Below are 55554 nucleotides of genomic sequence, written 5' to 3'. Positions count from 1 at the left end.
TGCCCGGCACCACCGTGGACACCACGCCCTTGCCGGACAAAGTGGAGGGCGAATGGGGCGCGGCTCGCCCCGCAAACGAGTGGACGGGCTCCGCGGCCCTGGGCGACGTGGCCGCCGTCGGACAGCATCTGGTGGGTCCCGGTGGCACCGGTTTGTCGGCCAGGAAGTCCTGGTTCGTCAGCGGGGACGTGGCCGTATGCCTTGGCGCCGACATCAGCACCAGGAGCGGTGCCCGCGTGGAAAGCATTGTGGACCACCGCAATCTCCACCAAGGAATCAACGCCCTCACGACGGCGTCAGGCACCATCGCCGAATCGGCCGGCAGCGCAGTGGTTCTGGACGACGATCGATGGGTCCACTTGGAAGGGTTCGGTGGCTACGCGATCCTCGGTGCCTCGCAGCTCACGGTCCTCCGCGAAAGCCGCTCCGGAAGCTGGTCGGCGGTCAACCTCCTTGCCGGCAGCACCACCGTCCAGCAGCGCAACTTCGCCACCCTCTATATCGACCACGGCGTAGGCAGCACACCGGGCAGCTACGCCTACGTTGTGGCTCCAGGGGCATCAGTCGCCCAAACAACGCAGATCGCAAAAGGCAACAACCACACGGTGATCCGCAACGATGCCACAGCCCAGTCCGTGGAATTCAAGACCGAAAAGACCACCGCAGCAACCTTTTGGAGGGCCGGAACAGCGGGGGAACTTGGTGCGTCGGGTCCCGCGTGCGTTGTCTACTCCAGGCACGGAAATGTGCTTAGTCTGGCGGTCAGCGAGCCCACGCAGAAGGCTTCCAGCGTCACGTTGACGCTGCCCGAAGGAACATGGTCCACCGTGGTGGAAGGCTCCGGGGCGATCCTCGGCACTGACACCGAAGGCCGCTCAACGCTCACGCTAGACACTGCCGGACTTGGCGGCCAGACGCAGACCTTCAAATTCCGCCGCTAAGGGAAGAGCAGCCACCGTGCCGCTGCCACAACAGCCAAAAACGACCCGGATTTTCCCCGGCCGGGCGTTGGTCGTGAGGTCTAGTTTTGGGATGTTCTCGGGCTGCGAACGAGCCGCACGAGCTCCGCCTCCGGGCCTGATAGTTGACGGGGGCCGTTCCACACCGCACGCAGCGCCCGGTGGAGGACAAGATCTTGGACCGGGATGATCTTTAGTTCTCCGGTCTTTACTTGGTCTGCCACTGCGAGGGTGCTCATCACTGAAGGACCCATGCCGGCCAAAACGCTTGTACGGATTGCGGCCGCGCTGCCAAGTTCGAGCAAGGGAGCCGCACGCGTGTACTCGGCCAATGCAAGGTCAAGCGTGATCCGGGTGCCTGACCCCGGTTCGCGGACCAGCAGCGATGTTGATGCTAGCTCGGCAATGGAGATGGGTTGCCGTCGCCGGGTCCACGGGTGTTTAGGATGGACGACGACGACGAGTTCGTCGCGGGCCACGGTGAGGTTATGCAAGGTGCGGGGGATGGTGGGGGATTCCACGAAACCTATATCGCAGGCTCCGCTGGTCACATCCTCAAATACCTGAGCGGAATTATGTACAAGCAGGTGTATCCGCACTTCGGGGTGCAGCTTTCCAAAGGTGCCAAGCCAACTGGGCACCAGGTGCTCGGCGACGGTCATGCTCGCGGCTACCGTCAGTGCGGTCCGCCGCTCAGCGCGCAGGGAATCGGTAGCCTGCAACATCTGCCGTGTTTCGGCGAGGATTCTTCGCGCCCAGTGGGCCACGACTGTGCCTTGGGGGGTGAGTGTGGAGCCTGTTGGACTGCGCTGCAGCAGGGTCATGCCCAGCTGGCGCTCCAACACTCTGATCGATCGGCTCGCGTTGGGTTGAGCTAGGCCTGCCTGTCGGCTGGCGGCGCTGAGGCTTCCGTAATCGTCCACTCCAACCACTAGTTCCAGTACGGCCAGATCCGGCCACTTTGCCATGCGCTAAGCATATAACAGGGCGATAGGTGTTGCTATTTTGATATACCCCTATGTAAAGAAGACGGCTATCTCGGGACCAGGTCTCCAGCGAGAATTGGGAGATGAGTAGCCAGGAGATCCAGCCAGAGCCTGGCGCATGCCAGCCCCGGGAGGATCGCAGACAAGCATGAGTCAAGACATAGCCGCACCCCTGAAGGACGGACGGCAGGGTGCGCTGCTTCCCCGGGGCTCGCGGAGCAAGCGGCTGCCCGGACTGACGGCGGCAGCGGCCGCGGTCGCCGTCGCGTGGCTGATCCATTCGACGGTACCGGCGATGCCTTTCCTGACGGTGTCGGTCATGCTGGGAATTCTTTCCGCGAATCTCCCCGGGATCAGTACCGCCGTGGAAGGGGTCCTGCAGCCCGGGCTGGTGCTTTCCGCCAGGCGGTTCATGCGGCTGGGAATCGTTCTGCTGGGTCTCAAGCTCAGCCTGATCGACGTGGCCGCGCTGGGCTGGAAGACGCTGGCGATCGTGGTCGGCATTGTCTTGCTGACCTTCATGGGAACGATGGTGCTGGGCAAGGCACTGAAACTTCCGGGCGATCAGCCCCTGCTTCTTGCCACAGGATTTTCCATCTGCGGCGCCTCCGCGATCGGGGCCATGAGCGGGGTCACCAAAACGGATCACCGCGACACCGTTGTCCCAATCGCCCTCGTGACCCTGTGCGGAACGCTGGCGATCGCGGCCCTCCCGGCGCTCAAGGGACCCCTGGGCCTGGACACTGTTCAGTTCGGCTACTGGGTGGGAGCCAGCGTCCACGATGTGGGGCAGGTTGTGGCAACGGCGCAGACGGCGGGCGCGGCTTCCCTCGCCGTCGCGCTCATCATCAAGCTCACCCGTGTGCTGATGCTTGCGCCGATGGTCACCGGTGCCGCACTGGTGGGACGCTTCCGCCGCCGTCGGACGGCAAACGGCGCTGGGGATACCGGCATCAAGCTTCCTCCGCTGATCCCGCTCTTCGTGGCCGGGTTCATGGCGATGATCGTTCTGCGGACGCTGGGGATCCTGCCGCCAGTGGTCCTCGACGTTGCCGGCACGGTCCAGGACCTGCTTCTTGCCGCAGCCCTGTACGGGCTTGGGTCGTCAGTGCAGGTCCGGTCCCTGCTCCAGACCAGTGGCAGGGCCATCATCGCAGCGATGCTCTCTTGGGGTCTGATCGCAGCGCTGGCATTCGTCGGCGTGCACTTCATGTAGGAGCACACCGCCATGGGGTTCAGGATTTCGAAGGACGATGCGGGGTCGAGATCCGGCCTCAAGGCGGCCTTCTGATATTTATCCGCATCGGCACGCCAGGGACATCAGGGCGGCCCGTGGCGTGCGGGGCACTCGGATCGGAGTGCCCTGGGCTCGGACCGGCGGATCCTCGACATCGGGATCCTCAGGTTGCAAAAGAGGAGGCCGAAAGTCTTTCGGGCACAGCCGATACCCCAAGGGGGAAAGCCTCGACAGGCGGTGTCGCATGATGGCGAAAAGCACCCGACCTGGGTGGTGGCGCACCGGAAAAGCGTCGCGCAGGCTGGTCTGGCTCGGTATCGCGTTGGGCACAGTCGGAGCCTTAGTTCACCTCGGAAGTTACGCATGGGGCCGCCAACTCAATGCTTATGCTCTCGTCTGGGGTCTGTACTTCCTGGTACTCGAGGTGATCGTTCTGGCAATCCTTGGGCTGGTTGTTGCCGGCGTTGTGATCAGCGCCAGGTTCCTGGTGACCGAGGCAGCGAGCCGCAAGACGCGTGCAGTCGTCACCGGTATCTCGGCGCTGATAAGTTCGGGCCTACTCGCCTATGCGTTCTGCAGCCTCTTTCCGCCCTTGACGGACCCCGGGACAATCGCGGCGGTAACCGGGTTCGTGGTGGGCAGCATGTTCGCGATCGTTTCCTACCGGCGCATCCCCCCAGACCTGAGCTCAGGATATGGTCAGCGGCACGGATACCGTCCCGGGGGAGCCTGCCGACAATGAGAAATACCGAGTTGTCATTGGACTCAACAATCAACGGTTCCATGCCACGGTGCACTTAATCGAGCTTGTAGCCACGAGGGAGCAGCCGGAGTTCCGGGCACGGTTTGGTTTTGGTCGGTTCGTGGGCCCGTGGCGAGTGGAACGGTCACAAGTTAAAAGAGTCTTCAGGGCGCGCGGATTGTTTTCCGACGGCATCGCGATCCAGGGCGACAATTACTTCGACTGGACCGTCTACTCCTTCTACCCGGAAGTCGTCCTTCTCTCACTTGAGGAGCTCGGCTATCCAGTCGACTGGCTCGATCGATACTGAGGCCTTCACCTAGCGAGTCAACCATTCACCTGTTCTACGGCCAGAAGTGTCTCACTGGGAGTCCCACAAGGTCCCGAAGCAAAACGACACACCTTCGATCTGGCATGAGCGCGAGGCGATTGCTTGGTTGCGGCTTAGTTTGACCGGGGGTTCTTGAGAAGGTGGATGCTGAGGACCTCGCTGGTGTCGCGCGTTGTGACCGTGATCCCGTCACCGACGATGTCCAGGAAAAGGATGGCCCTTTCGCCTACTTTGAGTTTCCCGATGCCCAGGAGGGGAATCTCCTGGGTGTCCCTCCTGAGAACCGACACGCCTGCCGTTCGGTATGCGGCTTCTGGGTCTTGGTCCGCTGGCAGGCGCGTGAGGCTTGGGGAGGCTCCGAGGGCGATCCGGTAGAGGGAGCCTGTCGAGGTGCGGAAGGCAAAAGTTCCGGTGTCTGTGTCCGTCAGTTCCTCGATCACCATGGCCTGATTCTACGTCGGAGCGGTACCCGGCAGTCCCTGGCGTGATCGCACACGGAGGCTGAGAAAACCAGCAGCCCCAGAGAATTCGTGAATCGCCTATGCGTCTCGCGCCGGGAGTGTCGACGGGAACCGCTCCGGTCCCTGTCAGCGGTGAACAAGTTGATGGGGCGCGATGGATGCAAAGAGTCCGGGGAAAGATCGAGGTCCAAACGGTTTGGCCGGTCCGGTGACCTCCTGGCCAAAATTGTATTAACTGGGCAGGCTGCTTAGGCCGTATGTTTCACCCGCCGCACTCGGGTAATGATCGTTGGGCAGGGCAGGGACCTGAGTACCGTGTGGGCCGTCGATCCCAGAAGGAGGCGTTTAAAGCTACCCCTTCCACGGCTGCCCAGCACCAGCAACCTGGCTTCGGCGGCGGCGTTCGCGAGTGCTTCCGCCGGCTCGTTGTTGGACACCAGAACCTGATGGACAACCACGTCGGGATAGTTTTCGGCCAGACCGGCGACGGTCTCGGCGAGGACGATTCGTTCTCCTTCCAAGATGGTCTCGGCAACGTCGGCCGCCGGCATGGCGCGATGAATGAGCGGCCGAGCGAGGACGGCGTGAACCACTGCGAGCTCCTGGCTATCCTTGTCCGCTTCGGCCGCCGCGAAGGAAACCGCTTGCGTTGATTCTTCGGAACCGTCAGCGCCGACCACGATGCCGCGGCGCCCGGTCATGTCCTGTTCCCCGACCACTGCCACAGGGCACTGCGCGACGGCGGCGATCTGCAGCGCCCTGTCAGCTACGGGTCCTCCAGGCCAGTTGTGCCCGGTTCCGATCACAACCATCGAGGCTCCTTTGGAGTGCTTCCTGAGCGCCTGCCCGGGGCTCCCGGAAAACAGAAAGGTTTTCACCTGGACCGTCGGCTCCAATTCGCCTGCATACGCTGCGGTTTTACTGAGCAGCTCGTTTGCTGCGGCCCTGATCACCTCATTGGAACCGACGGATTCGTCGAGCCATCGACTGTCGACCGCGTGAACGAGCTGCACCGGGAGTTTCCGTCGTGCCGCCCGGTCCATCGCCCAAGCCAACGAGGCATGGCTCGCCTTGGTGTCAACCACGCCGACAACGATTGGCTTTTTCATGACTCTGTCCGCCTTCCATGAAATGTGACTCCCTCTTTGCGGGTGCTGTGGGCACCATTTTCTGCTCGTTTGGCCGAGCCAGGCAGGGCCGTAAGTCCTGCAGGTGGCGCTCTTGCTGCCACCGTGGCCAGGGACGGAACGCACTCGCAGAACTAGGCGCTGTCACTCGTCCGATGCATGGCGTTGTGCTCTGTTCTGACGGGCCGACTGGGTCTAGCATGCGGGTGTCGAATAGTCTGCATGGAAGGGCTTGAATGATGTCCAGCTATCAGCCTCAGTATCTTCCCCAAGGTGGAGTCCCGCTTGAGCTGCCTTACTATGGAGCCCCGCCGATCGAGGCCGTCAAACGGTTCTGGAAGAAGTACACAGTCTTCCACGGGCGGGCTAGCCGTAGTGAGTATTGGTGGTGGGTCCTCGCCTCGGCCATCGTCTCAGGGGTGATCAATGCGGCCGGTGCGACAGGGAGCGGCAACACCAGCACCTCGACGGCCCTTGGCGGCCTATGGTTCCTGGCGACAATCGTGCCTTCGCTCGCCTTGGCTGCACGGCGCCTGCACGACGCAAATCTCAGTGCGTTCTTCTTGTTGCTGGCCTTGATCCCGGTGCTCGGATGGATTGCCCTGCTCGTGTTTGTGCTCCTGCCGGCCAATCCCAGGGGTCAGCGATTCGACCGGTTGGTGCAGGCATATCCGCCGAACCCGCCGCAGCCGTATCCGCCTCAGGCTTGAGGATCGGGCGGAGTCAGAGGAGCCTAGTCTTTGGCCCGTGTGTGTTCCCATTCATCGAGGAGGCCGGGCAGCCGGGTCATGAGGAACCGGTAAAAGGCGCCCATCTCCTTCACTCTTGCCCTTGCCGCTGATCCTTCAGGGAGGCTTGACGCGGTGGAGTCGGCGAGATCGGCGAGTCGGTTGTATACGGGGTTCTGGCGTAAGGAGGCGACGTACCACGCGTTGTCGGGGAGGGCGTAGTGGTCGCGCCGGCTGCCAGGTCGCGAGACCCGGTGGACGAAGCCGACAGTCTGCAGGTACCGCACGGCGCCGGAGACTGCGGCCGCGCTCGCGCCCAGCATCTCTGAGAGCTCGGCAGCGGTCAGCGAGCCGTCGTCGGAGACCACGAGGGCCATGAGGGCGCGGGCCGGCATCTTGGGAAAGCCCGCGGCAGTGAGGACAGCTGCGGATGTCTCGGCGGAGTCGGGCATACGCTTGCTCTCGGGACCTGTCACGCTGTGCCCACCTCCCGGCGGCGGACGGCCACGAGCGAGAATGCCGTGATGACCGCGGCGATGCCGAGCATCCAGAAGCCGCCGCTCCAGTCGGTCCCGGTGCTTGTGGTGACGGGGCTGTGGGTAAACGGCGAAAGGTCCCGGAGTGTCTGGTCGAGGCCGAGCATGCCGCCGTAGATCCCGAGGACGACGCCGACGCCCAGGAGCGCCCACCCGGCAGGGATCGTGGCGCGGGGCCAGACAACGAACACTGCGGCGGGCAGCGCAAGGTAAATGAGTGCTGCGGGAAGCTGGTCGACGGCGGTCTGCCAGACGTCGCCGACTGCGTTGGAGGTGTCTCCGGAGGCGACCAGTGAGACCCAGGCCCCGAGGGCGGTGAACGCCATGACAAGCACGACAGAGACGGTACCAAGTCCAAGGAAGCTCCCCAGCCAGCGTATCCGGCCCACCGACTCGGACACCACGGGCTCGGCGGTTCCGGCCACCTCCTCCTGACGGAGGCGAAGGACGGCCTGGAGACCGCAGGCCGCGGCAAGTATTCCGGCTACCTCGAACAGTGCTGCGACGAGGAGCTGGGTCATTGATGTGCCCTGTGCCTCGATCATGCCGCGGAGCACGGCAGTGATTTGGGGGTTGGAGGTGATCGAGGACTGGATCGCGGAACCGAGCGAGCCCGCGAGGAGGCCCGTCGCGAGGCCGCCGATGCACCAGCCCATGATCGCTCCCTGCTGCAGGCGCAGCGCGAGCGAGAAGCTCCCGCGCAGCCAGGGCCGGGCGTCGGCGCGTCCGGATCGCCCGGCGAGCACGCTCGCCCCGACGTCACGGCGCGCCATCAAAGCCACGACGACGGCGGTGCACACCGCCCAGAGTGCGAGGGGAAGGAGCAACGGCCACCAACGGTTGCCCGTGTAGGCGAAGGTTTGCTGGCCCCATCCGATGGGGGAGATCCAACTCGGCCACGCGGCCGTCATGGTCGTCCCGTCGGGACTCACCTGTCCCGTCGCGTCCCCGAAGCCGCGCAGCAGGTACGCGAGCATCACGAGGGCCGACGAGATGCCGTTGGCCCCCCGCGATGTGCTGAAGAACTCGGAGGCCAGCAGGCCCACGCCGAGGAAGGCGAAGCCCACGGCACCCGTCGCGAAGCCAGCCACGAGCGAGCCGGCAGGGTCAAGCCCTCCGGCCATGAAGCCGAGCGCCGTCGCGACGGCGACGAGCGCGTTGGCCACGATGCCGTGAAGGACAGTGGCGCCGAGCGGGGCCCATCGCCCGGCCGCCGTCGCGGAAATGAGCTCGGCCCGGCCCGATTCCTCTTCCGCCCGGGTGTGCCGGACGGCCATGAACGTATTCATGAGTCCGGCAAGGACGCCCAGGAATGAGAAGATTTCGAAGAACGTAAACGAATCGAGCGCCGGACCGCGTGGGAGGCCGCGCAGCACGAGGATCGCGGGAGCCGCGGTCGCAAGCTGCAGCACCTGCGCGCGTGTCGCGTCGTCGCCGAAGGTTTTAGCTATGGCCGCGACGGCGAACAGCGCGAGGGCTCCGATCGAGAGCACCCACACAATCACCTGCCAGCGGTCCCGGCGTAACCTCTGCCGGTACAGGATCCACAGAGCGCCCATCTCAGGCTCCCGCCCCGGCGCGGTGGCGCCGATGGTGGGTGCCGCCGTCGTCCGCTACCTGCGGGGCAGGCGGGGCGACCGTGTCGCCATAGTGGCGCAGGAAGAGCTCTTCGAGCGACGGCGGCGCGACGAGGAGGCCTTTGACCCCGAGGCTGCCCAGCAGGGGCAGGACCTCGTGGACGCGATCGGAATCGGCGCCGAACTTGACGCGCCCGTCGGCCACGGTGAGGTCGTGGACCTGCGACAGCGTGTCCAGCGCGTGGGTGTCCACGCTGTCCTGGGCGAACGAGATCTCCGTGCGGGTGAGGTGGCGCAATGCGTCGAGCGTCCCTCCGTCAACGATCCGGCCGGCTCGGATGATGCTCACGCGGTCGGCGAGCTGCTCGACCTCGGAGAGGATGTGGCTTGAGAGCAGGACTGTGGCGCCGTTCTCGTGCACGATCCGCCTGATCTCACGCGTGAAGACGGCCTCCATGAGCGGGTCAAGGCCGCTCGTGGGCTCGTCGAGGAGATACAGCTCGGCGTCCATGACGAGGGCGGAAATGAGCGCGACCTTCTGGCGGTTTCCCTTCGAGTAGGCGCGGCCCTTCTTGCCCGGGTCGAAGTCGAAGAGCTCGCAGAGGTGACGCTTGCGCTCCCTGTAGGTGGCTTGGTCTACAGCGCCGTCACGGAGGCGGGAAAGGAGGTCGATGGCTTCTCCGCCCGAAAGGTTGGGCCAGAGGCTCACGTCTCCCGGGATGCTCGCGACGCGTCGGTGGAGTTCGACGGCGTCTGCCCAGGGATGCAGGCCCAGGACGCTCGCGCTGCCCGACGACGGCCGGGCCAGGCCGAGCAGGATGCGCAGCGTGGTGGTCTTCCCCGCGCCGTTCGGGCCGAGGAAGCCGTGGATCTCGCCCTTGTGGACCTCGAGATCGAGGCCGTCGAGCGCTTTGACGCGCCCGAAGTTCTTGTGCAAATCGACAGTCTGGATGACGGTGTCCATGACACAAACGTACGCAGTTTTCACAAAGTTTTGAATGACCGAAAGGCCCTTGTTTTCCAGCGCGGTTCGTGCGTTGGTCTAGCGGTGCTTGTAGTAGTCCCGCCAGATCAGCCGGTGTAGGGGTATGCGGCGGGGCAGCGACCTGAGTCCGGGGATGAAGGGCACCAGGGTCAGGAGGAGTGTCAGGATCACCATGGAAAACACGACGAGGACATCTGCGTTCGGCGATGATTTGAAGGGTTCCACTTGATAGAGGGCGGAGAAGAGCCACAGCCACGACTGGCCGGGGTAGTTCCCGGTTTCATTCATCATTCCCCACTGGTCTCCCGTCAGATGCTGGGCGTCGGCGAGTCCGGGGAAGTAGCTGCCGTCGCCGAGGAACAGGATGCTGGCTTTGTAGTCGGTGTTGTAGAACGAGCCTTTTGCGCTCAGGACCGGATCAAGGGTGCCTTGCTGCGCCATGGCCAGTAGGGCTCCGGTGAGGGCCGGCACCGGGCCGTAGTCGCCGGATGGAACTTTCGCCGGGTCGTTGTCCGGGGCCTTGCTGAGTGCGTCCCCGTACGCGGTGGTCCAGGCAGTGTGTTGGGCGTCGCTTGCCTTCGTCCATTCGTCGATCGCTGCCGGGGGTGTCGGCAGGGTTTGGAGCGGGCCGATGACGAAGTCGTTGGCTGTGTCGATCGGAAGCCGTACGCCGGAAAGGCTCTGCAGGTCGATCGGGCCGAGTTTTTGGGTGGCATCGGGCGTCGAATTGTAGGGCGGTCCATATCCTGCGGTGCCGCTGGTGCCTCCGAGTTCGGTGGTGGCTGTTGCCACGAAGTCCGCGGGATCGGTCTGGGCCCAGGATTTCAGGGTCACCGTTGGTTCGTCCGGCGAGCTGAAAACCGCAGAGAGTCCCAGGACAAGCAGGCCAACAACCGCCAGCCCGACAACAAGTTCCTTGAACAGGTCGTATTCGCGCGTCGTGCCTGGCCATGGCCTGCTGGCGATGTCGTTTCGTGCGCGCCACGACGTTGACGCTAGGGACTTGCTCACTTCGTGTCCTCGCTCTCAGTGGCCGGGTTTGGCGCTGTTGAGCGTAGCTGGGCATCGGATGCCGCGGCCTCCAACGGGGGCACCACTCCGTGCATCCGCACGAGAACAACGTGGAGGGCGACAATGGCGGCGACGGCCAGCGGGAGGAGTGTGATGTGCCACATGAGTATCTGGCCCAGATCGGCGACGTTGAACCACGCCCCTACACCGACCGCGTTGAGGGCGTCTTTGGCTTGGAAGGCAATCCACTGCGAGTCGAAATTGGTTTGAAGGAGGTATCCGGTAAAGGCCGTGACGATTGAGACGACGAACGCGAGCATCCCGGTGATCCAGGTCAGCACGCGCCCGCCCCGCCAAGCAGCCATCCAGAATTTGCCCCAGAGGTGGATCACCATGAACATGAAGAACAGTTCAACGCTCCACAAATGGGTGCTGTTGATGAAACGCCCGAAAGCCGAGGCATGGAACCACGTGGGTCCGTTCAGCGCAAGTACGGCACCGGAACCGAGGATGTAGGCAAACGCGGCAACGGCGCCCATGCCGAAGACGTAAATCCAGGACGACACGTAACTCGGCTGGTCTTCGGGAAGCAGCTTGTCCGGCGGCAGCCGGCGTAGCGCCCAGCCCCGGGCTTTTCCCGTCCAGGTGGAGAACCGTGGTTCGCCGTCGTCGGCAGTCGGGACCGGACCGCGGTGGACGGTCATTTCCGGCTCCTTCGGCCTGGGAACGGAAGAACCAAAGCGAGAATGAACAACACGACCATCGTGGCAATGACCACCAGATTGCCGAATTGGATCAGGAAATCACCCCACTGGAAATAGATTCCGGTATCCGGCATTCCGGCATCCGCCTGTCTTATTCCGAGCATCACGGCCTCTTTCGATGAAAGGCGAACCTTGGATGGGAAGCCTTCCTATATATGGACGCTACAAGCTTGCGGGCCAACAGACACGGGTCCAAGGGCCCTATTGGATGGTGCGGGCCGCGTGCATGCTGGAATGGCTTGGAATGCCGCACATCGAAAGGATCTGCCATGTCACCGGATACCGCAAACCCCGTGGAAGTCCTGAACGAGGAAGAATGCTGGAATATCCTTTTGGGTGCGACGTTGGGGCGGTTGGCATTGAGCATCGCCAACGAACCCGAGATCTATCCGATCAATTTCGTTGCCCACGACGGGAAAATCCTCCTCCGGACGAATCCCGGGGAGAAGCTGTTTGCGCTCACGATCAACGACAAAGTCGCCTTGGAGACCGACGGGGTCGGTAGGCAATCCGTCTGGAGCGTCGTGGTCAAAGGCACGGCACGGCAATTGGAGTCCGGTGCCGAGACCGAAGCTGCCGAAAGGATTCCGCGCCAACAATTGACCTCTACAAAGAAGCGGGTTTTCGTTGAGATCGTCCCGACGTCGATCACCGGGAGGCGCATACACCGGGGACCTGAAGACGACGATCTGGTCCCCAGCGACTTGTACTGAACAACATCTGCTTCACGGGGTGTCCGGGGTTGGCCGACGCACCACCATGACCGGGCAGCTGGCGTGATGAAGCACAGCGTGGGCGACCGAACCGATGGTGCCCCGAACGAGCCCGCGTCCTCTGGTCCCGACGACGATGACGGAGGCATCCTGAGCCTCCGCCAAAAGAGTGCCCGGGATGGACGTGCCGATCGGAGATCTTATCTGGAGATCAAGGCCCGGAATGGTTTCGTGGGCGTTCCGCGCCGCGGAGTCGAGAAGCGCCTGGACGCGGGGTTCTGCTTGGTCCCGAGTCTGGATGCCCTCGTCAGAGATGGGGCGCGGAATCCAGTGATTCTTGCGGACATGCACCACTCGAAGGGGTGCACCCGCCAACGCTGCCAGGGTTCGGGCATGCCGAAGCGGTAGTTCCCAATCATCGAAGTCGACGCCGACGACGACCGGCCCACCGGCGTGTTCCCCGTCGCGGACGACAACAACCGGGCAATCGGCTGTTGCCGCGAGTTCCAGGCTGACGGAGCCGATCAGCAGCCCCATGAATCCTCCTGCGCCCCGGGTGCCGACGACCAACAATGCGGCGCCGGTAGAGAGGGTCCTGAGGTGTTCGGCCGGCCACCCATAGAACAGCGTCGTTTTGACAGCCAATCCAGGAACCGCGTCGTTGACCCGTGCCACGCCCTCGGTCAGAACGTCCTCGGCCGCGCGTCGCAACCCGCTGCCTTCGACGCCCGGCACCGGACCGAGGTCGTGGGTGATTGCGGGCCACAGGGAGCTGTGAACCAGGTGCAGTCCGCAGTTCCGCTGAGCCGCCTGGCGGGCAGCCCAACGGATGGCCGGGACAGCTTCGGCGGACCCGTCGTATCCGACGATGATTTCTTCCGCGGTACCCATGGTCTCCTTACCCGTAAGGGTGCTTGAATGTGGAGCGGCTCCAGTCTTACTCCAGAAGCTCATTCCAGATGCACGTGGCGTCCGGTGACCCTGTGTGCCTGGATCCGGACAAAGAGGTTCCGTGCTCCGCCGGCCCACGGCTCGGCCATGACCTTTCCCCAGAGCCGGTTCAGCAGATCCTCGTCCTCAACACGTGTCGAGGCCCCGCTGACCAGCACCGACCAACCCTCGCTCCGCTCGGCACGAGAATCGTCGATTTGAAAGGACGACCCGAGCGACGGGACCGCCTCGGCGATCGATCCATCCCCGGCCGTACGGAAGTAAATGGACTGGCCATCGACCAGATAATTCACGGGGAGGATCACCACCCTGCCTTGTTCAACAAAGCCGAAGCGGCCGGTCGTGTTTGAGCGCAGGAGGTCCCAGCACTGTTCCTGGCTGAGTTCTTCCGCGACGTGCAGTCCGCCGTCAACGCGGCCTGCGTCCATGCTGGGGAGTGACATGTCTGCTCCTATGTCGTCTAGCTCGTCTTTCGGGCACACGATCGCGGGTATGAAGACCTGCAACTCCCAGCAGCCTATTGGGGGCACTTCTCCTGCTGTAGGGCCGAAAGGCCCGGAGGTGTGACTAAATGCCCTGTGGGAGGGGCCGGAAACGAGCGACACTGGACGCAGGTACGGAATCCAAAACAAAAGGAAATTGGCCATGATGTATGGATGGGGTGGAAGCGTCGGCATCGGCGGCTGGATCGCCATGGGGCTGATGATGTTGCTGTTCTGGGGTGGCATTGCCACCTTGGTGGTCCTCCTGCTGCACGGGAGCCACGCGGGCGGACGGGGTTTCCAAGGGCCGCCCCATGATGATTCCGAACGTAACCTCAATGAGCGCTTCGCCCGGGGCGAGATTGACGAAACGGAGCTAGCGGCTCGCCGTGCTGCTCTACGTCGCCGGCAATGAGCAGGGCTTCCGCGGGGTCCGGGACCACGTCTTGCATGTCAACATCCTGCGCCGTGCCATCGCGAACCACCCGCGTGAGCGAGCCGTTGAGAATCGCGAGGCGATCCAATGACTTTTTGGCCCGGTATTCCTGAGGGACACCAATGAGGATATTGCCCGCGGCGGCCAGTCCGAAGAGCTTCCTTTCCCCCGCTAGGAAGGGTGCGGCGTCCAGGACCAGTCCCGTATTTCCGGGAGGTCTTCGAAGTGTTCCCGGATGTATCGCGCATGTGTATCCAGCTGCCTGCGGCAGAAGTCGACCAGTTCGTCCGCGCCTCCGACCTGCCGGTGAATGCGACGCAACGCTTCCAGGACCAGGTGGTAGCGGCTCATCTTGTTCAGGACCACCATGTCGAAGGGGGTGGTTGTGGTTCCTTGTTCGTTGTAGCCGCGGACATGGAACCGTTCCGGGCGGGGTCTTCCATGCAGGAGTTGGTGCAGGGCCCGGGCGTAGCCGTGCCAGGCCATGATGACTTCTCGGTCTGCCGTGAACAGCTCTTCGAACTTCTCATCGGATAGGCCGTGGGGGTGGGTGTCGCGGGGCGGGAGGACCATGGCATCCATGACGTTGACAACGCGGACCACGAGTCCGGGCAGATGTTCTTGCAGCAACCAGGCTGCGGCCAGCGTCTCCTGGGTGGGGATGTCCCCTGCACAGGCCATGACGACGTCGGGCACGGCCCGAGCGCCGTCGGGCTCGCCGCCGTTGGGCTGCTCGTTCCCGGCCCAAGACCAGATGGACGCTCCTGCCGCGGCGTGGCGCCTCGCCTCCTCCAGGGTGAGGTACTGCGGGTGCGGTTGTTTGTCTACGACCACCAGATTGACGTAGTCCTTGCTGCGAAGGATGTGGTCGGCGGTGACGAGGAGGGTATTTGCGTCCGGTGGCAGGTAGACGCGGGTGACGGTGCCCGACAGGGACAACACCGTGTCGATCAGTCCGGGCCCTTGGTGGCTGAATCCGTTGTGGTCGTTGCGCCAGCAGGTGGAGGTCAGGAGAATGTTCAGGCTAGGCACGGGGGCTCGCCATTCAAGTTCCCTCGCGTGCTGGAGCCATTTGGCGTGTTGGACGGTCATTGACGCGCTGACCATCGCGAAGGCCTCGTAGCTGGCGAACAGTCCATGGCGGCCCGTGAGGAGGTATCCCTCCAGCCAGCCCTGGCACAGGTGTTCGGAGAGGACTTCCATGACCCTGCCTCCGGGCGAGACGTGGTCTTCGGCCCGGGCATGATCGCCGGGCCTGGCCGGTTCCAGGAGGCAGCGGTCGGTGGCCTCGAAGACAGCCCCGAGCCGGTTGCTGTTGGTTTCGTCCGGGCAGAAGAGCCGGAACCTCGGATCCGGGGCCGTCGCGACGTAGATGTCCCGGAGTAGTTCCCCGAGCGGCCTGGTGGTTTCGTGGACGACCGACCCCCTAGGGGCCGCCGGTACCGCGTATTGTTCCAGCTCGGGGATATCAAGGACAGTCCCGGTCCCGCCGCGTCCGGCACGGGTTGCGCCCATGCGGAGGGTGCCCCCCGGGGCAAGTGCGGCCAATTCGGAGGTGAGCCGGCCTGTGCTGTCGAAGAGGGTTTCGGGCTGGTAGGAGCGCATCCAGGCCTCAAGCTGCGCCAGGTGTTCGGGATTCTCGCGAACGTTTGCCAGGGGCACTTGGTGGGAGCGAAAGGTTCCTTCGACGGGAAGCCCGTCCACCATGGCTGGCCCGGTCCACCCTTTTGGCGTCCGCAGGATGATGGCGGGCCATCGCGCCGGGCCGTGCACGCCCTGGCTGCGCGCTGTGGATTGCAGTTCGCGGATGCGCCCATAAGACTCGTCCATCGCAGTGGCCAAGGCGCGGTGGACTAGCACCGGGTCCTCGCCGGAGACGGTGCGCGGATCCCAGCCATGGGCACTCAGGAGCGCTTCGACGTCCTCGTCGGATTTGCGGCCGAGGACGGTCGGGCCGGAGATCTTGTATCCGTTCAGATGGAGTATCGGCAGCACGGCGCCGTCCCGGGCCGGATTGAGGAAGGATGGCGCCTTCCATGACGCTTCCAACGGGCCGGTCTCGGCTTCGCCATCGCCGATGATGCAAGCGACAATCAGTCCGGGGTTGTCCATGGCCGCGCCCGTGGCGTGCATCAAGGAGTAGCCAAGCTCGCCCCCTTCGTGGATGGAGCCGGGAGTGGCCGGGCCGACATGGCTCGCGATCCCGCCCGGCGTTGAGAATTGCCGGACAAGGCGCCGGAGTCCCTGGAGGTCCATCCCAACTTTGGGATAGATCTCCGAGTAGGTGCCCTCAAGATAGAGGTTGGCGACGACGGCGGGACCGCCGTGGCCCGGACCAGCGACGAACAGGACTTCCGCTGAGGTTCGCCTGATCAGGCGGTTCAAATGGGCATAGATCAACGACAGCCCGGGGCTGGTTCCCCAGTGGCCCAGGAGCCGGGGCTTGATGTGGCGCGGGAGCAGCGGCTCCCTCAGGAGAGGGTTTTCCTGTAGGTAGATCTGGGCCACCGTGAGGTAGTTGGCCGCGGACCAGTACCGGTTCAACAGTTCGAAGTCTTCGCCCGACGCTTCGGTGACGGGGGTTCCGGTTTCCATGGGCTTGCCTCTTCCGGGTTCGACGGCGTGCCGAATGCACGCGTTTCTGGCGTCTGGACTGTTCTGGTCTTCACGGTGTCAGATGCACGACCGGGGCGGTTAGGGCCATAGGGCCCTAGGCCGCGCCGCGGCGGCACTTCAGCTCGACACAACCCCAGCAACAACACTCTCCCATCCGCCCCAGGGGCCCCCTCCCCAAGCCTTACCCTTATCCAAGGGCGACTGCCTCACGCGACGCATTCGAACGGATACGGCATGTCAGATATCAACGTCCAGGAGCGGCACTCCATGCAGCTGCCGATCACCGAGGCCGCGTGCCTTCAGCCGGACGAAGTACTCGAACACCTGGGCTCCAGCCCAACCGGGCTGACAAACGAGGAAGCCGCGGAACGCCTTGCAGAACTCGGCCCGAATGCCGTGCGGACGCACCGGGCCAACGGTTGGGCGGTGTTGGGCCGGCAGTTCGCCAGCCCCATCCTCATCCTGCTGATCATTACGGCAGGGCTTTCCCTCTTCCTGGGCGATGCCACGAATTCGATCGTGATCGGCGTGATCCTCCTGGTCAGCGTGGGTTTGGGCTTCACCAACGAGTTCCGCGCCGAACGGGCCTCCGAAGCCTTGCATTCCCGGGTAACCCATCGCGCCGTCGTGCTGCGCGACGGGACCACGCAGGACGTGAACGTGACCTCCTTGGTGCCGGGCGACGTCGTACACCTTAGTCTTGGCGCCATCGTTCCCGCCGACATCCGCCTCCTGGGCACCAAGAACCTCCTCTGCGACGAAAGCATCCTGACGGGGGAGTCCCTGCCAGCCGGGAAGGATCCGGCCCCGGTGGCGCCTGGGTCGTCCCTGGGGGACCTCGCATCCTGCGTCTTCATGGGAACCGTCATCCAGTCCGGCGGCTGCACCGGCGTCGTCGTAGCCACCGGGGCCCGCGCCGAATTCGGCCGTATCGCGCTGGGCCTGGGAGAACGGCAGCCCCAGACCGAGTTCCAGCTCGGGCTGAAGCGGTTCTCGTTCCTGCTCTTGCAGGTGGCTATCGGGCTCACCACGCTCATCTTCATCGCGAACCTGGTCCTGCAGCGCCCGCTGATCGAGTCGCTGCTGTTCTCCCTGGCAATCGCTGTCGGCATCACGCCGCAGCTGCTGCCCGCCGTCGTGAGCACCAGCCTCGCGACCGGCACCCGCCAGCTGGCCCGTCGCAAAGTCCTGGTCAAACGACTGGTCTGCATCGAGGACCTGGGCGACATGGACATCCTGGTTACCGACAAGACCGGCACCCTCACCGAGGGGCGCATCAGCTTCACCGGCGCGCTGCCCGCCTCCCCTGAAGTGTCCGACGTCGAACTCCTCACCTTGGGTCTGCTGGCCACCGAAACCGACTATGCCGAGGCCAAACAATCCACGGCCGGGCAGAATCCCCTGGACGCCGCATTATGGGAAAGCGCGGGTGCGGCAGCGTTTGATCCCGCCCGCTTTGAGCGCCTCGACCTGATCGACTTCGACCACCAACGCCGCCGGACCAGCGTTCTGGTGCGGGAAGCCGGCGGCCTGGCACGCCTGGTCACCAAGGGCGCTCCCGAGGATGTGCTCGCCCTCTGCGGGCCGACTTCGCCCAGGGTACAGGCCATGCTGGGCGAACAGTTCGATGCCGGATCGCGCGTCGTCGCGGTGGCCACCCGCCCAGCCGCGGGGCTGAGCGGCATCACGCCGGCCGACGAAAATGACCTCGTCCTGGCCGGTTTCCTCGTCTTCCTAGACCGGCCCAAGGCAAACGCGAAAGAGTCCCTCGAACGGCTGGCGATGCTGGGCATCTCCGTGAAAATCGCCACCGGGGACAACGCCAAAGTCGCAGAGAAAGTTTGTTCCGAGCTAGGCGTGATTTCCGGCGGAACGCTTATTGGCGCCGACATCGACGCGTTGTCCGATACCGAGTTGGCCGCAACCGCCCGGGAAGCCACCATCTTTGCCCGCGTGTCGCCCGAGCAGAAGGCGCGGATCATCACCCTGCTCCGCCAAAGCGGCGGAGCGGTGGGCTTCATGGGCGACGGTGTGAACGACGCCCTGGCCCTTCATAAAGCGGACATCGGGATCTCCGTGGACAGCGCCACCGATGTCGCCAAGGACGCCGCCGACATAGTGCTTTTGGAAAAGGACCTGGGCGTCCTTGCCGAAGGCGTGATGGAGGGCCGGAGGATCTTCGCGAACACCATCAAGTACGTCCTGATGGGCACGTCCAGCAACTTCGGCAACATGTTCAGCGCCGCCACTGCGTCGGTGGTGCTGAGCTTCCTGCCCATGCTGCCGGGGCAGATCCTGCTCAACAACCTGCTCTACGACAGCGGCCAGCTGGCCATCCCGGGCGACCGCGTGGACAAAGAGCAGCTGCTGGCACCGTCGCACTGGAACATCGCGTTCATCCGGCGTTTCATGTTCCTCTTCGGGCCGATCAGTTCAATCTTCGACTTTGCCACTTTCGCGCTCATGCTGTTCGTCTTCGACGCCGTCCCGGGGGAGTTCCGGGCAGGCTGGTTCATCGAATCCATCGCCACGCAAACCCTCATCATTTTCGCCATCAGGACCCGTCGGGTTCCATTCCTGCGCAGCCGTCCCTCGGTTGGCCTGTTGAGTGCGTCCTTGGGCGTGGTAGCCGCGGGGATCTTCCTGCCGCTGTCACCGCTGGCGGGCGTGCTGGGCTTCGATCCTTTGCCGGTGCCGTTCTTCCTGTCGCTACTGGGAATGATCGTTGTCTACATGGTCCTGGTGGAATTCGCCAAACAGTGGTTCTTCTCCCGGACTGCGCAGCAAGCGCCCCCGCTCACGGCGCCCGTCCGCCGTCGGCCGGATACCCACCACATCTCGCGCCGGGCATCGCGCTTCAGCGCGCCGGTTGTTGCGGTTGTGCCGGGGCGTCCATTGCGTCGCCGGCTTAAGGGTCTGTGACCACTTGCCGTTGGCACTAGCCGGGTCACGCTTCGTTGAGGCTTCGATCCGCTGAACCGTCCGAAAGTACGACGGCGGCTGTCGCCTCCGCGATGGCGCGTTCCTCGTCGCTCGGGACCACCAGGACCGGAAAAGCCGATGCGTCGGTGCTGATGATGCGGATGCCTGTTTCGCCGGAGTAGTTCCTGTGTTCGTCGATGAAGAGACCGAGGGGCTCGAGCAGCGAGATAACCTGGGTTCTGAACCGGCTGGAATGTTCGCCGATACCACCGGTAAGGGCCAAGGCCGCGGCCCCGCCGACCACCATGTTGTAAGCGGCGATGTACTTGGCCAGCCGGTAAGCGGCCATGTCCGAAGCGAGGATCGCTCGGGGGTCGCCGTGCCGCGCAGCGTCCTGGATTACGCGCATGTCGGCTGATCCGGCCAAGCCCAGCAGGCCTGCCCGATGGTTGAGGAGCTCATCGACTTCGTCCGGTCCGAAGGCGCGGCGCTGCAGCAGCGTGATAATGGACGGATCAAGATCACCGGAACGAGTACCCATGACCAACCCCTCCAGAGGGGTCATGCCCATGGACGTGTCGACGCTGCGACCCTCCCGTACAGCGGTAACCGAGGCGCCATTGCCAAGGTGCGCCACCACCGCATTCAAGGATCCAACCGGAACTTCGAGGAACGCCGCTGTGTCGCGGCAAACGATCTCGACGGAGATCCCGTGGAAGCCGTAGCGCCTGATCCCGTACTTCGTATGAAGCTCCTCCGGAATGGCATAGCGGGAGGCATGGTCGGGGATCGTTCGGTGAAAGGCTGTGTCGAAAACGGCTACCTGGGGCGTGCGCGGCCAACGGGCGGCCGCGGCACGCATGCACGCCATGCTTGCCGCGTTGTGGAGCGGCGCAAACTCGCCAAATTCCTCGATGGTCCCGATGACGTCCGGAGTGACGCGTGTGGGCGAACTGAAGCGATCCCCGCCGTGGACCACCCGAAGCCCAATGGCATCAGGGCTTGTTCCGCCGGTTACGTTCTGGATGGCGGCATCGACCACGTCGAACGCGTTGCCAAGGAAGACGGGATCCAGCGTGCCCTCTTGCGGGCTGTTGACGGCCCGCTCCAGCAGGATCCCGGGCTTAGCTTCAGATGTTCCGATTCGACGCAGCTGATACTTCAAGGACGAGGAACCTGGATTCAAAACAAGGAGCAACACGCTGATGTCCTTTCACGAAGACGACGCGGCACCCGGACCATGGAACGCGATACCCCTTGAGGAACATAACCCGGAAAATGCGTTCGCGGGGAGGGTCTTACGGCCCTTGCAGGTCATCGACGCAGCCGACGAAACTGGGAAGAGATTGCAGCTGGTTCCAGGAAGGCACGTGCGCTCGTGAAGACAAAGATCCTCGTTGGTGTCGATGGGTCGGTGGTCGGCAGTGCTGCCGTGGACTGGGCTGCCGAACGAGCCCGTGATCTTGGTCTTCAGCTCAACCTCGTCCATGCCGTTCCTGAGCCATGGGCGTTCCCGGAGAAGGCCCTCCACGACGGCGCGACTGCACAAGCCAAGGACCTGCTGAAAGGCGAGACAGCACGGGTCGCCGCACGGTTTCCCTCCCTGGAGGTCGTGACGACACTAAGTTCCGGAGAGCCCGCCGAAACCATGCGCAAGCTTTCTGCGGATGCGGAAATGGTCGTCGTGGGAACCGATCGACGCCCCGGCAACCACGGCGAAGGATTCGGTTCGGTCAGCTTTCAGGTCGCGGTCATCAGCCATTGCGCCGTCGCGATTGTGCCAGCCCTCTCAACGCGCGAGTCATACGGCGTAGTAGTTGGTGTCGATGGTTCCCGGGACTCCGAACTCGCCGTCGAGTGTGCAGCTGACGAGGCGCATCGAATGGGACAAGAACTCGTGATCGTCCACGCCGGTAGCGGCCGCGATCCTTCCCCGTCCGGGAGACCGGGGCGCGGGACCGGGCCTGCAGAACCTGGACTCGATGGGCACGCGCTGTTGTCCAAATCGGTGCACGGACTGGAGGGGCGGCACCCGGATTTGGCCATACTCAAGATCCTGGACCTTGAGCGCGCGCCGGCCGAAGCGCTCCTGGACGCCAGTACCCGTGCGCGGCTGCTGGTCATGGGCTGCAAAGGAAGGGGCGGTGCCCGCGTGCTCGTCGGCTCCGTGGCTCAGCACGTGCTGCTCAATGTCCAGTGCCCGACGGTGATAACCCGCCCCGCCTTGCAAACATAGCCGCCGGGCGGAAGCAACCGGCCTCTGTTGCACCATCCATCCGGCCGGGCGGGCGGGCGGCCGGCCGGCCGGCAGGCTAGGGTCGAAAGTCATGGTCCAGTTTTCGGGGCTGGGAAGGGGGAACAAGCTCTGACGAATCGGCGCCCGGCATTCGCCTGTGTCCCAATGCCCGGAGCGCATTCAGAATCGTGGCGAGGTCCACTAGTTCCTGGAGGAGAGCGCCAGCCACGGCCGGGACGAAGCCGTAAGCCGCCATGGTCATCAGCCCTACGCTGAGGAGAATGCCGGTCCAGATGCTGGTGCGTGCGATATGGATGGTGTGCCGGCCGATGTCCACGGCTACGGCCACTTTGGATAAGTCATCGAGCATGATGACGACGTCGGCAGACTCGCTGGCCGCGGTAGCTCCCTTGGCGCCCATCGCTATCCCGACGTCGGCCGCGGCGAGGACGGGCGCATCGTTGACTCCGTCGCCGACCATCATGACGGGGCGATCGTCCAACTCAGCGACTGCCGCCACTTTGTCGGCAGGCAGGCAATCGGCCAGGACCCGGGTTATCCCGGCTTCGGCCGCAATATGTGAGGCAGTGGAACGGGTGTCGCCGGTCAGGAGCATGGTTTCCCGCACGCCGAGGCGTCGCAGCTGGGCCAAGGTGGCCAGCGCGTTCCCGCGCAGAGGGTCGCTCATGATCAGCGTTCCGGCGAATTGCCCGTCGACGCCGACGTAGACACCCAGTTGTCCGCTGGCCAGGACTGCTTTTTCGAAGCCGGTTGTGGCCGAGCCGACAAAGTCGGCCTTGCCCACCACCACAGTCTGGTCACCGCAGGCTGCCGTGACACCCTGGGTCGCATGCTCGCTGGCGCTGCTGACGGGAAGCAAGGGCAGGCCGCGGGATCGTGCGGCATCAATCACGGAGGATGCCAGCACGTGGGAGGAAGACTGCTCAGCGGACGCTGCCAGTTGGAGTATCAAGCTGGGGGACATGCCTTGCGCAGCGACCAGGGAGACTTGTATGTCGTGCAGGGTGGGGCGGCCATGCGTGAGTGTGCCGGTTTTGTCGAAGACCGCTGTCCTGACGCGGGCGAGTTGCTCGAGAGTACGAGCATTTTTGATGATGATTCCCGAGTGGGCTGCCCGGCTGGTGCCGGCAAGGAACGCTACGGGCGCGGCGATCAACAAGGGACACGGTGTTGCAACGACCAGCACTTGGGCAAACCGTTCTGGATCTTGAGTGATGAACCAGGCGATCCCGGCAAGCAGGAAGGCGAATATCGTGAACGGCACGGCGTATCGGTCCGCAAGCCTGACGGTGGGGGCGCGGCTCGCCGCGGCTTCTTGGACCAGGGCCACGATCCGGCTGTACTGGGAGTCTGCAGCGGTGGCGCTTGCAACCATTCGAACGGCTTCTTCGCCGTTGACGGCGCCGCTCAGCAGGGCGTCGCCTTCGCGGTGTTCAACTGGAAGGCTTTCACCGGTCAGGGAGGACTCGTCGAAAGTCCCGGCAGGGGAGAGCAAGATACCGTCTACTGGGACGATTTCGGAGGGTTTGACCAAGAGAGTGTCTCCGGAACGGACGCTCCCCACGGGAACCTCTTCCACAGGGTTGCCCGGGGTCTCGCGGTGCGCCGTCCGGGGAGCCCGCTCGAGAAGGTTCTTCAGCTCGCGAGTTGCCCGGCCGTGGGCAAATTCCTCGAGGGCGTCTCCTCCCGTAAGCATGAGCACGATGATGAGCGAGGCAATGTATTCTCCGACCACGAGGGTGCTGGCAATGGCCGTTACTGCAAGCAAGTCGATGCCCCACCGTCCTCGAAAGAGTTCCCGGAGCATCGACACGGCACGGTACGCGGCCATGGTCAATGCATAGATAGTCGCCGTTGCCTGTGCCACTGGCATTTGTCCGAGGCCCAGCAGTATCCCGACGCACGCCCCTGCGAGGAGTGTGGCCGCTACGAGCGGAAAGCGCAGAATTGTGGCGATGGGAGCCGCCGCCCTTGGGTGCCGATTCAGGGAAGGAGCTTCAGCAAGGGTTGCCTAGTGGTGGGATTCCCGGCTGAGGATGACCTTCAGGGCGTGTGTCTCAGCCGCCCTTGAGAAAGTGTCGTAAGCATCGATGATCTGTCCCAGGGTGAAGTGGTGGGTCGCAAACTTCTCGGCCGGGATCTTGTGCTGGGCCACCAGCCGGAGGAGCATCGGTGTCGTGTTGGTGTTGACGAGGCCCATGCTGATATTGATGTTGCGGATCCAGAGGTCCTGGAGGCGCAGTTCAACGGACTTTCCGTGCACGCCGATGTTGGCCACATTCCCGCCGGGGCGCACGAGCCGCAAGGCCATATCGAAGGTGTCCGGGATCCCGACTGCTTCGATGGCGACATCCACTCCTGCGCCGTCGGTGTAGGACATGACGTCGCTGATCCAAGCAGGACCGGAGGGGTTCACGACCCCTGTTGCGCCGAACTCCCGGGCCCGGAGAAGGCGCCCTTCGTCCGGGTCTATGGCGATGATGGTGGCGGCGCCGTGGAGGCCTGATGTGGCTATCGCGGCGAGGCCGATGGGGCCCGCTCCGACGACGGCGACGACGTCGCCTGGCTTGATGTGACCGGCTTGGACTCCGATTTCGAACGCCGTGGGCAGGATGTCGGAGAGCATGACGGCTTGGTCGTCGGTGACCCCGTGGGGCAGTTTGTAGAGCGAGTTGTCCGCGTAGGGGACACGCACGTACTCGGCTTGGGTGCCGTCAATGAGATGGCCGAAGATCCAACCGGTTCCTGCTTGGCCCTCCTCCCCGGAGCAGTGCGAGTAGAGGCCCTTCTTGCAGTTGCCGCAATGTCCGCAGGACTTGATGCAGGAAATGAGGACGCGGTCTCCGGTTCTGAGCCCGGTGACGGACGAACCTACTTCGGTGACCGTTCCGACGCCCTCATGCCCGAGGACCCGGCCCTCTTGGACCGCCGGAACGTCGCCTTTGAGGATATGAAGGTCCGTCCCGCAGATTGTGGTGGTATCGATGCGGACGACGGCGTCGGTGGGGTTGACGATGTGGGGATCGGGGACGTCCGTCCAGGACTTTTGTCCGGGTCCGCCATAGACGAGTGCTTTCATGATGCTCCATCAAGGTAGGGCAAGAGATACCGTCGGCGACGCTGGCAGCAAAAGTCAGTGGAACAGCTCGGAGCGCGCATCCCACAGGGGAGTGTTCCAGATATCGGGACGGGTGGCCTTGAACCGTCGACCAGTGAGGGCATCCAAGGTCAAACGCAGATAGTGGCTCTTGCTGCCCGGCTGCCAGGGATCCAGGTGGAGGGCATCGGCTGCCGCCTTTTCACGCAGGTCGACGATGAAGTGCGCCTGCCCTCTGGCGACGACGCTCCAGGCCTTTCCGGTGCCCGCATCGAAACTATCGATTTCGAGCGCGCAGGGATGGCGCATCGTGTTCCAGAATTTCGTGCCGGTGCCTGTGCGGAAGACGATGGATCCGTGGTCCACGACGTAGTTCACGGGGAAAATGTCCGGATGGTCCTCGACAATAACGGCCAGCCTGCCAACGGTTGCTCGGCCAAGCAATTCAAAGCATTCGTCTGGACTCAGTCTTTCGATTTCATCCGTTGATTGAGGGTTCATGACGCTGACGCTACCGGTGGCTGTCCGCCGTCGTTAGGGGCTTTAGACCCGCCGGGCGACGCCGTCATTCGAGTCCGGCGCGCGTTGCGTCATCCAGGGGACTCCACCAGGTCAGGGGAGGGGTGACGGTGAAGCGGCGTCCGGTAATCGACGTCGGGACGATGCGAATGAAATGGTCTTTGCGGCCCGCTTGCCAAGGGAAAAGGAGCAGCCCGACCGTATCGAGCACCTCCTGGGTGAGCCTGATTGCAGCAGCCTGCCCTTTCACGACCACGCTCCACGCCACCCCGGTGTCCGGGTTGACGCCGTCGGCCTCCAGCGCGACGGGTGTTTCGCTCAGGGCCGAGTGGAGCTTAGTTCCTTCTCCGGTCCGGAAGACGAGGGTGCCGTGGTCGACCTTGTAGTTGATCGGGAAGATGTCGGGGTGGTCTTCTACCCAGACGGCGAGGCGCCCCACCGAGACGCCGCGCAAGAGTTCCCAGCATTGTTGAGGTTGCAGGACCTCTGGTTCCGGTGTTGATGGTTTGTTGGTCATGTCGCAGAGGCTACGCCCGGGCATGAGCGGGAAACAGGGCACAAAGACCCTCGCCTCACACGCGTCTGGGCGAACACCCGACTCGGGAGTAGTCTGGCATCGGATTCGCCACCTGCCACGACACGGGTACATGCCCGCGCGGGCGGTACCGCTCGAAAGGCAGCTTATGAACGGCTCTATTCCAGATCGCGTGCGCGCTGATCGCCTCCACGTCACCGGGACACGGATCGAAGACCTGCTCAGGGACTTTCTGGCCCGGGCCGGAGAACTCCTGGATGCCCAGGAACAGATGCGCGGACTTCTGGAAGCGGTGGTGGCGGTCGCCGAAGACTTGAGCCTGGACGCCGTACTGGACCGGGTCGTCACGTCCGCCTGCCGGCTGCTGCATGCCCGCTACGGCGCCCTGGGTGTCCTCGGCGAGAACAAGTCGCTGAGCCACTTCGTCACGGTCGGCATCGACGAAGACCTTGCACGCCGGATTGGCCCACTCCCCACCGGACACGGTGTCCTCGGTCTGTTGATCAGCGAACCGGCCCCGCTTCGACTCCATGATTTGCGCCAACATCCGAAGGCATACGGATTCCCTGAGAACCATCCACCGATGAAGTCTTTTCTTGGTGTCCCGGTGAGGGTCCGTGACGTCGTCTTCGGCAATCTGTACTTGACGGAAAAAGAGGGCGGTGGGGATTTCACGCCGGAAGACGAGGATCTCGCGGTGGCGTTGGCTGCTGCTGCCGGCGTGGCCATCGAGAACGCCCGGCTCTATGAGGACGCCCGCCGTCGCGCGTCCTGGCTTGAAGCGTGCATGGATGTGACTGGCCGGATGCTCGGCGAGGACCGGACGGCGGAGCCTGACACAGCCGCCCTGGATTTGATTGCGGAGAGGGCGCTTCGGGAATCGGGATCCCAGATGTCCCTGATCCTGGTTCCGAACGGGGGCGTGGGTTCGTACCGCGTCGCAGGTGCCGCCGGGGACGGCAGCGCAAATTTCGCGGGGAACATCCTTCCCATGGATTCCGCCGTCATCAGGTCAGTCGCAGCCACCGGTGCGCCCGCATGCATGGACGAGGCCGGGGACATCCTCGGATCGATCGACGGCCTGTCCCCGGGTAAGCTCCTGGCAATCGATCTCAGCGCCCAGGGCGCCCACCATGGGCTTCTGTTTCTGGTTCGAGCCCCTGAAGCGGGGCCGTTCCCGAAGACGGATGTGGAGATGGGCGCCGTCTTTGGCTCACACGTGGCCTTGGGCCTGGAGCTTGACCGTATCCATCGGCTCCGTGAACAGTTGGTGGTTTTCTCGGACCGGGACCGCATTGCCCGGGACCTGCACGACCTCGTCATCCAACGGCTTTTCGCGGCCGGTCTCAGCATCCAGAGCCTGCGGCGGTTTACGACAGGCGAGCCTGCCCTGACCCGGATCGACGCGGTCACGGCGGAACTGGATGAGACCATCAGGGACCTCCGAAACACGATCTACTCGTTGCGTTCTTCAGGGGAGCGGGAGTTGCTCAGCAGCCGCATACTGCAGACTGTCCGCACTGCCACCAGGTCGCTGCCCTTCGTCCCGCACCTGACGCTCAACGGGGCGGTCGATTCGGTGCTCGACGACGGGACCGTCACCAACGCGCTGGCGGTCATCTCCGAAGGCCTCAGCAATGCGGTCCGTCATTCCGAGGCGCGAGCCATCAGTGTTTCGGTGTCGGTGGAAGACGGGATGCTGACCTTGATCATCGAAGACGACGGCAGGGGCTTCAGGGATGCCGTCCCCGGAAATGGTCTGGTGAACATGGAACAGCGGGCCGCGGAGTTGCGCGGTTCATTTGAGGTGACCAGCGCCCCGACGAAGGGCACGACCGTGTTGTGGTCGGTTCCGGTCCGCTGAGATTCCGGTCCGCCGGTCCGTCAGTGGACGGTGCCGGTGTCCGTTTCCGGTCCGTGGGCAATGTACACGGCAGCCTGGGTGCGCCGTTCAAATCCCAGCTTCGCCAACATCGAGGACACGTAGTTCTTCACGGTCTTCTCGGCCAGCACCATCTGTTCCCCAATCTGCCGGTTCGTCAGACCCTGACCTACCAAATCCAGGACCCGCCGCTCCTGAGGCGTCAATGAGGCGACCCTGGGATCCACGCGCTGAGGCTCCGTGAAGCCTTGGATGATCTTCGCCTTCACGGCCGCATCAAACAACGACTCGCCTCGCGCAGCACGGCGGAGTGCACCGAGCAAGTCAGTGCCTCCGATTTCCTTCAAGACGTACCCTGCCGCACCCGCAAGAACGGCGCCACGAAGAGCCTGTTCGTCGTCGTAGCTGGTGAGAATCAGGCAATTCAGGGTGGGGTCAACGGAGCGCACTTCCCGGCACACTTCGATGCCGGTGCCGTCGGGCAACCTGGCGTCCAGTACCGAGACGTCCGGGCGCAACGCCGGAATGCGCCGGGCGGCCTCCTCGGCCGAACCGGACATGCCCACCACCATGAAGCCTTCGCTTTCCAGTAGTTCCTGCAGTCCCCGGCGGACAAGCTCATGATCGTCCAGGACATAGACGCGGATTGGTGGCGCGCCAAGGGCCCCGGCGCCGCTTTGGGGTGATACTGGGCGTTCCATGATCCTCCTGTCGGGCAGCCCGTGGCCGCGGTCCCGCCGGTCCGTCATGGTTGCCCGGCTATGTCATTGTTCACTGCCCACCAAAGGTAAACAAGGGCCGAAGGACCCAAGCCGGGGCCATGACTTTCGGCCCTGTTTGGCGGCGAATTTTCTGCCCATTCTTAGAGAAACCGCGGGAACGGAGAGGAACATCATGGCCACGCGCAGCCAGCATGACAAGATCGTCGTCGGCGTCGACGGATCCGACGCGTCCATCGAGGCCCTGCGCCAAGCCCACCGCCTCGCATCGGCACTTGGGGCGAACGTCGAGGGCTGGATCTGTTGGGACTTCCCCGTGGGGCATGAGGCCTACGAGATGATGGGGCGGGACGGATTCAGCCACCAGGCATCCGAAATCCTCCAGGATGCCATGGCGAAGGCCTTCGGCCCGGAACTGCCCCGGAACGTCCGGACCAGGCTCGTCCTCGGCGCCGCCCGGGAGTCGCTCATCGACGCCAGCAGATTCGCTTCTCTGCTGGTCGTCGGGAGGCGCGGCCACGGCGGGTTCAACGGCCTGTTGCTCGGCTCGGTCAGCGCAGCCTGCGTCGCCCATGCCCATTGCCCCGTTCTCGTCGTGCATGAGCCCGAAGCGGCCAAGCACCCCGAACCCCGTCCCGGCGTCGCCGGGGCAGCCACCAGAAAAGCCCAAACCGGTCAAAGGAGCACAATCTAGATGAAGAAGTGGACTCGTTGGCAGGACTGGACGGGCGCCGCCTGGAGTGGGTGGATTCCGGGTGCGGTCGCCTTGGTGGTCACGGCTTTGGCGATCAAACCCGAGAGGCTCCCTGAATATCTCAAAGCAGTCCCGCTCGACAACCCGCTCTAGCAGCAATGGTTTCCACCCACGCCGGCATAGGAGGCTGATGATGGCGCTCTCCGAATACGAAAAGAAGACACTGGAACAGATCGCCCAGGAACTGGAACGCGATGACCCCAAGTTCGCGTCCAAGATGAAATCAGCGTCCGGGCCGGCCAAGGCCCGGCACACGGCTTTCGGCATTTTCGCTGCCGTCGTCGGATGCCTTGTGCTGCTGACCGGGGTCGCCGCATGCACCCCGGCGTTGGGAATCATTGGATTCAACATCATGGGCGCCGGGGCATACCTGGCAACGAAGCGCCTCGGCTCCCCGCGGATGCGGTGGCGTCCGAGCTCTTCCCCATCCATTGGATCGGCGGAGCTGGGGTAGTTGTGGTGGAAGCCATCATTGAAACCGGCGGCTCAAGAAAGCGCATTGCTCAGGACCAGCTCTAATACCTGACATACAGTGAAGTCGCCTTCACCGCAACAGACCGCGTTCAACCCTTTTCCGGTGCATGGACAACGAGGACCGGGCAGTGGGCGTGGGCGACGCAGGCTGAACTCACCGATCCGAGCAGCAGCCCGCCAAATCCTCCGTGGCCACGCCTGCCGAGAACGATCATGTCCGCTTCCCGGCTAGCTTCAATGAGGGATTCCCGTGCGTGACCGCGGACAACGCGGGAGACGAGGTTGTCCGGCAATTCCGGACCGAACACCTTCTCCAAGGATTCCTTGAGGACCTGCCCGGCGGCTTCCTCGAAGTCATCGATACCCATCGCCACGTAGCCGCCATAGACCTGAGGGAACTCCCAATAAGCAACGGCCTCAACTTGCGCTCCCAATGGCAGCGCAAGGCTCTGGGCCTGCCTCAGCGCCTCGATGGAGGCTTCCGATCCGTCAACACCAACAACGATCCTGGCTGTGGATGCTTCCCCGCCCATGACTTTCCTCCCGCGATTAAGGTGTCCGTACTCCGCTAGCCTGACCGGTGGCTGTCCCGGGCTGTAGGGCCGAAAGTCACGGTCCGTTCCGTCGCTCGCTCCGGAGCACGGTCCGGCCGATCGGCTGGACCGTGTGTCCTACTCCCGCGTTATCGGGATCTTGTGAGCAGACGAGGGCTGGACCTTCTCCGGAATCGGAGCCCTCACTTCGAGCACGCCGTCCTTGTATGAAGCGGAAACGTCGTCCCGTTGGACAGTGTCGGGCAGGGGCAGCCTGCGCACAAAGGAGCCGTAACGGAACTCCGATCGGTAGCTGCCCTTGTCCTTTTGCTCCTTCTTCTCCTGCCGTTCAGCCCTTATCTCAAGGAACCCTTCGCCAAGAGTGATTTCAACATCCTTCTCCGGATCGATCCCCGGCAGTTCGGCGCGAACGACCAGGGTAGTGCCTTCAACCAATTGTTCGACCCGAATCCCCGATGCCGCCACATCACCCTCGAAGAGCCGTTCGATCATCTCGATGGGTGACCGACGGGTATCGAACCACCTGATTAGGTCCGTCATAGCTGCCTCCTTGTCTTGGAACCGGTCAGGCCTGAACCGGCCTGACCCTTCCAGAATGCGAATCACGCAGAGTGGATCCCAGAGGCTTTGGTCCTCTACGTCCCGCCTCGGAGTCTGTCTTGTGGCCAGTGGGGGCCGCGGGCTGGATCAGGGTGAGAAGTCCTGTGGGGGGCCATCATTGGGATGGTGCGCTGATCACGAACCTTCGACCGCTGAGTTCCGCCGGTGTTAGCCGGACCAGATGGCCTTTGGCGCCCGGCTCCCATGGCGAGAGTTCAACGGCGGCAGACTCCTGCAGTTCGTCGACTTTCGTGACAATCTCGGCATAGCCCTTCAGGATGACGCTCCAGGCGATGGTGCCATAGGTGTTGAAACCGTCGGCCTCCAACGTGATTTTTTGCCCGGCCATGACGGCATCCAGTTTGGTACCGGGTCCCGTCCGGAAGATTACGGTCCCTTCGTCAGGCAGGTAGTTGACTGGGAAGATCTCCGGGCTGTCGCCTCTGACGACCGCAATCCTGCCGACGGAGGAGGATCGAAGGTACTTCCAGCACTCATGGACACTGAGTTCTTCAGTGTCCGGTCTCGACTCTGCATTCTCCATGAAGGTGAACCTACCGAAATGGTCCACACCGAAGTAGAGGAATAAGTCACAGGTCTCCCATCCGACGGCAATTTTCCGTGACCCCCAGTGTCAGGCCTCATCCGATCCGTCCTAGGCTTACTCCGGGTGGGATAGCGAAGGGAACTGCGGACACTGATCGATCCGTCTACTATAGGCTGGCGCTTGTGGGACGACGCAGGGTACTGATCTGCGGGGCTGGCATCGCTGGACCGACGCTGGCGTACTGGCTTGCCCGCCAAGGGTTCCAGGCGACCGTGGTCGAACGCGCCAGTGGATTGCGTTCCAGCGGCAGCCCGGTGGACGTGCATGGCGCGGCCACCGAAGTAGCGCGACGGATGGGCATCCTCACGCGCCTGCGCGATGCCGCTACCCAGGCGTCCGGCCTTGTATTCGTGACCCCATCGGGACGGCGGGTCGGTCCGCTGCGGCTTGGACGTCCCCGCGGCGACGATGTCGAGATACCCCGGGCCGACCTTGCGGCGATCCTTTGCGAGGCCGCCGGAGAAGATGTCGAGTTCCTCTTCGGGGATTCGGTTACTGCGCTAGACGCGGACGGTGCCGGAGTGGACGTCACGTTCGAGCACGCGTCCCCGCGACGGTTCGACTTTGTGGTTGGGGCCGACGGGCTGCACTCCACGGTGCGGTCTCTCGTGTTCGGTCCCGAAACCGATTTTGTCCGCCATCTCGGCCTCCACATCGCGACGCTTTCGCTCGGCCGGCCCGCAGCCGATCCCGGAACGGTGGTCATGTACAACCAACCGGGTTTGTCGCTCACGGTCCATCCGGTACGCGGAACCGCTGGTGCGGGGTTCATCTTCCGCAGCCCATCCGGCCTCGACTACCGAGACATCCAGGCCCAGCAACGGATCATTCTCGAAGCCTACGGCGCACGCGACTGGCCGGTGCCCGAGATACCCGACCTGCGCGAACTTGTGCACAACGCCGAGGACCTGTACTTCGACGCCATCAGCCAAGTGCGGCTGCCCAGCTGGTCCCAAGGACGCGTGACGCTGCTTGGGGACGCGGCGTCCTGCGTATCATTGTTCGGCGACGGGTCCAGCCTTGCCATGACGGGCGCCGCCATTCTCGCCGAAGCCTTGGCCGCCACCCCAGATGACCCAGCTGCCGCGCTGCGTGGCTACGAATCCCGCCACCGCAGGCGGGCCAACCCCCGCCAGCGCGGCCACGTTCTGGCCGCCGCGCTTCTGGTGCCCGCGACCCGGAGCGGCCTCGCGGCCCGGAACCTCACGGCCCATCTACTTCCTCGCTGAACGGCGACTCCGGTCCGTCCCGACAAAACACCGCGATGACAGACGGTGCGGGAGCCGGGCCGTGGTACCTACAGTGAGCTGCCGTCCGTCACTCGCGGCGGTCCTGCGGCCGCGACCAGGGCGTTACCGGCCGGGCCTGCAGGATGCCGTCGACCGTCAGGTCCACCCTTTCATTGAAGAAGCTCACCAGGTTGTGGATCTGTGCGGCGTCGCGGAAACTCTTGTCGTAGCTCCAGGCGACATTCCTGCCGTCCTCTGTTCCGGGGTACGTCCAGTAGCGGGCTTCGCCCTTATATGGACACACGGTCCTCTTGGGGCTCTCCTCCATGAGGTCCAGCCGCACGTCCCCGGGCGGGATGTAGTAGCGGACGGGAAGCAATGTCTCGTACAGGAGTTGTGCGCCGTCCGTTTTGGCGAGCGTGACGCCGTCGAGGGAGACCTCCACGGTCAGGGATGACGCCCGGATGTCCACACGGTGGAAGGGGTCGCGGGGGTGGCCGATAATCTCCTCGTCGTCTTCCCGCCACTGAAAGGCGGCGAAATCCAGCACGACATACCCGGCCAGGTCCGGATCGTCCGGGCGGAACGCGGCCCCGGGCGCGGTCGTCGTCCCTGCCACAACGTCGAGTTGTTCGCCGGAGGTGGTATGCCGGCCGAACCCCGTGCGCGGATCCAGCGATGGAGGTGAGCCTGCGGACAGCCTGACGCCGAGCTCCGGGACATCGGCCGCAGGGTCGCGCGGCGGTGTGAGCGCTGCTAGCAGTTCGGCCTCCGGCACCGCATAAATCGGGGTAATGCGCTTCGGCTCCCAGACCAGCCACGCGTGCAGGGTGTCGACGACGGCGTTCCCGCCCAGAGTCGCGCGGATCCGCTTGGCTGTGGGTTCGTAGCGCAGCTCCGGGAACGTCCCGAGGATCACTCCGGATAGTTTGGTGGCCATGCTTCAAGCGTGAGCGCGGGGCTACACTGCGTCAATATCGTCGAGCGCCGATGGCAGATGGTTGGTTGACCGCTCTGGGCTATGGGCGTCGGAATTGGGTGGCTGCTGTGGCTCTCACTTTGAGGGTGAGCACGGCGAGGGCGAGCATTTCGAGTCCGGACCAGGCGAGCGTCCCGCCCCAAATTTCAGGGGAGAAGCTCAGTGCCCCGTCGTGGAGCGCCACACCGGCGAAGTACGGGGCCCAGAACACGACAGGGGAGAGGCCCATCGCGGTCATGAGCCTTGCGTGACGGTCCGGCTCGGGCCGCGCCACCGCCCATAGCACTCCGACGAGAACTGCACCGACGAGGGCAGCCGGCACGAGCCAGGCGTCCCGCAGCGCGACCATGATCTGCAGGGCTATGGAGGGGAGCAGTGCCATGGCCGCGGACACCGCGGGGTGTAAGCGCCAGCGCAGTGACAGCAAGAGGACGGGCAAGAAGAGTACGGCCGTTGAGACGAAGAACGATGCCAAGGAGACGATGATGGACGACGACGTCGGATTCGTTACCGCGGGCTGCGCCCCGGCAGCGGAGCTGTATGTCTGGATGAGTCCATGGCGGGCGAAGACCGCGAACTCCTGCAGGATGAATGCCGCAACCATGCCGGAGAGCATGGCGCTCACGACGGCGGGCGCCAGCCGTGGCCAGGACCGTTCGGGCGAGTGCCATGCTGCGGAGAACGGCGCGCCAAGGATAAGGAAACCGCCGGTGGCGAGCCCCAGATGGGACGGGCTGAACAGCGCCTTGATGCCCTGCTCGATGCCGAACACCGAATGCCAGGCAAAGTCGGCAGCCCCGGAGATCAGGAAGAGAGCGACCCCGACTGCCGCGGCCCCGTAGCCGGCGGGGATCGCTTCGGTCCACCGCGTGCCGGGCGCGTGCCGGCGCCAGGTCAGGGCGGCGATCCAGACGGCGCAGGCCGCGAAGCCGGAGTAGAGGATTGCGTGCCACGGGGTGAGGAACGTCTCGAGGTCGCGGAGGTTGTTGTGCGCCCAGCCGTCAACGTAGGTTCCTGTGAGGAGCCAGATGCCGGCCGCGAGGGTGATGACGTCTTCAACGGCAGTGGTGGCGCGGCGGGCTGATACCGGCGGAACCGCAAAGGCGTGAGCAGCTGAGGCGTCCATAGCTCCACAGTAGGTCCCACCGCCCTCCGCGGCGAGAGGCAATCCCCACGCGGGCACGCTCTGATGATTCTTCGAATGCGGCTAGGCGGGCATCTTTGATGAGCCAACGAGGGGGCTTGAGGACCAATGCTCGGAAAGCTACGCTATCGCCATTGGCGATTGCTACTCTGTCACCTCGGGACGGCTATAGCCCGGTGCGGAGGGGTACCTTGCCCGTTCTTCAGCTGGTCAACACGCGGGGCGTCGGCCCGGCGTCGTTTCCAAGAGAAGTTGGGAACCTGGGGTACTTTTTGGGGAGTTGCCGAAAAGGTTCGGCGGCCTGCCTGGGGAGGACGTGATCGTGGTACCGGAGATTGCGAACGGTGGAAAGGCCAGTGTCGACTTAGGCGTCGACGGACTTCTCCATTTGCGCTGGCTGCCCGGGGTCGACATTCAGGTCGAGGATGCCCGCGCGGCCATGGCGAAAGTCAACGAGCTATGCCAGCAGGATCAGCATCCGATGCTTGTAGACATGGCAGCGGTCGCTTCCGTTAGCCGGGAGGCCAGGGCTGTGTGGTCTATTCCCTGCGGCGCGTCGCGCATCGCCTTGTTAGGGACATCGCCTGTAGACCGGGTCCTTGCGAACTTCTTCCTCGGAGTGCACGTCCCGCCTTGCCCGACTCGTTTTTTTACCTCGCGCAGCGAGGCCATGGACTGGCTTAATGCAGGTGCGTGAGACCTGGATGTGCTTCTCGCTCCTGTCAAGGCCAAGCGGCAACTCTGCCAGTTGCTGCGTTTATAAGGACCCTATCAACGGCTCGCCTTCCGGCGGTTTTCTGTCCCCTGGGATTACATGACCTCGAGAAAGAGCGTCGAGGACCCGCGTCTCCAGCTGTTGGTTGACGGTGTTGTCCGATTGGCTGCCGGTGATCTGGACGCACGCATTCAGCCGTCGGAGCATCGTGATGACATTGATGCTGTCATCACGGGAGTCAACCTGCTCGCTGAGGAACTGGGCCACATTCATTCGGAACTGGAACAGCGGGTGGCCGCCCGCACGGCTATGTTGCGGCGAACACAGGTTGAGCTGGAACAGATGGCCAAGACGGATGCCCTAACGGGTCTTGCGAATAGGACGCTGCTTACCGAGCGGATACAGGAAGCGATCCTGTCCAGCACGGACCGCGGAAAATCTCCGGCCGTGTTGCTCCTGGACCTGGACTCATTCAAGGCCATCAACGACATCCTGGGCCATAGCTCCGGTGACGCCGTGCTGGTGGAAGTTGCCAAACGTCTCCGCTCCGCCGTCAGGCCACAGGATACCGTGGCCCGCCTGGGCGGGGATGAGTTTGCCATCCTCATTGCCGCGGCTACTGAAGAGGAGGTCCTTCGAATTGCGCACCGGGCATCGGAGTATCTGCAGGACAGTATGTGTATCGGAATGGAAACGGTTTGGGCGATGGCCAGCATCGGCGTTTGCATCGGCACGCCGGAGTACCGGGCAGAGGCGCTGATGCGCGATGCCGACATTGCCATGTACCAGGCGAAGGCGCGCGGCCGCAACAACGTCCAACTCTTCCACCCGGACATGCTCGACGCCGTTCGGGAACGGTCGCGAATAACTGCCGAACTTCGAACCGCTGTTGCCGGAGGGGAGCTGGCGCTGCTGTATCAGCCGGTGGTCGAATTGGCTTCCGGCCGCGTGATCGGCGTCGAAGCCCTCATCCGGTGGCATCACCCTGTTCGCGGAACGATCATGCCGGGCAGCTTCATTGGCATCGCAGAAGAAACCGGCTTGATCTTTGAGGTGGGACGGTGGGTGCTGCATGAAGGTCTCGCCCAAATGAGGCGCTGGAGGCAAACAGATCCGGACTTGCCAGACTATTCTCTGCACATCAATCTTTCTGCTGCCGAACTGCTTCGAACCGACTTGCTGGATGACATCAGGGACACGCTGGCCAGGTATGGCGTGGATCCGCGGCGCTTGATCTTAGAGATCACCGAGACCGTATTGATGTCCCGTGAAACCGGACAGGAACAGGTCCTCAGCGGGCTCCGGGAGCTCGGTGTGGGCTTGCAAATTGACGACTTCGGTACCGGCTATTCGTCCATCAGCTACCTCAGGTCGCTTCCGGCAGACACGGTGAAGGTCGATCAGTCACTCATAAAGGACATGGAGTCGGATCCTCGGCAGCAAAAGTTCGTCTCTGCCATTCTGCAGCTGATTTTCGCTGCGGGGCTCAACGCGACCGTGGAAGGCATCGAAACCGCCGAGCAGGCGGCCCAGCTGGGGGCCATGGGTTGCCTCTACGGGCAGGGCTACTTCTACGGATATCCTGTACCGGCCGCGGAAATACCGGATCAACTCCGCCGACCCGCACGGCGTCTGTAGAGTTAGCGCATGTCGAAGCTTTGGGACCAGATGCTGCTGGTCCCCACAGTAGTGCGCCTCGCTTCCCGGGCACCGAGAAACCCCGACGCCGCGTGGGAAGGATACTGGCGCGGAATCCGCACTACTGGCCGTTCCGGAGACGTGCTTTGGGACTCCGACTCCCTGGCCGAGCGCGCGCAGTACTCCGATGCGATTGCAGCCCACTTTGATCCGGATCTCCCGGTAGTTGACGTCGGGTGCGGCAACGGAACCCACACCCGCTGGCTTGCCGGCCTATTTCCAAGGGTTCTCGGAATCGATGTATCCAAGGGGGCGATCGAGATGGCCAGCCGGGAAGCGGAAGGCGTCCATAATGCCGACTTCATGGTCCTGGATGCCGCGGGTGCAGGTGCCGGAGAGCTCCTATTGGAGCGGCTGGGGCCCGCCAATGTCTTTGTCCGCGGAGTCTTCCACGTCCTGAAACCGGGCAAGCAAGCTGCTATGGCCGCCAACCTGCGAACCGTCGTCGGGAACAGAGGCAGGGTGTTACTGGCCGAAACCAATTTCCGCGGAAATAGCCTTGGTTACCTGGCCGAGCTCGGCGCCACCAGGCAAGGAATGCCCCTGCAGCTGCAGCGCGCCTTGGAGAACCTTCCCCGGCCCGGGCATTTCGGTGCAAGGGAACGGCACAGCGTGTTTTCGGATTCGGACTGGAAGTTGATTGCGGACGGTCCGGTCAACATCGAAGTGGTGCCTATGAACGCCAGCGGTCTTCCGCAGTGGGTTCCGGGATATTACGCATTGCTATCGGGCGCGAAAGATTCGGGAACAGAGCAGTGATTTACCGCCGATAGGCGAGTTCCCCAAGATGTAAGCCCAACCTCCTCCGGCACTACACTGGGATCACCCGGGCCGAGGCAAAGTGCCCGGGCTGTCGAGGGAGGTCCGTGATGGCAGGCCCGTTGCTCGAGACCAAACTTCACGTCCCAGTGCCACGACGCGCGCTCGTGGCGCGCCCAAGGCTCAGCGACCGTCTGAACCAGGCCGACGAGCAAACGCTGATCCTCGTCTCAGCCCCCGCCGGCTTCGGGAAAACGACGGCGCTGACCGAGTGGTTGGCAGAAGCACCTTCCGACGGCCGATCGCTCGCCTGGCTCTCGCTCGACCAGCGGGACAACGATCCAACGCTCTTCTGGACCTACCTTGTTGCCGCGCTGGACAAGGCATCGAACGGCCTCGGCGCCCAAGCACTCGCAACACTCCGATCCCCGCAATCGAGCACTGAAGCGTTCCTGACCGTCCTGATCAACGGGTTGCAGGCCATCCCGAACAGACTTGTCTTGGTGCTAGATGACTACCATGTCATCGACAATCAGGACCTGCAGGAGGGGCTGGCCTTTCTCCTCGAGAACATGCCTGCGCATCTGCAACTGGTCATCGCGAGCCGTGCCGATCCAGCTTTGCCACTCGCGCGACTCAGGGCACGCGGCAGGCTCCTCGAGATCCGTGCCGCCGATCTCCGCTTCACACTGAAGGAAGCTGCTGCGTACTTCAACGGCGTGATGGGACTGGGTCTCACCGCGAAGGATATCGCCGCCCTCGAAGGTCGTGCCGAGGGCTGGATCGCTGCGCTCCAATTGGCCGCGCTCTCGATGCAGGGAAGGGACGACGTCGCCGGCTTCATCGCGGGCTTCGCAGGTGATGACCGCTATATCGTCGATTACCTCGTGGAAGAGGTACTTCAGCGCCAGAACGACGACGTCAGGAACTTCCTGCTGCAGACTTCCATCCTGAACAGGCTCAACGGCCCGCTCTGCGACGCCCTGACCGGCCAAAACAACGGAAAAGCGATGCTTGAGTCGCTCGATCGAGGGAACTTGTTCGTGGTTCCGCTCGACGATCGCCGCTGGTGGTACCGCTACCACCACCTCTTCGCCGACGTGCTGCGGGCACGGCTCATGGACGAGCAGCCGGGCCGCATCAACGAAATGCATGAGCGCGCAAGCCTATGGCACGAACAAAACGGCGACATTCCGGAAGCTATCCGCCACGCAACGGCCGGCAAGGACTTCGAGCGGGCCGCGGATTTGATCGAGCTCGCGATCCCTGCCATGCGCAAGGACCGCCAGGAAGCCACGCTGAGCCGCTGGCTCGAAGCGCTCCCCGGCGAACTAATACACGCGCGGCCCGGGCTGAGCGTTGCTTACGCGGGGGCGCTCCTCGCTAGCGGCGAGCTCACTGGCGTCGACGCCCGCCTCCTTGAGGCAGAGCAGTGGGTACGTACGACGGCGGAAGGCGGCGACGGCGGGAACCTCACCAGCTCGATCGCGATCTACCGTGCCGCGCAGGCGCTGGCAGTCGGGAATGTCGCCGGGGCCATGACGCACGCAACCACCGCGCTCGGCCTTGTCGGGAAAGACGATCATCTTGAGCGCGGAGCGGCTTCAGGGCTATTGGCGCTGGGCCACTGGACGAACGGAAAACTGGGCGTTGCGCACGGCCTGTGGACCGATTCCTATAACAGCCTTGAAAGGGCCGGTCACCACTCGGACATGCTCGGTTGCTCCATCGCCATGGCCGACATCCGGATTACCCAAGGCCGGCTCCGCGACGCAATGGCCATCTATGAGCGGGGTCTTGAGATCGCGGGCAGGCACCCCGAGCAAATGCTCCGGGGAACGGCCGACATGCACGTAGGAATGAGCATGCTCCTTCTTGACCGCGGCGAACTTGAAGCCGCAAAGAAGCACCTGATGACCAGCCAGAAGCTCAGCGAGGACGCCGCGCTGCCCCAAAACCCGTATCGCTCGCGGGTCGCGATGGCCCGGATCCTCCAAGCGGAAGGGGACGTGGGCGGCGCGCTTGAGCAACTCGACGAGGCCGAGCGCCTCTACGTCGGCGACTTCTTTCCCGAGGTACATCCGGTCGCGGCCGTGCGGGCGCGGATGTGGATCTCGCAGGGAAGGACGTCCGACGCTCTCCACTGGGCGCGTGAGCGCGGCATCTCCACCGAAAATGAGCTCTCCTACCTGCACGAGTTCGAGCACATCACCTTGGCCAGGGCACTACTCGCCCAGCACAGGAAGGAGCTGTCGGAGGACTCCGTCGGACGCGCGATCGCCCTGCTAGTCCGTCTCCTTCGAGCCGCGGAAGGAGGCGGCAGGACGGGGACCGTCGTCGAACTTCTGGTTCTTATGGCGCTAGCACGCAAAAAAGAAGCGGACGACGGCGGGGCGCTGGCAGCGCTGCAACGCGCGGTAGCGCTCGCCGCACCAGAGGGATACGTTTCGGTGTTCGTCGATGAGGGTGAAGCGATGGCCAACTTGCTGGAATCGCTCGCGAGCCAAGGGAGCGCCCCGGACTACGTAGACAGGCTTTTGGAGTCGTTCGGGGCCGAAACGCGCAGCACCCGGGCACAGCAACGCTTACTGGAGCCCCTGAGCGAACGCGAGCTGCAAGTGCTTCGGCTTCTTTCCTCGGAGCTGGGCGGACCGGAGATCGCGCGCGAGTTGCTCGTCTCCCTCAACACCCTCCGGACGCATACCAAGAACATCTACGCCAAGCTCGGCGCGAATAACCGCCGCTCAGCCGTCCGGCGAGCCGAGGAACTGAATCTCTTGTCGCGAAAAGATCACCACATCAATCACCAGATGTGGTGATCCCCGCTCACCACATCTCCCTCTACCTTCAAAGCTAAAGGAAGTCATCCGCAAAGGCGGCTGAACTCCACTAAGGCAGAAGGAGGGGCGATGAACGCGAGATCGGTAGACCGGGACGACACTCCGGTCGAGTACGAAGTCCGCGTCAAAGGCCATCTTGATTCCCGCTGGGCCGCTTGGTTCGAAGGATTGAGCCTCACCAACGAACACGACGGAACCACCGTCATCCGCACCCGGACCGTAGACCAAGCCGCGCTCCACGGTCTGCTGCAAAAGCTCCGCGACTTGGCGCTACCGCTCTTGGCAATCACCCAAACCGGAACCACGCAACCCGGCCAGCCGGCGTCGAACACCCCCACTTTCATCCCCAAAGAGGACCAGACCATGAAAACCGCAACCCAAACCCCAACAACCGATCATGTCCGGATGGACCCGCTGCGGAAGACCGCGATGGTCGCAGGCATCTTGTACCTGATCACCTTCGTCAGCTCGATCCCGGCGCTGTTCCTGATTTCCCCCGTCCTAAACGATCCGCACTACATCACGGGCCCCGGTGCCGACTCGACCGTCATCTTCGGCTGCTTCCTCGATCTCGTCAACGCTGTTTCCGCCGTGGGTACCGCCGTCGCACTGTTTCCTGTCGTCAAACGGCAGAACGAGGGCATCGCGCTGGGCTTCGTCACCGCCCGGATGTTTGAAGCCGCGGTGATCGTGATCGGCGTCGTCAGCCTCCTGGCTGTGGTCACTTTGCGCCAGAACGGCGGCGCAGACCCTGCCTTGGTTCCCGTAGGACAGGCGCTCGTGGCGGTTCGCGACTGGACGTTCATTCTCGGGCCGAGCCTGGTTCCGGGCGTGAGCGGGCTGCTGCTCGGGTACCTGATGTACCGTTCGGGGCTCGTGCCGCGCGTCATTCCTTTGCTTGGACTGATCGGCGGCCCGCTGCTGCTTTCGTCGACGTTCTCAACGATGTTCGGCATCAATCAGGGGCTCTCGGTGTGGTCGGGACTTGCGACCTTGCCGATCTTCGTTTGGGAGTTGTCGCTTGGCGTGTGGATGGCGGTCAAAGGCTTCAAGCCCTCGCCCATCACCACCGGGCAAATGCGCACCGCCTGAGGAACCATCCCCCCGGCGCATGTCCCGCGGCCAGCCCGGCCGCGGGACATGTCGCGTTGACGGACAACTTCAAGTTTCCAACGGTCTCGGCCCTATCAAGCGCCTGAAGGGCAGGGGTAGTCTGGACGGAATCCAAATTCGGGATATGCCTACTGGGAAGGCGGTGTTTACGAACGTGAGCCTCAAGGATGAGTGGGATCGGCTCGATTCCGAGACCCGAACATGGCTTTTGGAGAATCCGGCATGCCTGATTCTACCCTCTGCCATTTCGGCCAAGTTCAGCAGGGGCGCGCCGGAGGACATCGGGCGTGACCCGGACGGGCAGGTTGTCCTCTCCCGGGAAGACCACGATTTTGTCCGGGAGAAAGCAGAAGCCGCGGGAAAACCAATCCGGTTCCCCACGAGGGACTACCGATTCTTCGACACGGCACCGTTGCCTGTGATGCGGAGAGTACCGCCTGAAAAGTGACGCTTTCAGCGAACGCTTCGACCTGGCCGAGGCCGGAGCGTTCTGCTGGTGCGCTCGTTGATTGTTATCGACCTAAGCAGCTGTGAATGATACCGTCGTCGCTGGCTAGACATTTGGGAATACAGCACGCAATCGCGTGGGGATCTATATCCCCAGAATCAAGCGAACTCCGTAATTCGTCTCAGGGGGGACAAATGAAGAAGTCCATTGCAGCGCTTGCACTTGCAGGAACAATCGCACTGGCTGGCACCGCTCCGGCCGTGGCAGCCACCACCTACCCGGCGCCGGGCAATGAGTATGGAACCGTTTCCGACGGCACCATAGCTCGCGGCGAATCCATCACCTTTTCCGGCAGCGGCTACATCGCCGGCGAAACCATCAATATCACTTTCGAGCGGACCGGTGGCAAGAAGGCTTCGGACGGCGGGCGGCCCGCTCCGTCCAACTTCACCGTCATCGCTGACGCCACGGGCGCTTTCTCCACCGCCATTACCTTCACAGACGGTGGCAACTACACGATCGGCGCCGTTGGTGCCACGTCCGGCAACAGGCGCTGGGCAGCCGTGGTTGTGAATTCCGGGAACGGCGGAGGCAACAACGACGGCGGCGGCCACCACGGCGGCGGAAACGGCAAAGGTAATTCCGGTCTCGCGGCTGTTTCCAGCGTTACTGCCGCTGGCACCGCAATCGGCGGGGCAAACACCCTTGCCGATTCCAACCTGGTCCTGTGGTCGCTGGTCGGTGCAGGGGCTCTGGCTGCCAGCGCAGCGTCCGCAGCGGTGGTTCGCCGCCACGTTAGGAATGCTGAAGCCAGGGCCCAGGGCCCAGGCAAGTAAGGATCCTTTCCGACCCTCGGGTTCTCCGCTCAGTTGGGCTTGCGGGACACTGTCAGGGGCGTTGGACACGGAGCGTGCCGCTACCCGGCTGGCGTTCGGCCGGGGGCGGCACGCAGACGTCCGTTGAGTACGTACAGCCACTCATAGCCAACGTGTGAGCGTTGCTGGAGTGTCTCATCCCGGGGTTCGATGACCATCTTGTACGCCCGCACGCCTCCAGGGGCCGCCTCGAGGCGTGATTGGATCTCCGCGCCCCGTAGCAGCGCTAAGTTCTGCTCTCGGTTCCGCTGGATCGGGGTTCATGGATGTAATGATCGGTTATGCCCCAACGCCTGATGCTCCTTGATACGGCCTCGTTGTACTTTCGTGCCTTCTTCGGCGTACCCGATTCGATCCGCAGCGCCGATGGCACGCCCGTGAACGCCGTTCGCGGCCTGCTCGACATGATCGCCCGGCTCGCCACCGACTATGAGGCGACGCATCTGGTGGCGTGCTGGGACGAGGACTGGCGTCCGCAGTGGCGGGTGGACCTGATCCCGACGTACAAGTCGCATCGGGTCGCGGAGGAGGTGCCGGGTGCTCCCGACGTCGAAGTGGTGCCGGACGCGCTGCAGGTGCAGGTTCCCATGATCCGCAGGGTGCTCGGCCTCGCGGGCATCGCCGTCGTCGGGGCTGCCGCACACGAGGCCGACGACGTCATCGGCAGCTATGCCAGCCACGCCGACCTTCCCGTCGACGTCGTGACCGGTGACCGCGATCTCTTCCAAGTGGTCGACGACGCCCGCCAGGTGCGGGTCATCTACACGGCCAGAGGCATGAGGAACCTTGAGATCGTTACCGATGCCGTCGTCGTCGGTAAGTATCGTGTGCTGCCCGAGCAGTACGCCGACTTCGCGACGCTGCGCGGCGACGCCTCCGACGGGCTGCCGGGCGTCGCCGGGATCGGCGAGAAGACGGCGGCGTCGTTGCTCGCGGAGTACGGCACGCTCGACGGGTTGCTTGCGGCCGCGGCGGACCCGGGCAGCGGGCTGTCCGCGCCCGTGAGGTCGAAGCTCGCCGCCTCCGCCGACTACCTGGAGGTTGCTCCCGTTGTTGTGAAAGTCGTGCGCGACCTCGCACTTCCCACTCTCGAAGAGGCGCGCGCGTTGCTGCGCCCGGTCGTCGGAGATTCACGCGTTGAACTCGAGCGTCTGGCTACCGAGTGGAACCTCGGCGGCTCAGTGAAACGACTGCTAGACGCGCTCGACCTCCGTCCGTGAGGGGACTCAGCCCCACACCGGAACCACCAGGACAATAGGTGGACGTTCGTTCATCGTTTCTCCTTGACCGCGGCCTCGGCGGTGTTCCGTTGCGTGGCGGCCCAGCTGGCGAGGACTTTCAGGGCGTCCTCGGAGGGTGTCCCGGGGTCCGCTGTGTAGACGTTGATGCGCAGTCCCGGGTCCGCGGGCAGTTCCAGCGCTTCAAAGCTCAGGTCCAGGTCGCCGACGATCGGGTGGTGGAGGTGTTTGCGGCCGGCGCGGTGGTATTTCACGTCGTGGCGAGCCCATCGGGTACGGAACTCTTCGCTGCGGGTGGAGAGTTCACCGATCAGGTCCGTGAGGTCCTTGTCGTACGGATTTTTTCCGGCTGTGGAGCGCAGGACTGCGACGATGTCGTCCGCTGCGCGTTCCCAGTCGGCGAAGAACTCCCGCGCTTTCGGGTTCAGGAAGGTGAAGCGCGCGCTGTTCGGGGGAGTGGGCCCTTCGGCCATCATGTCCAGATAGAGGGCACGGCCCAGTTCGTTGGCGGCGAGGACATCCCCGCGGTCGTTGCGGACCCAGGCCGGTGCGGCCGTGATCGCATCGATGACGCGTTGCACGCTCGGCCTCACCGTCTGCGGGCTGTGCCTGCGCCGCACCCGGGGAGAGGCCGCGGCGGCGCGGGCCAGGTCAAAAAGGTGGGCCGTCTCGGCGTCGTCGAGCTTCAACGCACGTCCAAGAGCTTCGAGGACACTATCCGAGGCGCCGGAGAGGTTTCCCCGCTCAAGGCGGATGTAGTAGTCGATGCTCATCCCGGCGAGCATCGCGACTTCCTCCCGGCGCAGCCCGGTGACCCGCCGGTTGCCGCCGTAGACGGGAAGCCCGGCCTCATCGGGGGTGATCCTTGCGCGGCGGGAGGTCAGGAACTTCCGCACGTCGTCGCTGTGTGTCATGGTATCCACGCTACGCGCGGTCGCCGGGACGAGGGAGGCACTGGCGTTACCCGGAACGGCCGTGACTCCCGGCCGGCAAGGAATAACGGTTGCATTGAGAGCATGAAACCTGAACCCGCAACAGCGTCCCACCCGGGAGCGATCCTGGCGATCATCCTCCTCAGCTACTTCATGATCCTGCTGGACAACTCGGTCATCTTCACTGCCCTGCCGAGCCTGCGGGCGGATCTCCGGCTGAGCACCGGCGAGCTCTCCTGGGTGCAGGATGCGTACACGCTGGTCTTCGGCGGCCTGCTGCTCCTCGGAGCCCGGGCAGGAGACCTACTCGGCCGCCGGCGGGTTTTCCTGTTCGGGCTGGTGGTGTTCTCGATCGCGTCGCTGCTGATCGGCGTCGCCCCGGCGGGCTGGTGGGCGATCACCGGCCGCGCCGTGCAGGGTATCGGGGCGGCGATCGTCGCGCCCGCCTCACTCTCCCTGCTCACCGCGAGCTTCCCGGAAGGCCGTGAACGCACCCGGGCCGTGGCCTTGTACGGCGCTACCGCAGGCATCGGCGCCAGCCTAGGGCTGGTCATCGGCGGGGCGCTGGCACACTGGATCTCCTGGCGGGCTGGATTCTTCGTCAATGTACCTATCGGCGCCGCGATGATCGCACTCGCGCCGCGGTTCATCCCGGAATCAGGCCGGGCCCGCGGCCGCTTCGACGCCTTCGGCGCGCTCAGCGCCACCCTCGGTGTCGGCGCCCTCGTGTTCGGCGTCATCAACACGGTCGACGCCGGCTGGAGCTCGCCGGTCACAGTCACCGCCGTCAGCGCCGGCGTCGTGCTCCTGGTCGTGTTTGTGCTGATCGAGCGCACGGCGGCCCAGCCGATCATGCCGCTGCGGCTGTTCGCGAGCCGCCGCCGCACCGGCGCCTATGTCGCCCGTTTCCTGTATCTGGGCGCGATGATCGGGTTCTTCTTCTTCACCACGCAGTTCCTGCAGGAAGTGCTCGGCTTCGACCCCCTGCAGGCCGGAATCGGATTCCTTCCCATGACCGCAGTCAACTTCGCCGTCGCGATGAGCATCCCGCGGCTCATCGGCAGGATGCCGGGTTCCATCCCGCTCGTGGCCGGCATCCTGATCACCCTCGCCGGGATGTTCTGGCTCAGCCGGGTCGGTACCGACTCCGCGTACCTGACCGGGGTTGCCCTGCCGATGGTCCTCATCGGCGCGGGACAGGGTCTCGCGTTTGCGCCCCTGACCTCGTTCGGCATCATCGGAGCCCCCGCGTCCGACGCCGGCGCGGCATCGGGCCTGGTGAACACCTTCCATCAGGTGGGCACCTGCCTCGGGCTTGGCATCGCAGTCGCCGCCGCAGCGACGGTCCCGGCCACGAGGCCCGCCGTCGCGCACCTGGCCGCCCAGGTCAGCGTCGCCCTCACGACCGGCAGCATTCTCCTGCTCGTGGCACTGGCCGTCGCGGCGGCCCTCATCCTGCCCGAGGACCTCGCGGCACGCCGCGCCAAGATACCCCGGGAGGCGGCGTCGGCGCCGCAGCTCGAAGCCGCCCGCTGAACCACCCGACCACCACTTCAAGGGGGTACTGACGTGCCCTCCCACAATCCCGCACATCTGCATACCGTGAAAGGCATGGACATGGAACTAACACTCAACAACGGCGTCACAATGCCCGCCCTGGGACTGGGCGTCTTTCAAAGCGCCCCGAAGCAAACGACGGCGGCCGTCGAGGCCGCGCTGGCCACCGGCTACCGGCACATCGACACCGCCGCAGCCTACGGCAACGAACGGGAAGTCGGTGAAGGCATCCGCGCCTCCGGCCTGGATCGTCCGGAGGTGTTCGTCGAGACCAAGGTCTGGGTCAGCGACTACGGTTACGAGCAGACCCTGCATGCCTGGGACAAAGCGACGGGCAAGCTCGGCGTCGACTACCTGGACCTATTCATCCTGCACCAGCCCGCACCCGACCGGTTCGAGAAAACCATCGCCGCATACAAGGCGCTGGAGACCCTGTTCGCCGATGGGCGAGTGCGGGCGATCGGCGTCAGCAACTTCATGCCGCACCACCTGAAGCAATTGCTCGACTCGACTGACGTCGTCCCGGCGGTGAACCAAATCGAACTTCACCCCTACTTCACCCAGCGGGAGGTCCAGGCCGCCGACGCCGGGCACGGCATCCTTACCCAGGCCTGGTCCCCGATCGGAGGGATCACCTTCTACCCCGGCTGGGGTGAGGAGCGCCGGAACGTCATGAAGGACCCTGCAATCGCCGCCATCGCACGGGCACATGACAAGAGTCCCGCACAGGTCATGCTCCGCTGGCACCTGCAACAGGGCCGCTCGGCCATCCCGAAGTCGACCAACCCGGCACGCATCGCCGAAAACTTCGACGTGTTCAACTTCGAGCTCGGAGCCGACGAACTCGCCGCCATCGACGCGCTCGACACCGGCGTGCGCAACGGACCGGACCCTGACGTAGCCCGCGAGGAACGCTTCGCCATGGTCATCCCCGAAGCGTAAGACAAAGAGAAGGAGGACCCACCCAGGCTTCGGTGCTTCGACCACGAGGTCGTGGTCGGCTTCTTGCGGGAGTCCGGAGACTGTTGCGGTGGCGACGCGCCCGGTGCCTTTGACGAATATCGGGAAGGCCCCGCCGTGGGAGACATAGCGCGCTTCATCGAACCATCCGTTGTCTTCGAGCCTGCCTCGCGCCCGCGGAGACCGTCAGGTCCGCCACGCGGGCCCGGGACGCCGGCGTCGAGCATGTCGAGCTGTCCTCCAGGAGAGCATCCGGCGCGGTCTCCAGCACCTCCCCGGCGTAGCCACACCCAGCGAAATACTGCGCGCGAATGCCCTCGGCCAGAGTCAGCGTCGTCGGGCTAAGCTCAGACTTTTCCTCCGACTCCGGGGCAGCGTCCCGAACCGCGCAGCCCCGGGCACCATCACATCAGCGTCACATTGCCCTGGGCCAGACATTCCAAGACGGACACCGCCATGACCTCTGACAACGAGCGCCGCCCGCAGGCGGTCCTGTGGGACATGGACGGCACGCTCGTCGACACGAAGCCGTACTGGCTAGCCGCCCAGACGGAGCTGGCGCAGGAACATGGAATCGTTTGGACCACGCTAGACGCCCGGGCCACAGTCGGGCAGGCTATGCCAGCGACAGCGCGGATACTGAGGGAAAATGGGGTGGATCTCTCCATTTCGAAGATCATCGACGAGCTCATCGAACGCGTTGTGGCGAAACTGGAAGAAGGCATCCCGTGGCTTCCGGAGGCGGAACGAATCCTGGCCGGAAATTGAGGAGCATCCGGGGACGATTCAAGCCATTGCGGTGCTTGTTGACGCGGTTTCCTGCTCGCACCTACCATGGCGTTGCTGGCCTGTGAAGCTCGCTGTCACGGGCGGAGGGAAGCTGAAGATGGCAGCTCCGTGATCACCGATTTCGGTGCGGTCCCCGTTGCGTCGATTCCCCGTCACTGGTGCGGGGGATACCCCGCAACAGCGCTGCCGACTGCATGGTCGTCGGTCTTCTTGGGAAGAATGCTGGAGCCGGAGCGCTGTTGAAGAGCCGCATCCGGAAAAGAATGGAACACCCCTGATGAACGCTGAGCAGGCTTCGGGACGGGAACGTCCGGTGTTGATGATGCGCACGCTGGTCCGCGGCCTGGCGTGGGACGTTGGGTTACCGCTGGCTGCCTACTACGCCGTGCACCTTGCCGGTGCTACGGACTGGGTCGCGCTGCTGACGGCGACCGGGGCCGCCGGCTGCCGGCTGTTGTGGACCGCGTTGAAGCGACATTCCCTGAACCCGTTTGCGATGCTGATGGTCATCATCTTCGGACTCGGCCTGGGTCTGTCTTTCCTCACTGGTGACCCGCGGTTTCTCCTCCTCAAGGACTCGGCTATCACCGGTGGCATGGGTATTTCGTTCCTCGCTTTTGCCGCGCTGGGACATCCCTTGACATTGGACGCAGCCAAGACGTGGAGACCGGAGCGTGCCGGGGAGATGGACCGGGATTTCCACAGCAACCCGGCGGCGCACCGGTGGCACCTAAAGGTTTCCGCCGTTTGGGGTGCGGGACTGATTGCTGAAGCCAGCACGCGAGCCGTCCTGGTCTATCTGCTGCCTATTGATGTCATGGTGGGGATTTCTGCCGCCCTGGCAGTGATCGTTTTCGCCGCCCTCATCGCCTGGACTGTCTGGGACAGGAAAAGACGGCAAGCGGCGTGGTCTTCCTGACGGCGCGCCAGCTCTCGCGCTTCCTGAGCGACCACGGAGTCTGGACGTGAGCTCCCGCCAAGTGTTCCTTCGGGTGCGAAACGGCGGCACTATGGAGGGAAGCCGAGCACAGCGTGGGGGAGCGGTGCTCCGCGCGATCGGCTGTCCGATGATGGAGGGAGAGAGTGGGATGGTTGCGCAGGGATCCCGCCGACGTCCGAGATTCCCGGGATGGGAAGTCGGGCCCGTGGCAGTCGGATTGGGCCTGGTGGCCCACCTGGTCTCGGGTGGCGTGTCTCCCGGGATTCCGGTGCTGATCGCGCTGACGGCTCTGCTGAGCATGTGTGCTTCGCTGCTTGCTCGGATCAACCTACCGAGTTGGCTATTGCTCGTTCTCTGCGGCCTGGCCCAGCAGGTTCTGCATCTGGCCTTCGACCGGCTCTCGGGGACCTTCTTGCTTGGCGCGCCTGCCCAACATCAGCATGCAGCGACGGGTTTGCAGCCTGGGCAGCTGACCGCGCCCCCTTTGGTGGCGTCCGGGCACTCACCGGATTTGATGCTGGACACGCACGTTGCCGCAGCCTTGCTGACAGCGTTGCTCGTCGCCCGGGCGGACATATCGGTCACGCGAGCGTTGGCCCTGCTCCATCGCACGACTTCGGGAGATCCACGCAAAGCCCATCCGGGCACTCCTTAGCCATCCCCTACCAACCACGAACCTTCATTCGTGCGCAGCCGACGAGTGGACATCCTCGATAGACCAGTTTGGAGGCCAGATGGCTCACCCTGGATGGCCCCGGCTTCGGGTCGATGATTGGACCGCGAGCCGGGAGACCGTGCACATGTGGACCCAGATCATCGGAAAAATCCGCATGGCGCACGCACCGATGCTGAACCACTGGTGGCAGGTGACGCTGTACGTCACTCCGCGCGGACTGACGACGTCAATGATCCCGTACGGCCGCGGCGCGTACGACATCGAGTTCGACTTCCTTCAGCACAGGCTCCACATACGCTCCAGCAACGGAACTTCAGCATTCGTCGTTCTCGGAGCCAAGTCGGTGGCCGAGTTCCATTCCGAGGTATTCGAGGCCTTGGGCCGGCTCGGTATCGAGGCGTCTATCCGCGGTATCCCGAACGAGGTGGACCCGGCCATACCATTCGCCGAGGACCATCAGCATGCCACCTACGACTCCGAGGCCGTCGGGTTGTTCTGGCGGCAATTGGTCCAGTCGGACCGGGTCCTGAATGAATTCAGGTCCCGGTTCAGGGGCAAGGCAAGTCCCGTCCACTTCTTCTGGGGAGGCATGGACCTTGCCTACGCGCGCTTCTCCGGACGGGCGGCGCCGACCCACCCCGGAGGCGTCCCGAACTGCGCAGACTGGGTAATGGTGGAGGGCTACTCCCATGAGCTGAGCAGTTGCGGGTTTTGGCCCGGGGGAGGGGACGAAGGAGCCTTCTATGCTTATTCCTATCCCGAGCCCGCCGGCTACGCCGAATATGTGAACGACACCGATGGTGTCGCTTACAACAATGACGGCAGGCTCTACCTCCTCCCGTATGAGAACGTCCGTACGGCGTCGAACCCCGACAAGGCGCTGTTGCGGTTCCTGCAATCCACCTACGAGGCGGCCGCGGAGACGGGCCGCTGGGACCGAGCCGCGCTGGAGGTGGATCCGGCCCGCCGGCCGCGCTGACGACGAGGCCAGTGTTCCTTCGGCGCGAAATAGCCGGGCGTAAAGTAGTTGGTGGTCCAGAGGCACTCCGATACGAGGGAAGCCACAATGAATGCAGAACTAGGAATCGACGTTTCGATTGCACCCAGCGGACCTGGTTGCGTTGAATGCGAGGCCAATGGAGGCTGGTGGCTGCACCTTCGGCGGTGCGCCCAGTGCGGGCACATCGGCTGCTGCGACAACTCGCCGGGGCAGCACGCCACGGCCCATGCGCAATCCAGCGGCCACCCGGTCATCCGCAGCTTCGAACCGGGCGAGGACTGGTTCTTCAGCTATCCCGACTCTGCATTTTTCGCCGGACCGGAACTTGAACCGCCGGCGCATCACCCGCTCGATCAAGGCGTTCCGGGCCCGGCCCTACGCGTCCCGGCTGACTGGCAGCAGCGACTGCACTGACCGATCAGGATGATACGGCGGATGCCGTGTTGCTTGAGCTGCAGGTCGAGGTCGGAATTGGCGAATCCGCTCGATCCCCAGTGCTCGTGGATGACGATTCACCCGGCCGGGGCTGGAAGGCATCGTGGAATGATCCGCCCCAGGTATCTTTGGCGAAGGGCTGGGCCTCCGACTACGTGCGGAGTATGGGGTTTCTAGGAAGCGTCGGTAATGTCGGCCAGAAACCAGTCCGGGGAGCTCAGATTCCGCTGCAGATGGAAGGTACGCAATGCGGAGTCGGAGTTGAGGCGGACCTGTAGCCGCCAGTATTCAACGGATGCGAGGCCTTCGCTGTCGGTGGCGGCCGAGTCGCTGCCATCCCGCCAGCTTCCGCGCCCGAACCAGTGCTCGGCGCCGGCCTCGGGATCCACGGCCCAGATGCTGCCGTCATATCGAACGGCCAACGGGATGCCGTCGGGGCTGAAGCGGACGGCGATCTCTTCTAGCGTGAGTGTGGCCTCGGCAGTGAGTGTCATTGATGTGTTCTTTCCCGGGTTGTACCGCGCCCCGTTGTCACGCGGGCTTCGCGAGGGCTGGCTCGGTTTTGTACGCACTCTTTTAATCGTTTGTGTCCACGGAAAAGGTACGCCCTCTGCAAAAGTCTTCGCTGCGAATCTCGCGGTTGCCTACGTTTGATTGGCCCCCGAATTGATTTCACAAACAGCGGCGCGATGCCTGCTGTCATGACTATAGTTTCCGGCTTAGGACTTTCGGTTACAGAAGCGATCGGACGTGGGCAGAAGAGCACTCCGAGAGGCAAGAACAGGGCAGATAATAGTGCTGAGCGAACCTTGGCAGGGCTCCACCTGGGAGGCGATGAAATGATTGCGGAAATCATTGTCCAAGTGGTGGCAGAGCTGATCCAGGGATGGTTCGATTGGCGGCCGACGGCTCGCCAGCGTGTCTTAAGGGCCCTGGATCTCTCAAAAAAGCCCGTCCTGTCGATGGAGCAGCGGGAATTCGGGCGGAAGTGGCTCACATACGGCCTGGGACATGTTGCGGACCTCGGGCTCGAATCTCAAGCAGGGGAGATTCAGAAGGCGCTGAAGCGTGTTGCATCCTTCCCCTGGGAAACCAGGGAGTAAGGCACTCGTTTCTGTCACGAAGCCCCTCAGTCCTGGGCTTTGCAGGTGATCTAGCTTCGCGCGTCCCTACTCGCGGCGAGTGCAAGCCCTGCCGGAGTTTCGTTGTCCGTGGTCACCGTCGAGGCCAGGAATGTTCCCACGACGCAGAAGAGCAACGGCAGCAAGAAGGCTAAGGTCAGGCCGAAGATGCCGCCCAGCCATCCAATGATCGCGGGGCCCGCTAGAAGCCCGATGTACCCGGAGCTCACAACGCGCGAGAGCGTCTTGCCCGCATCTGATCGGCCGATACTCCCGGCCGCAGTGTAAACCTGCGGAATGATCCCAGAGAGGCCCAAGCCGAAAAGCAGCCAACCGAAGAGGGACAAGGGATAGAAGGGAGACGCGACCACGACGAGCACTCCGGCTGCCGCAAGTAGAGATCCGAATCTCACGACCTTGACGGGTCCGACCGCATGTGAAACACGGTCCGCAAGGAGTCGGCCAAGGGTCATCGCGGCAGCGAAGGCCCCATACGCCAACGCAGCTGCCGCCTCCGGTTCGGCCAAATGCTCAACGGTTTGAAGTGCGCTCCAATCATTAGCTGCGCCTTCGGAGAGCAGCACCAAAAACGCGAGTAGTGCAAGGGCCAGCATTCTGCGCTTGGGTGCCGTTGGATGGTCTGGGGAGGCTGTCTCGCCCGATGTAGCGGGGTCTTCGTGTGAATCGAGCAATTCCTCAGAGGCTTTCGGAAGCATCGAGAATGCCGACCAAGCGGTACCAATCAGGCCCAGCAGGGCGGCGCCCAGTAGGATCCATGACACGTGTAGGTGGATCGCCTGGCCAGCAGCCCCTGTGACAGCACCCAAGGCTCCGCCGAGTGAGAAGAACGCGTGGAAGGCGGACATGATCGGCCGTCGATAGCCACGCTCGACCACCACCGCGTGCTGGTTCATCGCGACGTCTGTTAGGCCGTGACCGAGTCCAAAAATGAAGAGTGCGATGCCCAAGCTAAGAGCATCTGAAGCCATGCCGGGAAGGTTCACTGAGACCAGGAGAAGGCCAAGGCCCATCAGCGTCGGAGTTCTGCTGCCGAAGCGCTTGATGAGAAGCCCTGCGAATTGCATCGAGATGAGCGCACCGAGGCCAAGCAAAAGGATCAGCCCGCCGAGAACAGCGTGGGAAGTTCCTGTTCGTTGCTGGATGTCGGGGATGTTTACTAGCCAAATCGCCGTGAGGAACCCCACGATGGCGAATGCTCCGAAAACACCTGATCGTGCCCGTAGCAGTTGCGGGGAAGTGTTGCTGAGAGATGCAGCCATTGGAAGTCCTTTAGATAGGGTCGGCGACTCGCGGTGTGGAGACCCAAGTTGCTAATAGACATTACTAGATTTCGTTTGATCATGTTCGATGTATCATTTGATCATGAATGGAACCAAACGGCACGAGCGCATTTTGGAGCGACTGAACAGGGATGGGAAGGTCGACGTGGCCGGGCTGTCCGAGGAGTTTGGCATTTCTGAAGTGACCATTCGCCGCGACCTGGAACACCTTGCCCAGGCCGGTGTCTTACGGCGGACACGCGGCGGTGCGGTGAGCATGATGATGCTCGGAGAGGGACTTCCGTACGCCATGAGGGAAATAGAAGTCGCGGAAACCAAACAACTTCTGGCGGCAGCGGTTGCCAAGCTGGTCCGAAGCGGTGAGGCCGTGGCCCTCGATAGCGGCACGACCTGCGTTGAGATAGCCCGTGTCCTCGTCGGCACCAGGCTCACCGTGATGCCGTTTTCAGTCCAGGCGATCGGCGCCTTGTTCGGAAACTCCACGATAAATCTCATTATCCCCGGCGGGTCCGTTCGCCATGATGAGGGATCGATAGTGGGGCCCCTGGCGGAGGCATCACTCCGCTCTGTTCGGTTCGACACAGCCATCATTTCGCCGTGCGGGGCATCGCCGGAAGATGGTGTGATGGCGCACGATCTCCAGGACGCTGCCGTCAAGCGAGCCATCATTGATGCCTCCAGAAGGACGATTCTGGTTGCTGACAGCAGCAAGTTCTCCCGCTCGGCCATGGCCGCAGTTTGTCCGTTGGAGTCAATCGACATCTTGGTGACTGACGCGGCAGTGCCTGAGCAGGTGGTTGAACGACTAAGCGCCGGTGGGGTGCAAGTAGTTGTGGTTTGAATCATGAGTCTCCACGGCTCATTCAAGAAGACCGGCAATGCACACGGGCAGGCAGTCGCCCCTTGAACGTCCTTAGTCCTGGCTGAATGCGGCGTCGAAGCTGGTTTGGGAGGGCGGGTAGTCGTATTTTTTGAGGTTGGCGAGGGCTTCGGGGGCGCCGTGGAGGCGGTCCATGCCGGCGTCTTCCCATTCGACGGAGATCGGGCCGGTGTAGCCGATGGCGGTGAGGGCCCGGAAGGAGGATTCCCAGGGGACGTCGCCGCGTCCGGCGGAGACGAAGTCCCAGCCGCGGCGGGGGTCGCCCCAGGGCAGGTGGGAGCCCATGACGGTGTTGCGGCCGGTGGGGCGCAGCTTGGTGTCCTTGCAGTCCACGTGGTAGATCCGGTCCTTGAAGTCCCAGAT

At 63.8% G+C, this 55554-nt stretch carries 57 protein-coding genes and 1 pseudogene (1 of these 58 only partly in view); 31 read left to right on the top strand and 27 right to left on the bottom strand.

Translation table 11 applies throughout. The features are described 5' to 3' along the window. A protein-coding gene (locus AC1DJW_RS19975) for a polysaccharide lyase 8 family protein (protein ID WP_476902301.1) crosses the window boundary here: on the top strand, positions 1-941 show its end. Its footprint begins 1438 nt before the window's first position; only the last 941 of its 2379 coding nucleotides appear in the window; the start codon falls outside the window, past its left edge; the stop codon is at positions 939-941. A gap of 80 nt (positions 942-1021) precedes the next feature. Here the strand turns inward: AC1DJW_RS19975 and AC1DJW_RS19970 are convergent, their stop codons facing one another. Continuing rightward, positions 1022-1927, bottom strand: a complete 906-nt coding sequence (locus AC1DJW_RS19970) for a LysR family transcriptional regulator (RefSeq protein WP_284752585.1) — start codon at positions 1925-1927, stop codon at positions 1022-1024. Positions 1928-2093: 166 nt separating this feature from the next. Here AC1DJW_RS19970 and AC1DJW_RS19965 point away from each other — a divergent pair, with 166 nt between their 5' ends. The 3 genes from AC1DJW_RS19965 (at position 2094) to AC1DJW_RS19955 (ending at position 4234) form a co-directional block, all read left to right on the top strand. Further along, a complete protein-coding gene (locus tag AC1DJW_RS19965) occupies positions 2094-3161 on the top strand; it encodes a YeiH family protein (protein ID WP_390280338.1) in 1068 nt (355 codons plus the stop codon). A 265-nt stretch (positions 3162-3426) separates the two neighbouring features. After that, on the top strand, positions 3427-3924 hold the full coding sequence (locus AC1DJW_RS19960) for a hypothetical protein (RefSeq protein ID WP_476902300.1): 498 nt from the start codon (positions 3427-3429) through the stop codon (positions 3922-3924). 178 nt (positions 3925-4102) lie between these two features. Continuing rightward, positions 4103-4234: a hypothetical protein gene (locus AC1DJW_RS19955; RefSeq protein WP_390280334.1), complete on the top strand. Its 132-nt coding sequence runs from the start codon at positions 4103-4105 to the stop codon at positions 4232-4234. A 134-nt stretch (positions 4235-4368) separates the two neighbouring features. Here the strand turns inward: AC1DJW_RS19955 and AC1DJW_RS19950 are convergent, their stop codons facing one another. Beyond that, on the bottom strand, positions 4369-4698 hold the full coding sequence (locus AC1DJW_RS19950) for a hypothetical protein (protein WP_390280332.1): 330 nt from the start codon (positions 4696-4698) through the stop codon (positions 4369-4371). Between the two features lie 266 nt (positions 4699-4964). Next, positions 4965-5825, bottom strand: coding sequence for a universal stress protein (locus AC1DJW_RS19945; RefSeq protein ID WP_476902299.1), 861 nt, complete (start codon positions 5823-5825; stop codon positions 4965-4967). Between the two features lie 254 nt (positions 5826-6079). On the opposite strand from AC1DJW_RS19945, the gene AC1DJW_RS19940 reads away from it, so the two are divergent. Continuing rightward, positions 6080-6553 carry a DUF805 domain-containing protein gene (locus AC1DJW_RS19940; protein ID WP_459342269.1) on the top strand — a complete coding sequence of 158 codons (474 nt, stop codon included), beginning with the start codon at positions 6080-6082 and terminating at the stop codon, positions 6551-6553. A 23-nt stretch (positions 6554-6576) separates the two neighbouring features. Here the strand turns inward: AC1DJW_RS19940 and AC1DJW_RS19935 are convergent, their stop codons facing one another. From AC1DJW_RS19935 to AC1DJW_RS19915, 5 genes are all read right to left on the bottom strand, one after another. Next, positions 6577-7047 carry a GbsR/MarR family transcriptional regulator gene (locus tag AC1DJW_RS19935; protein WP_459342270.1) on the bottom strand — a complete coding sequence of 157 codons (471 nt, stop codon included), beginning with the start codon at positions 7045-7047 and terminating at the stop codon, positions 6577-6579. Then, entirely contained in the window at positions 7044-8666 is a 1623-nt protein-coding gene (locus tag AC1DJW_RS19930; RefSeq protein ID WP_476902298.1) for an ABC transporter permease, read from the bottom strand. Before AC1DJW_RS19930 ends, AC1DJW_RS19935 begins: the two co-directional genes overlap by 4 nt. 1 nt (position 8667) lies before the next feature. Then, the gene (locus AC1DJW_RS19925) at positions 8668-9648 is read right to left on the bottom strand and encodes an ABC transporter ATP-binding protein (RefSeq protein ID WP_284752594.1); all 981 of its coding nucleotides are present in this window, start codon (positions 9646-9648) and stop codon (positions 8668-8670) included. A gap of 78 nt (positions 9649-9726) precedes the next feature. Further along, on the bottom strand, positions 9727-10680 hold the full coding sequence (locus AC1DJW_RS19920; RefSeq protein WP_390280323.1) for a hypothetical protein: 954 nt from the start codon (positions 10678-10680) through the stop codon (positions 9727-9729). After that, positions 10677-11384, bottom strand: a complete 708-nt coding sequence (locus tag AC1DJW_RS19915) for a cytochrome b N-terminal domain-containing protein (RefSeq protein ID WP_284752596.1) — start codon at positions 11382-11384, stop codon at positions 10677-10679. Before AC1DJW_RS19915 ends, AC1DJW_RS19920 begins: the two co-directional genes overlap by 4 nt. A gap of 329 nt (positions 11385-11713) precedes the next feature. Here AC1DJW_RS19915 and AC1DJW_RS19910 point away from each other — a divergent pair, with 329 nt between their 5' ends. Next, entirely contained in the window at positions 11714-12157 is a 444-nt protein-coding gene (locus AC1DJW_RS19910) for a pyridoxamine 5'-phosphate oxidase family protein (RefSeq protein WP_476902297.1), read from the top strand. 12 nt (positions 12158-12169) lie between these two features. Here AC1DJW_RS19910 and AC1DJW_RS19905 read toward each other — a convergent pair whose 3' ends face one another. Further along, positions 12170-13048, bottom strand: a complete 879-nt coding sequence (locus AC1DJW_RS19905; RefSeq protein ID WP_476902296.1) for a universal stress protein — start codon at positions 13046-13048, stop codon at positions 12170-12172. Between the two features lie 59 nt (positions 13049-13107). Continuing rightward, positions 13108-13551 carry a pyridoxamine 5'-phosphate oxidase family protein gene (locus tag AC1DJW_RS19900; RefSeq protein WP_284752599.1) on the bottom strand — a complete coding sequence of 148 codons (444 nt, stop codon included), beginning with the start codon at positions 13549-13551 and terminating at the stop codon, positions 13108-13110. 202 nt (positions 13552-13753) lie between these two features. Between AC1DJW_RS19900 and AC1DJW_RS19895 the strand changes: the two genes are divergently transcribed. Next, positions 13754-14005 carry an SHOCT domain-containing protein gene (locus tag AC1DJW_RS19895; RefSeq protein WP_390280312.1) on the top strand — a complete coding sequence of 84 codons (252 nt, stop codon included), beginning with the start codon at positions 13754-13756 and terminating at the stop codon, positions 14003-14005. 192 nt (positions 14006-14197) lie between these two features. Here the strand turns inward: AC1DJW_RS19895 and AC1DJW_RS19890 are convergent, their stop codons facing one another. Then, positions 14198-16621 carry a phosphoketolase family protein gene (locus AC1DJW_RS19890; protein WP_476902295.1) on the bottom strand — a complete coding sequence of 808 codons (2424 nt, stop codon included), beginning with the start codon at positions 16619-16621 and terminating at the stop codon, positions 14198-14200. Between the two features lie 255 nt (positions 16622-16876). On the opposite strand from AC1DJW_RS19890, the gene mgtA reads away from it, so the two are divergent. Next, positions 16877-19564 carry a magnesium-translocating P-type ATPase gene (gene mgtA, locus AC1DJW_RS19885; protein WP_476902294.1) on the top strand — a complete coding sequence of 896 codons (2688 nt, stop codon included), beginning with the start codon at positions 16877-16879 and terminating at the stop codon, positions 19562-19564. Positions 19565-19589: 25 nt separating this feature from the next. On the opposite strand, the gene AC1DJW_RS19880 is transcribed toward mgtA, so the two are convergent. After that, a complete protein-coding gene (locus AC1DJW_RS19880) occupies positions 19590-20765 on the bottom strand; it encodes an acetate/propionate family kinase (RefSeq protein WP_459342274.1) in 1176 nt (391 codons plus the stop codon). Between the two features lie 177 nt (positions 20766-20942). On the opposite strand from AC1DJW_RS19880, the gene AC1DJW_RS19875 reads away from it, so the two are divergent. Next, positions 20943-21800: a universal stress protein gene (locus AC1DJW_RS19875; RefSeq protein ID WP_476902293.1), complete on the top strand. Its 858-nt coding sequence runs from the start codon at positions 20943-20945 to the stop codon at positions 21798-21800. Positions 21801-21876: 76 nt separating this feature from the next. On the opposite strand, the gene AC1DJW_RS19870 is transcribed toward AC1DJW_RS19875, so the two are convergent. The 4 genes from AC1DJW_RS19870 to AC1DJW_RS19855 all read right to left on the bottom strand — a co-directional run bounded on the left by AC1DJW_RS19870 (position 21877) and on the right by AC1DJW_RS19855 (position 25954). After that, positions 21877-23652 carry a heavy metal translocating P-type ATPase gene (locus tag AC1DJW_RS19870; protein ID WP_476902292.1) on the bottom strand — a complete coding sequence of 592 codons (1776 nt, stop codon included), beginning with the start codon at positions 23650-23652 and terminating at the stop codon, positions 21877-21879. Between the two features lie 180 nt (positions 23653-23832). Beyond that, positions 23833-24900 (bottom strand): zinc-dependent alcohol dehydrogenase family protein, encoded by a 1068-nt coding sequence (locus tag AC1DJW_RS19865; protein WP_284754914.1) that lies wholly within the window; start codon positions 24898-24900, stop codon positions 23833-23835. 54 nt (positions 24901-24954) lie between these two features. Beyond that, on the bottom strand, positions 24955-25419 hold the full coding sequence (locus AC1DJW_RS19860) for a pyridoxamine 5'-phosphate oxidase family protein (protein WP_284754913.1): 465 nt from the start codon (positions 25417-25419) through the stop codon (positions 24955-24957). Between the two features lie 64 nt (positions 25420-25483). Beyond that, positions 25484-25954, bottom strand: coding sequence for a pyridoxamine 5'-phosphate oxidase family protein (locus AC1DJW_RS19855; RefSeq protein ID WP_284754912.1), 471 nt, complete (start codon positions 25952-25954; stop codon positions 25484-25486). A 190-nt stretch (positions 25955-26144) separates the two neighbouring features. Here AC1DJW_RS19855 and AC1DJW_RS19850 point away from each other — a divergent pair, with 190 nt between their 5' ends. Further along, entirely contained in the window at positions 26145-27836 is a 1692-nt protein-coding gene (locus AC1DJW_RS19850) for a GAF domain-containing sensor histidine kinase (RefSeq protein ID WP_459342277.1), read from the top strand. A gap of 20 nt (positions 27837-27856) precedes the next feature. Here the strand turns inward: AC1DJW_RS19850 and AC1DJW_RS19845 are convergent, their stop codons facing one another. Further along, complete coding sequence (locus AC1DJW_RS19845; RefSeq protein ID WP_459342278.1) at positions 27857-28555, bottom strand: response regulator; 699 nt, start codon at positions 28553-28555, stop codon at positions 27857-27859. Positions 28556-28748: 193 nt separating this feature from the next. On the opposite strand from AC1DJW_RS19845, the gene AC1DJW_RS19840 reads away from it, so the two are divergent. Genes AC1DJW_RS19840 through AC1DJW_RS19830 form a run of 3 tightly spaced genes read left to right on the top strand, consistent with a single transcriptional unit; the run spans position 28749 to position 29781 of the window. Then, positions 28749-29267 (top strand): universal stress protein, encoded by a 519-nt coding sequence (locus tag AC1DJW_RS19840; RefSeq protein WP_459342279.1) that lies wholly within the window; start codon positions 28749-28751, stop codon positions 29265-29267. Next, positions 29268-29420, top strand: a complete 153-nt coding sequence (locus AC1DJW_RS19835; protein ID WP_284754908.1) for a hypothetical protein — start codon at positions 29268-29270, stop codon at positions 29418-29420. A gap of 37 nt (positions 29421-29457) precedes the next feature. Then, positions 29458-29781, top strand: coding sequence for a DUF3040 domain-containing protein (locus AC1DJW_RS19830; RefSeq protein ID WP_459342280.1), 324 nt, complete (start codon positions 29458-29460; stop codon positions 29779-29781). A gap of 109 nt (positions 29782-29890) precedes the next feature. Here the strand turns inward: AC1DJW_RS19830 and AC1DJW_RS19825 are convergent, their stop codons facing one another. The 3 genes from AC1DJW_RS19825 to AC1DJW_RS19815 all read right to left on the bottom strand — a co-directional run bounded on the left by AC1DJW_RS19825 (position 29891) and on the right by AC1DJW_RS19815 (position 31499). Continuing rightward, positions 29891-30334, bottom strand: coding sequence for a universal stress protein (locus tag AC1DJW_RS19825; protein ID WP_284754904.1), 444 nt, complete (start codon positions 30332-30334; stop codon positions 29891-29893). Between the two features lie 138 nt (positions 30335-30472). After that, on the bottom strand, positions 30473-30895 hold the full coding sequence (locus tag AC1DJW_RS19820) for an Hsp20/alpha crystallin family protein (protein ID WP_284754902.1): 423 nt from the start codon (positions 30893-30895) through the stop codon (positions 30473-30475). Positions 30896-31070: 175 nt separating this feature from the next. Continuing rightward, the gene (locus tag AC1DJW_RS19815; protein ID WP_476902291.1) at positions 31071-31499 is read right to left on the bottom strand and encodes a pyridoxamine 5'-phosphate oxidase family protein; all 429 of its coding nucleotides are present in this window, start codon (positions 31497-31499) and stop codon (positions 31071-31073) included. Between the two features lie 185 nt (positions 31500-31684). Between AC1DJW_RS19815 and AC1DJW_RS19810 the strand changes: the two genes are divergently transcribed. Continuing rightward, complete coding sequence (locus AC1DJW_RS19810) at positions 31685-32791, top strand: FAD-dependent monooxygenase (RefSeq protein ID WP_459342283.1); 1107 nt, start codon at positions 31685-31687, stop codon at positions 32789-32791. Positions 32792-32879: 88 nt separating this feature from the next. Here AC1DJW_RS19810 and AC1DJW_RS19805 read toward each other — a convergent pair whose 3' ends face one another. Together AC1DJW_RS19805 and AC1DJW_RS19800 are read right to left on the bottom strand one after the other, a co-directional pair. Continuing rightward, positions 32880-33731: a DUF427 domain-containing protein gene (locus AC1DJW_RS19805; protein WP_390280289.1), complete on the bottom strand. Its 852-nt coding sequence runs from the start codon at positions 33729-33731 to the stop codon at positions 32880-32882. Between the two features lie 79 nt (positions 33732-33810). Beyond that, positions 33811-34896 carry a hypothetical protein gene (locus AC1DJW_RS19800; protein WP_390280287.1) on the bottom strand — a complete coding sequence of 362 codons (1086 nt, stop codon included), beginning with the start codon at positions 34894-34896 and terminating at the stop codon, positions 33811-33813. A 340-nt stretch (positions 34897-35236) separates the two neighbouring features. Here AC1DJW_RS19800 and AC1DJW_RS19795 point away from each other — a divergent pair, with 340 nt between their 5' ends. From AC1DJW_RS19795 to AC1DJW_RS19760, 8 genes are all read left to right on the top strand, one after another. Continuing rightward, positions 35237-35611 (top strand): DUF7793 family protein, encoded by a 375-nt coding sequence (locus AC1DJW_RS19795; protein WP_284754896.1) that lies wholly within the window; start codon positions 35237-35239, stop codon positions 35609-35611. A 117-nt stretch (positions 35612-35728) separates the two neighbouring features. Beyond that, a complete protein-coding gene (locus tag AC1DJW_RS19790) occupies positions 35729-37267 on the top strand; it encodes a putative bifunctional diguanylate cyclase/phosphodiesterase (protein ID WP_284754895.1) in 1539 nt (512 codons plus the stop codon). 9 nt (positions 37268-37276) lie between these two features. Further along, positions 37277-38086, top strand: coding sequence for a class I SAM-dependent methyltransferase (locus AC1DJW_RS19785; protein ID WP_284754894.1), 810 nt, complete (start codon positions 37277-37279; stop codon positions 38084-38086). Positions 38087-38196: 110 nt separating this feature from the next. Beyond that, entirely contained in the window at positions 38197-40905 is a 2709-nt protein-coding gene (locus tag AC1DJW_RS19780; protein ID WP_476902290.1) for a winged helix-turn-helix domain-containing protein, read from the top strand. Between the two features lie 90 nt (positions 40906-40995). Then, entirely contained in the window at positions 40996-42018 is a 1023-nt protein-coding gene (locus tag AC1DJW_RS19775) for a DUF4386 domain-containing protein (protein WP_476902289.1), read from the top strand. Between the two features lie 145 nt (positions 42019-42163). Beyond that, on the top strand, positions 42164-42487 hold the full coding sequence (locus AC1DJW_RS19770) for a hypothetical protein (protein WP_476902288.1): 324 nt from the start codon (positions 42164-42166) through the stop codon (positions 42485-42487). A gap of 194 nt (positions 42488-42681) precedes the next feature. Continuing rightward, positions 42682-43323: a hypothetical protein gene (locus AC1DJW_RS19765; RefSeq protein WP_390280275.1), complete on the top strand. Its 642-nt coding sequence runs from the start codon at positions 42682-42684 to the stop codon at positions 43321-43323. Positions 43324-43643: 320 nt separating this feature from the next. Beyond that, positions 43644-44582 carry a 5'-3' exonuclease gene (locus tag AC1DJW_RS19760; protein ID WP_459342288.1) on the top strand — a complete coding sequence of 313 codons (939 nt, stop codon included), beginning with the start codon at positions 43644-43646 and terminating at the stop codon, positions 44580-44582. Between the two features lie 50 nt (positions 44583-44632). Here the strand turns inward: AC1DJW_RS19760 and AC1DJW_RS19755 are convergent, their stop codons facing one another. Continuing rightward, positions 44633-45514 carry a helix-turn-helix transcriptional regulator gene (locus AC1DJW_RS19755; protein ID WP_390280271.1) on the bottom strand — a complete coding sequence of 294 codons (882 nt, stop codon included), beginning with the start codon at positions 45512-45514 and terminating at the stop codon, positions 44633-44635. A gap of 102 nt (positions 45515-45616) precedes the next feature. On the opposite strand from AC1DJW_RS19755, the gene AC1DJW_RS19750 reads away from it, so the two are divergent. Continuing rightward, complete coding sequence (locus AC1DJW_RS19750; protein ID WP_476902287.1) at positions 45617-47068, top strand: MFS transporter; 1452 nt, start codon at positions 45617-45619, stop codon at positions 47066-47068. Positions 47069-47149: 81 nt separating this feature from the next. Beyond that, positions 47150-48031 carry an aldo/keto reductase gene (locus AC1DJW_RS19745; RefSeq protein WP_459342291.1) on the top strand — a complete coding sequence of 294 codons (882 nt, stop codon included), beginning with the start codon at positions 47150-47152 and terminating at the stop codon, positions 48029-48031. 45 nt (positions 48032-48076) lie between these two features. On the opposite strand, the pseudogene AC1DJW_RS19740 reads toward AC1DJW_RS19745, so the two are convergent. After that, positions 48077-48178, bottom strand: a pseudogene (locus AC1DJW_RS19740) (heme-binding protein); the annotation flags it as partial. Between the two features lie 327 nt (positions 48179-48505). Here AC1DJW_RS19740 and AC1DJW_RS19735 point away from each other — a divergent pair. The 5 genes from AC1DJW_RS19735 (at position 48506) to AC1DJW_RS19715 (ending at position 51868) form a co-directional block, all read left to right on the top strand. Continuing rightward, on the top strand, positions 48506-48817 hold the full coding sequence (locus AC1DJW_RS19735; protein ID WP_390280265.1) for an HAD family hydrolase: 312 nt from the start codon (positions 48506-48508) through the stop codon (positions 48815-48817). Positions 48818-49115: 298 nt separating this feature from the next. Then, the gene (locus tag AC1DJW_RS19730; protein ID WP_476902286.1) at positions 49116-49757 is read left to right on the top strand and encodes a VC0807 family protein; all 642 of its coding nucleotides are present in this window, start codon (positions 49116-49118) and stop codon (positions 49755-49757) included. A gap of 226 nt (positions 49758-49983) precedes the next feature. After that, on the top strand, positions 49984-50433 hold the full coding sequence (locus AC1DJW_RS19725; protein WP_476902285.1) for a hypothetical protein: 450 nt from the start codon (positions 49984-49986) through the stop codon (positions 50431-50433). 79 nt (positions 50434-50512) lie between these two features. After that, positions 50513-51433, top strand: coding sequence for a DUF5996 family protein (locus tag AC1DJW_RS19720; RefSeq protein ID WP_476902284.1), 921 nt, complete (start codon positions 50513-50515; stop codon positions 51431-51433). 87 nt (positions 51434-51520) lie between these two features. Then, positions 51521-51868 (top strand): UBP-type zinc finger domain-containing protein, encoded by a 348-nt coding sequence (locus AC1DJW_RS19715; RefSeq protein ID WP_284754879.1) that lies wholly within the window; start codon positions 51521-51523, stop codon positions 51866-51868. Positions 51869-52062: 194 nt separating this feature from the next. Here AC1DJW_RS19715 and AC1DJW_RS19710 read toward each other — a convergent pair whose 3' ends face one another. Continuing rightward, the gene (locus AC1DJW_RS19710) at positions 52063-52383 is read right to left on the bottom strand and encodes a hypothetical protein (RefSeq protein WP_476902283.1); all 321 of its coding nucleotides are present in this window, start codon (positions 52381-52383) and stop codon (positions 52063-52065) included. Between the two features lie 207 nt (positions 52384-52590). On the opposite strand from AC1DJW_RS19710, the gene AC1DJW_RS19705 reads away from it, so the two are divergent. Next, on the top strand, positions 52591-52992 hold the full coding sequence (locus AC1DJW_RS19705) for a hypothetical protein (protein ID WP_459342293.1): 402 nt from the start codon (positions 52591-52593) through the stop codon (positions 52990-52992). Between the two features lie 50 nt (positions 52993-53042). On the opposite strand, the gene AC1DJW_RS19700 is transcribed toward AC1DJW_RS19705, so the two are convergent. Then, the gene (locus AC1DJW_RS19700) at positions 53043-54290 is read right to left on the bottom strand and encodes an MFS transporter (RefSeq protein ID WP_476902282.1); all 1248 of its coding nucleotides are present in this window, start codon (positions 54288-54290) and stop codon (positions 53043-53045) included. Between the two features lie 103 nt (positions 54291-54393). Here AC1DJW_RS19700 and AC1DJW_RS19695 point away from each other — a divergent pair, with 103 nt between their 5' ends. Beyond that, positions 54394-55152, top strand: a complete 759-nt coding sequence (locus tag AC1DJW_RS19695) for a DeoR/GlpR family DNA-binding transcription regulator (RefSeq protein ID WP_476902281.1) — start codon at positions 54394-54396, stop codon at positions 55150-55152. A 72-nt stretch (positions 55153-55224) separates the two neighbouring features. On the opposite strand, the gene AC1DJW_RS19690 is transcribed toward AC1DJW_RS19695, so the two are convergent. After that, positions 55225-55554 (bottom strand): sugar phosphate isomerase/epimerase family protein (locus AC1DJW_RS19690; RefSeq protein WP_476902280.1); only part of this gene is annotated, 330 nt, incomplete at its 5' end.

The sequence above is a fragment of the Arthrobacter sp. 05L417 genome, assembly GCF_056397865.1.
Note: the sequence above shows the minus strand (reverse complement) of the source record. Positions and strands in the feature narration are given on the sequence as shown.

Coding starts and splice junctions, on each gene's coding strand:
- AC1DJW_RS19865 (WP_284754914.1), bottom strand. CDS start 24,900: ATGAAAGCACTCGTCTATGGCGGACCCGGACAAAAGTCCTGGACGGAC.
- AC1DJW_RS19925 (WP_284752594.1), bottom strand. CDS start 9,648: ATGGACACCGTCATCCAGACTGTCGATTTGCACAAGAACTTCGGGCGC.
- AC1DJW_RS19970 (WP_284752585.1), bottom strand. CDS start 1,927: ATGGCAAAGTGGCCGGATCTGGCCGTACTGGAACTAGTGGTTGGAGTG.
- AC1DJW_RS19815 (WP_476902291.1), bottom strand. CDS start 31,499: ATGGAGAATGCAGAGTCGAGACCGGACACTGAAGAACTCAGTGTCCAT.
- AC1DJW_RS19760 (WP_459342288.1), top strand. CDS start 43,644: ATGCCCCAACGCCTGATGCTCCTTGATACGGCCTCGTTGTACTTTCGT.
- AC1DJW_RS19775 (WP_476902289.1), top strand. CDS start 40,996: ATGAACGCGAGATCGGTAGACCGGGACGACACTCCGGTCGAGTACGAA.
- AC1DJW_RS19700 (WP_476902282.1), bottom strand. CDS start 54,290: ATGGCTGCATCTCTCAGCAACACTTCCCCGCAACTGCTACGGGCACGA.
- AC1DJW_RS19965 (WP_390280338.1), top strand. CDS start 2,094: ATGAGTCAAGACATAGCCGCACCCCTGAAGGACGGACGGCAGGGTGCG.
- AC1DJW_RS19765 (WP_390280275.1), top strand. CDS start 42,682: ATGAAGAAGTCCATTGCAGCGCTTGCACTTGCAGGAACAATCGCACTG.
- AC1DJW_RS19735 (WP_390280265.1), top strand. CDS start 48,506: ATGACCTCTGACAACGAGCGCCGCCCGCAGGCGGTCCTGTGGGACATG.
- AC1DJW_RS19695 (WP_476902281.1), top strand. CDS start 54,394: ATGAATGGAACCAAACGGCACGAGCGCATTTTGGAGCGACTGAACAGG.
- AC1DJW_RS19870 (WP_476902292.1), bottom strand. CDS start 23,652: ATGGCCGCGTACCGTGCCGTGTCGATGCTCCGGGAACTCTTTCGAGGA.
- AC1DJW_RS19715 (WP_284754879.1), top strand. CDS start 51,521: ATGAATGCAGAACTAGGAATCGACGTTTCGATTGCACCCAGCGGACCT.
- AC1DJW_RS19710 (WP_476902283.1), bottom strand. CDS start 52,383: ATGACACTCACTGCCGAGGCCACACTCACGCTAGAAGAGATCGCCGTC.
- AC1DJW_RS19905 (WP_476902296.1), bottom strand. CDS start 13,048: ATGGGTACCGCGGAAGAAATCATCGTCGGATACGACGGGTCCGCCGAA.
- AC1DJW_RS19895 (WP_390280312.1), top strand. CDS start 13,754: ATGATGTATGGATGGGGTGGAAGCGTCGGCATCGGCGGCTGGATCGCC.
- AC1DJW_RS19950 (WP_390280332.1), bottom strand. CDS start 4,698: ATGGTGATCGAGGAACTGACGGACACAGACACCGGAACTTTTGCCTTC.
- AC1DJW_RS19705 (WP_459342293.1), top strand. CDS start 52,591: ATGACTATAGTTTCCGGCTTAGGACTTTCGGTTACAGAAGCGATCGGA.
- AC1DJW_RS19960 (WP_476902300.1), top strand. CDS start 3,427: ATGATGGCGAAAAGCACCCGACCTGGGTGGTGGCGCACCGGAAAAGCG.
- AC1DJW_RS19820 (WP_284754902.1), bottom strand. CDS start 30,895: ATGACGGACCTAATCAGGTGGTTCGATACCCGTCGGTCACCCATCGAG.
- AC1DJW_RS19780 (WP_476902290.1), top strand. CDS start 38,197: ATGGCAGGCCCGTTGCTCGAGACCAAACTTCACGTCCCAGTGCCACGA.
- AC1DJW_RS19840 (WP_459342279.1), top strand. CDS start 28,749: ATGGCCACGCGCAGCCAGCATGACAAGATCGTCGTCGGCGTCGACGGA.
- AC1DJW_RS19785 (WP_284754894.1), top strand. CDS start 37,277: ATGTCGAAGCTTTGGGACCAGATGCTGCTGGTCCCCACAGTAGTGCGC.
- AC1DJW_RS19730 (WP_476902286.1), top strand. CDS start 49,116: ATGAACGCTGAGCAGGCTTCGGGACGGGAACGTCCGGTGTTGATGATG.
- AC1DJW_RS19750 (WP_476902287.1), top strand. CDS start 45,617: ATGAAACCTGAACCCGCAACAGCGTCCCACCCGGGAGCGATCCTGGCG.
- AC1DJW_RS19900 (WP_284752599.1), bottom strand. CDS start 13,551: ATGTCACTCCCCAGCATGGACGCAGGCCGCGTTGACGGCGGACTGCAC.
- AC1DJW_RS19800 (WP_390280287.1), bottom strand. CDS start 34,896: ATGGACGCCTCAGCTGCTCACGCCTTTGCGGTTCCGCCGGTATCAGCC.
- AC1DJW_RS19755 (WP_390280271.1), bottom strand. CDS start 45,514: ATGACACACAGCGACGACGTGCGGAAGTTCCTGACCTCCCGCCGCGCA.
- AC1DJW_RS19855 (WP_284754912.1), bottom strand. CDS start 25,954: ATGACCAACAAACCATCAACACCGGAACCAGAGGTCCTGCAACCTCAA.
- AC1DJW_RS19720 (WP_476902284.1), top strand. CDS start 50,513: ATGGCTCACCCTGGATGGCCCCGGCTTCGGGTCGATGATTGGACCGCG.
- AC1DJW_RS19930 (WP_476902298.1), bottom strand. CDS start 8,666: ATGGGCGCTCTGTGGATCCTGTACCGGCAGAGGTTACGCCGGGACCGC.
- AC1DJW_RS19770 (WP_476902288.1), top strand. CDS start 42,164: ATGCCTACTGGGAAGGCGGTGTTTACGAACGTGAGCCTCAAGGATGAG.
- AC1DJW_RS19940 (WP_459342269.1), top strand. CDS start 6,080: ATGATGTCCAGCTATCAGCCTCAGTATCTTCCCCAAGGTGGAGTCCCG.
- AC1DJW_RS19860 (WP_284754913.1), bottom strand. CDS start 25,419: ATGAACCCTCAATCAACGGATGAAATCGAAAGACTGAGTCCAGACGAA.
- AC1DJW_RS19945 (WP_476902299.1), bottom strand. CDS start 5,825: ATGAAAAAGCCAATCGTTGTCGGCGTGGTTGACACCAAGGCGAGCCAT.
- AC1DJW_RS19830 (WP_459342280.1), top strand. CDS start 29,458: ATGATGGCGCTCTCCGAATACGAAAAGAAGACACTGGAACAGATCGCC.
- AC1DJW_RS19890 (WP_476902295.1), bottom strand. CDS start 16,621: ATGGAAACCGGAACCCCCGTCACCGAAGCGTCGGGCGAAGACTTCGAA.
- AC1DJW_RS19745 (WP_459342291.1), top strand. CDS start 47,150: ATGGAACTAACACTCAACAACGGCGTCACAATGCCCGCCCTGGGACTG.
- AC1DJW_RS19915 (WP_284752596.1), bottom strand. CDS start 11,384: ATGACCGTCCACCGCGGTCCGGTCCCGACTGCCGACGACGGCGAACCA.
- mgtA (WP_476902294.1), top strand. CDS start 16,877: ATGTCAGATATCAACGTCCAGGAGCGGCACTCCATGCAGCTGCCGATC.
- AC1DJW_RS19835 (WP_284754908.1), top strand. CDS start 29,268: ATGAAGAAGTGGACTCGTTGGCAGGACTGGACGGGCGCCGCCTGGAGT.
- AC1DJW_RS19845 (WP_459342278.1), bottom strand. CDS start 28,555: ATGGAACGCCCAGTATCACCCCAAAGCGGCGCCGGGGCCCTTGGCGCG.
- AC1DJW_RS19790 (WP_284754895.1), top strand. CDS start 35,729: ATGACCTCGAGAAAGAGCGTCGAGGACCCGCGTCTCCAGCTGTTGGTT.
- AC1DJW_RS19825 (WP_284754904.1), bottom strand. CDS start 30,334: ATGGGCGGGGAAGCATCCACAGCCAGGATCGTTGTTGGTGTTGACGGA.
- AC1DJW_RS19805 (WP_390280289.1), bottom strand. CDS start 33,731: ATGGCCACCAAACTATCCGGAGTGATCCTCGGGACGTTCCCGGAGCTG.
- AC1DJW_RS19910 (WP_476902297.1), top strand. CDS start 11,714: ATGTCACCGGATACCGCAAACCCCGTGGAAGTCCTGAACGAGGAAGAA.